This window comes from Lyngbya sp. CCY1209, from assembly GCF_055795065.1.
This window is the reverse complement of sequence record NZ_JAYFER010000576.1, coordinates 1-57,671: the sequence shown is the minus strand read 5'-3', so window position 1 is coordinate 57,671 and position 57,671 is coordinate 1. Positions and strand designations below refer to the sequence as shown.

General features: G+C 54.3%; 46 protein-coding genes (1 of these 46 running past the window's edge). 27 read left to right on the top strand and 19 right to left on the bottom strand.

Going from position 1 to position 57,671, the window contains the following annotated elements; translation table 11 throughout:
* Positions 1 to 3,858, top strand: the 3' portion of a protein-coding gene (locus tag AC0QHF_RS20700) for a helicase domain-containing protein (protein WP_324706132.1). Its footprint begins 351 nt before the window's first position; the window shows 3,858 of its 4,209 coding nt (coding positions 352-4,209); its start codon lies off the left edge, out of view; the stop codon is at positions 3,856 to 3,858.
* 30 nt (positions 3,859 to 3,888) lie between these two features.
* Here the strand turns inward: AC0QHF_RS20700 and AC0QHF_RS20695 are convergent, their stop codons facing one another.
* Positions 3,889 to 4,230, bottom strand: coding sequence for a XisI protein (locus AC0QHF_RS20695; RefSeq protein WP_324706131.1), 342 nt, complete (start codon positions 4,228 to 4,230; stop codon positions 3,889 to 3,891).
* 151 nt (positions 4,231 to 4,381) lie between these two features.
* Between AC0QHF_RS20695 and AC0QHF_RS20690 the strand changes: the two genes are divergently transcribed.
* Entirely contained in the window at positions 4,382 to 4,825 is a 444-nt protein-coding gene (locus AC0QHF_RS20690) for a T3SS (YopN, CesT) and YbjN peptide-binding chaperone 1 (RefSeq protein WP_324706130.1), read from the top strand.
* A 381-nt stretch (positions 4,826 to 5,206) separates the two neighbouring features.
* Here the strand turns inward: AC0QHF_RS20690 and AC0QHF_RS20685 are convergent, their stop codons facing one another.
* Positions 5,207 to 5,395: a hypothetical protein gene (locus AC0QHF_RS20685; protein WP_324706129.1), complete on the bottom strand. Its 189-nt coding sequence runs from the start codon at positions 5,393 to 5,395 to the stop codon at positions 5,207 to 5,209.
* Positions 5,396 to 5,825: 430 nt separating this feature from the next.
* Here AC0QHF_RS20685 and AC0QHF_RS20680 point away from each other — a divergent pair, with 430 nt between their 5' ends.
* Complete coding sequence (locus tag AC0QHF_RS20680; RefSeq protein WP_324706128.1) at positions 5,826 to 10,223, top strand: Calx-beta domain-containing protein; 4,398 nt, start codon at positions 5,826 to 5,828, stop codon at positions 10,221 to 10,223.
* A 61-nt stretch (positions 10,224 to 10,284) separates the two neighbouring features.
* Here the strand turns inward: AC0QHF_RS20680 and AC0QHF_RS20675 are convergent, their stop codons facing one another.
* On the bottom strand, positions 10,285 to 12,444 hold the full coding sequence (locus AC0QHF_RS20675; protein WP_324706127.1) for a polyribonucleotide nucleotidyltransferase: 2,160 nt from the start codon (positions 12,442 to 12,444) through the stop codon (positions 10,285 to 10,287).
* Between the two features lie 291 nt (positions 12,445 to 12,735).
* Here AC0QHF_RS20675 and AC0QHF_RS20670 point away from each other — a divergent pair, with 291 nt between their 5' ends.
* From AC0QHF_RS20670 to AC0QHF_RS20660, 3 genes are all read left to right on the top strand, one after another.
* Positions 12,736 to 13,041: a hypothetical protein gene (locus AC0QHF_RS20670; RefSeq protein ID WP_324706126.1), complete on the top strand. Its 306-nt coding sequence runs from the start codon at positions 12,736 to 12,738 to the stop codon at positions 13,039 to 13,041.
* A 188-nt stretch (positions 13,042 to 13,229) separates the two neighbouring features.
* On the top strand, positions 13,230 to 16,370 hold the full coding sequence (locus AC0QHF_RS20665; RefSeq protein WP_324706125.1) for a DEAD/DEAH box helicase: 3,141 nt from the start codon (positions 13,230 to 13,232) through the stop codon (positions 16,368 to 16,370).
* A 132-nt stretch (positions 16,371 to 16,502) separates the two neighbouring features.
* A complete protein-coding gene (locus AC0QHF_RS20660) occupies positions 16,503 to 17,348 on the top strand; it encodes an SWIM zinc finger family protein (protein ID WP_324706124.1) in 846 nt (281 codons plus the stop codon).
* Here AC0QHF_RS20660 and AC0QHF_RS20655 read toward each other — a convergent pair.
* The 3 genes from AC0QHF_RS20655 to AC0QHF_RS20645 all read right to left on the bottom strand — a co-directional run bounded on the left by AC0QHF_RS20655 (position 17,345) and on the right by AC0QHF_RS20645 (position 21,195).
* Positions 17,345 to 18,001 carry an HAD-IA family hydrolase gene (locus AC0QHF_RS20655; protein WP_324706123.1) on the bottom strand — a complete coding sequence of 219 codons (657 nt, stop codon included), beginning with the start codon at positions 17,999 to 18,001 and terminating at the stop codon, positions 17,345 to 17,347. The genes AC0QHF_RS20660 and AC0QHF_RS20655 overlap by 4 nt on opposite strands.
* A gap of 154 nt (positions 18,002 to 18,155) precedes the next feature.
* Positions 18,156 to 19,334, bottom strand: a complete 1,179-nt coding sequence (locus tag AC0QHF_RS20650; RefSeq protein ID WP_324706122.1) for a DNA sulfur modification protein DndB — start codon at positions 19,332 to 19,334, stop codon at positions 18,156 to 18,158.
* Positions 19,335 to 19,629: 295 nt separating this feature from the next.
* Entirely contained in the window at positions 19,630 to 21,195 is a 1,566-nt protein-coding gene (locus AC0QHF_RS20645; protein ID WP_324706121.1) for a DGQHR domain-containing protein, read from the bottom strand.
* Between the two features lie 49 nt (positions 21,196 to 21,244).
* Between AC0QHF_RS20645 and AC0QHF_RS20640 the strand changes: the two genes are divergently transcribed.
* The 3 genes from AC0QHF_RS20640 (at position 21,245) to dndD (ending at position 26,460) form a co-directional block, all read left to right on the top strand.
* On the top strand, positions 21,245 to 22,276 hold the full coding sequence (locus tag AC0QHF_RS20640; RefSeq protein ID WP_324706120.1) for an HNH endonuclease: 1,032 nt from the start codon (positions 21,245 to 21,247) through the stop codon (positions 22,274 to 22,276).
* Between the two features lie 4 nt (positions 22,277 to 22,280).
* Positions 22,281 to 23,861: a DNA phosphorothioation system sulfurtransferase DndC gene (gene dndC, locus AC0QHF_RS20635; protein ID WP_324706119.1), complete on the top strand. Its 1,581-nt coding sequence runs from the start codon at positions 22,281 to 22,283 to the stop codon at positions 23,859 to 23,861.
* Positions 23,862 to 24,474: 613 nt separating this feature from the next.
* Positions 24,475 to 26,460 (top strand): DNA sulfur modification protein DndD, encoded by a 1,986-nt coding sequence (gene dndD, locus AC0QHF_RS20630; RefSeq protein ID WP_324706118.1) that lies wholly within the window; start codon positions 24,475 to 24,477, stop codon positions 26,458 to 26,460.
* Between the two features lie 82 nt (positions 26,461 to 26,542).
* Here the strand turns inward: dndD and AC0QHF_RS20625 are convergent, their stop codons facing one another.
* From AC0QHF_RS20625 to AC0QHF_RS20615, 3 genes are all read right to left on the bottom strand, one after another.
* Complete coding sequence (locus AC0QHF_RS20625; protein WP_324706117.1) at positions 26,543 to 27,256, bottom strand: M23 family metallopeptidase; 714 nt, start codon at positions 27,254 to 27,256, stop codon at positions 26,543 to 26,545.
* Between the two features lie 98 nt (positions 27,257 to 27,354).
* Positions 27,355 to 28,920: an NAD(P)H-hydrate dehydratase gene (locus AC0QHF_RS20620; RefSeq protein WP_324706116.1), complete on the bottom strand. Its 1,566-nt coding sequence runs from the start codon at positions 28,918 to 28,920 to the stop codon at positions 27,355 to 27,357.
* A gap of 20 nt (positions 28,921 to 28,940) precedes the next feature.
* Entirely contained in the window at positions 28,941 to 29,906 is a 966-nt protein-coding gene (locus tag AC0QHF_RS20615) for a hypothetical protein (protein WP_324706115.1), read from the bottom strand.
* 345 nt (positions 29,907 to 30,251) lie between these two features.
* On the opposite strand from AC0QHF_RS20615, the gene ctpA reads away from it, so the two are divergent.
* Positions 30,252 to 31,490 carry a carboxyl-terminal processing protease CtpA gene (ctpA, locus tag AC0QHF_RS20610; RefSeq protein WP_324706114.1) on the top strand — a complete coding sequence of 413 codons (1,239 nt, stop codon included), beginning with the start codon at positions 30,252 to 30,254 and terminating at the stop codon, positions 31,488 to 31,490.
* Positions 31,491 to 31,585: 95 nt separating this feature from the next.
* Here ctpA and AC0QHF_RS20605 read toward each other — a convergent pair whose 3' ends face one another.
* On the bottom strand, positions 31,586 to 32,026 hold the full coding sequence (locus tag AC0QHF_RS20605; RefSeq protein WP_324706113.1) for a slr1601 family putative cell division protein: 441 nt from the start codon (positions 32,024 to 32,026) through the stop codon (positions 31,586 to 31,588).
* A gap of 313 nt (positions 32,027 to 32,339) precedes the next feature.
* Positions 32,340 to 32,435: a photosystem I reaction center subunit XII gene (psaM, locus tag AC0QHF_RS20600; RefSeq protein WP_324706112.1), complete on the bottom strand. Its 96-nt coding sequence runs from the start codon at positions 32,433 to 32,435 to the stop codon at positions 32,340 to 32,342.
* 393 nt (positions 32,436 to 32,828) lie between these two features.
* Between psaM and AC0QHF_RS20595 the strand changes: the two genes are divergently transcribed.
* Both AC0QHF_RS20595 and AC0QHF_RS20590 read left to right on the top strand, forming a co-directional pair.
* Complete coding sequence (locus AC0QHF_RS20595; RefSeq protein ID WP_324706111.1) at positions 32,829 to 33,593, top strand: TerC family protein; 765 nt, start codon at positions 32,829 to 32,831, stop codon at positions 33,591 to 33,593.
* Positions 33,594 to 33,695: 102 nt separating this feature from the next.
* A complete protein-coding gene (locus AC0QHF_RS20590) occupies positions 33,696 to 34,523 on the top strand; it encodes an Rpn family recombination-promoting nuclease/putative transposase (protein ID WP_324706110.1) in 828 nt (275 codons plus the stop codon).
* A 139-nt stretch (positions 34,524 to 34,662) separates the two neighbouring features.
* On the opposite strand, the gene ndk is transcribed toward AC0QHF_RS20590, so the two are convergent.
* From ndk to AC0QHF_RS20575, 3 genes are all read right to left on the bottom strand, one after another.
* On the bottom strand, positions 34,663 to 35,112 hold the full coding sequence (ndk, locus tag AC0QHF_RS20585) for a nucleoside-diphosphate kinase (RefSeq protein ID WP_324706109.1): 450 nt from the start codon (positions 35,110 to 35,112) through the stop codon (positions 34,663 to 34,665).
* A gap of 82 nt (positions 35,113 to 35,194) precedes the next feature.
* Positions 35,195 to 35,869, bottom strand: coding sequence for a response regulator transcription factor (locus AC0QHF_RS20580; protein WP_324706140.1), 675 nt, complete (start codon positions 35,867 to 35,869; stop codon positions 35,195 to 35,197).
* Between the two features lie 180 nt (positions 35,870 to 36,049).
* The gene (locus AC0QHF_RS20575) at positions 36,050 to 37,108 is read right to left on the bottom strand and encodes a DUF3179 domain-containing protein (protein WP_324706108.1); all 1,059 of its coding nucleotides are present in this window, start codon (positions 37,106 to 37,108) and stop codon (positions 36,050 to 36,052) included.
* Between the two features lie 179 nt (positions 37,109 to 37,287).
* Between AC0QHF_RS20575 and AC0QHF_RS20570 the strand changes: the two genes are divergently transcribed.
* Together AC0QHF_RS20570 and AC0QHF_RS20565 are read left to right on the top strand one after the other, a co-directional pair.
* Entirely contained in the window at positions 37,288 to 37,497 is a 210-nt protein-coding gene (locus AC0QHF_RS20570; RefSeq protein ID WP_324706107.1) for a transcriptional regulator, read from the top strand.
* Positions 37,494 to 37,898 (top strand): type II toxin-antitoxin system VapC family toxin, encoded by a 405-nt coding sequence (locus tag AC0QHF_RS20565; protein WP_324706106.1) that lies wholly within the window; start codon positions 37,494 to 37,496, stop codon positions 37,896 to 37,898. The genes AC0QHF_RS20570 and AC0QHF_RS20565 overlap by 4 nt, the downstream gene beginning before the upstream one ends.
* Positions 37,899 to 38,253: 355 nt before the next feature.
* Here the strand turns inward: AC0QHF_RS20565 and AC0QHF_RS20560 are convergent, their stop codons facing one another.
* The 3 genes from AC0QHF_RS20560 to hetZ form a co-directional block, all read right to left on the bottom strand.
* Positions 38,254 to 40,590, bottom strand: coding sequence for a transglutaminase TgpA family protein (locus tag AC0QHF_RS20560; RefSeq protein WP_324706105.1), 2,337 nt, complete (start codon positions 40,588 to 40,590; stop codon positions 38,254 to 38,256).
* An 85-nt stretch (positions 40,591 to 40,675) separates the two neighbouring features.
* Positions 40,676 to 41,449 (bottom strand): hypothetical protein, encoded by a 774-nt coding sequence (locus AC0QHF_RS20555; RefSeq protein WP_324706104.1) that lies wholly within the window; start codon positions 41,447 to 41,449, stop codon positions 40,676 to 40,678.
* 235 nt (positions 41,450 to 41,684) lie between these two features.
* Entirely contained in the window at positions 41,685 to 42,845 is a 1,161-nt protein-coding gene (gene hetZ, locus AC0QHF_RS20550; protein WP_324706103.1) for a heterocyst differentiation protein HetZ, read from the bottom strand.
* Between the two features lie 266 nt (positions 42,846 to 43,111).
* Here hetZ and AC0QHF_RS20545 point away from each other — a divergent pair, with 266 nt between their 5' ends.
* Positions 43,112 to 43,600, top strand: coding sequence for a hypothetical protein (locus tag AC0QHF_RS20545; protein WP_324706102.1), 489 nt, complete (start codon positions 43,112 to 43,114; stop codon positions 43,598 to 43,600).
* 45 nt (positions 43,601 to 43,645) lie between these two features.
* On the opposite strand, the gene sds is transcribed toward AC0QHF_RS20545, so the two are convergent.
* A complete protein-coding gene (gene sds / locus AC0QHF_RS20540) occupies positions 43,646 to 44,617 on the bottom strand; it encodes a solanesyl diphosphate synthase (protein WP_324706101.1) in 972 nt (323 codons plus the stop codon).
* A gap of 727 nt (positions 44,618 to 45,344) precedes the next feature.
* On the opposite strand from sds, the gene AC0QHF_RS20535 reads away from it, so the two are divergent.
* Entirely contained in the window at positions 45,345 to 45,467 is a 123-nt protein-coding gene (locus AC0QHF_RS20535) for a hypothetical protein (protein ID WP_324706100.1), read from the top strand.
* 194 nt (positions 45,468 to 45,661) lie between these two features.
* Here AC0QHF_RS20535 and AC0QHF_RS20530 read toward each other — a convergent pair whose 3' ends face one another.
* Positions 45,662 to 45,913 carry a hypothetical protein gene (locus AC0QHF_RS20530; protein ID WP_324706099.1) on the bottom strand — a complete coding sequence of 84 codons (252 nt, stop codon included), beginning with the start codon at positions 45,911 to 45,913 and terminating at the stop codon, positions 45,662 to 45,664.
* Positions 45,914 to 46,337: 424 nt separating this feature from the next.
* Here AC0QHF_RS20530 and AC0QHF_RS20525 point away from each other — a divergent pair, with 424 nt between their 5' ends.
* From AC0QHF_RS20525 to AC0QHF_RS20475, 11 genes are all read left to right on the top strand, one after another.
* Positions 46,338 to 46,685, top strand: a complete 348-nt coding sequence (locus tag AC0QHF_RS20525) for a hypothetical protein (RefSeq protein ID WP_324706098.1) — start codon at positions 46,338 to 46,340, stop codon at positions 46,683 to 46,685.
* Positions 46,686 to 46,744: 59 nt separating this feature from the next.
* Positions 46,745 to 48,544 (top strand): mechanosensitive ion channel family protein, encoded by a 1,800-nt coding sequence (locus AC0QHF_RS20520; protein ID WP_324706097.1) that lies wholly within the window; start codon positions 46,745 to 46,747, stop codon positions 48,542 to 48,544.
* An 84-nt stretch (positions 48,545 to 48,628) separates the two neighbouring features.
* Complete coding sequence (locus AC0QHF_RS20515) at positions 48,629 to 50,965, top strand: heavy metal translocating P-type ATPase (protein WP_324706096.1); 2,337 nt, start codon at positions 48,629 to 48,631, stop codon at positions 50,963 to 50,965.
* Between the two features lie 44 nt (positions 50,966 to 51,009).
* Complete coding sequence (locus tag AC0QHF_RS20510; protein ID WP_375341450.1) at positions 51,010 to 51,288, top strand: UPF0175 family protein; 279 nt, start codon at positions 51,010 to 51,012, stop codon at positions 51,286 to 51,288.
* Positions 51,289 to 51,307: 19 nt separating this feature from the next.
* A complete protein-coding gene (locus AC0QHF_RS20505; RefSeq protein WP_324706095.1) occupies positions 51,308 to 51,778 on the top strand; it encodes a PIN domain-containing protein in 471 nt (156 codons plus the stop codon).
* A gap of 437 nt (positions 51,779 to 52,215) precedes the next feature.
* Positions 52,216 to 55,266, top strand: a complete 3,051-nt coding sequence (locus AC0QHF_RS20500) for a BPTD_3080 family restriction endonuclease (RefSeq protein WP_324706094.1) — start codon at positions 52,216 to 52,218, stop codon at positions 55,264 to 55,266.
* Positions 55,263 to 55,838 carry a Uma2 family endonuclease gene (locus AC0QHF_RS20495; RefSeq protein ID WP_324706093.1) on the top strand — a complete coding sequence of 192 codons (576 nt, stop codon included), beginning with the start codon at positions 55,263 to 55,265 and terminating at the stop codon, positions 55,836 to 55,838. Before AC0QHF_RS20500 ends, AC0QHF_RS20495 begins: the two co-directional genes overlap by 4 nt.
* A 69-nt stretch (positions 55,839 to 55,907) precedes the next feature.
* Positions 55,908 to 56,168, top strand: a complete 261-nt coding sequence (locus tag AC0QHF_RS20490) for a hypothetical protein (RefSeq protein WP_324706092.1) — start codon at positions 55,908 to 55,910, stop codon at positions 56,166 to 56,168.
* Positions 56,169 to 56,332: 164 nt separating this feature from the next.
* Positions 56,333 to 56,584, top strand: coding sequence for a UPF0175 family protein (locus tag AC0QHF_RS20485; RefSeq protein ID WP_324706091.1), 252 nt, complete (start codon positions 56,333 to 56,335; stop codon positions 56,582 to 56,584).
* The gene (locus tag AC0QHF_RS20480; protein ID WP_324706090.1) at positions 56,574 to 57,074 is read left to right on the top strand and encodes a PIN domain-containing protein; all 501 of its coding nucleotides are present in this window, start codon (positions 56,574 to 56,576) and stop codon (positions 57,072 to 57,074) included. The genes AC0QHF_RS20485 and AC0QHF_RS20480 overlap by 11 nt, the downstream gene beginning before the upstream one ends.
* 19 nt (positions 57,075 to 57,093) lie before the next feature.
* Positions 57,094 to 57,567, top strand: a complete 474-nt coding sequence (locus AC0QHF_RS20475; protein ID WP_324706089.1) for a hypothetical protein — start codon at positions 57,094 to 57,096, stop codon at positions 57,565 to 57,567.
* Positions 57,568 to 57,671: the final 104 nt, after the last annotated feature.

Sequence of the window (57,671 nt, the reverse complement as noted above, 5' to 3'; positions counted from 1 at the left end):
CAGCGGCAGCCGTTCCGCCAACCATTTCTCCCCGACCGCTATCACAGTTGGCTGCAGCGGCCCACCTGGGCGAGAAATACCGCCGATCGCATCATCTGCGAGAGCGAAGTTTGGGTCAAACAATTTCAGCGCCCAGACGTCCGCGACTACTGGCAAACTTATTATGAAATCGTCGTCGGGATCGTGGAAGGGGAAGCCCCGGCCCGGCCCGCACCTTGGCCGAACCTTTACCTGAGTCAAAAAAGCCATTATTCCGTCTTTTATAGCGCCCTCGAAACCGCCGACCGCACCAGCCGGGGCGTGGTTTTCTTGCTCGCCAGTTTCGCCGAACACCCGACGGATGCCGCCTTAGAAGAAGTCCTCCGACTCACGAATGTTGTGACAACCGATGGGACTCACTGCATTTTTTCCTCACCCGTCACCTTCGATATTCTGTCCCGTTATACGCGCCGCGCCTACCCGGATTATTTGGTCGTCGAACCCGAAATTTGGCTGGAAGTCGAGCGGGAATCCGGGATCAATTTAGCCCTGTCCGTCGAAGAAGAAAAAATCCTCCACGAACTTTCGAGCCCCGACGTCGAAGACGCTTCCCTGCCCCTGTTCATCAACGGCCGGGCGGGGAGTGGAAAATCGACGATGTTGGTGTATCTGTTCGCGGACTACTGCGATCGCTACCGGAAAACCTACGCCCGACAGCAACAGGATACCGTTTTAGGTCCGCTGTTTTTGACCTACAACGAACGCCTCCTCGCCCGGGCCCGGGAGGGGGTGGAAAAACTCCTCACCAATCACCACCGATTCCTGATCGACGGGGACCCCAACGGCGGGTCAAAATTGCCGCCGCTCGACCCCTGCTTCCAATCCTTCCAAGAGTTTTTAATTCACCTCCTCCCCCCCGAAGAAAGCGACCGCTTCGAGAGCGATCGCCACATCTCATTCTACGACTTCCGCCGCCACTGTTCCCGCCGCCACAACCGCCACTCCCCGGAACTCTGCTGGCACATCATCCGCACCTTTATCAAGGGTTACAGTCTCTCCGGCCAGGATGACGGGTACATGACCCCCGACGATTACCAAGAAGTCCCCCGCCGGGAACAGACCATCTCCCACGAGGTGTTTTCCAGCATCTACAAACAGGTCTGGCCCTGGTACCGCCAACTGACCCGAAACGGCCACTGGGACGACCAAGATCTGATCCGGCGGGTTTTGGAAGTCAAGGGACACGACCTGCCCAAATACACGGCGATTTTTTGCGACGAGGCGCAGGATTTCACCAAACTGGAATTGCTGCTGATCGTGCAATTGTCCCTATTTTCCGAGTGCGATTTGTACCCCCCCGTCCCCAGCTTGCCCTTCGCCTTCGCCGGCGACCCGTTTCAGACCCTCAACCCGACTGGGTTCCGCTGGGAGAGCGTGAAGGCGACCTTTTTCGACCAGGTGATCTCCAGCCTCGACCCGGACCGGCAACTCAATTTGGGGATGTCGTTTTACGAGTTGGAATCCAACTACCGCTCCAGTCCGGCGATCGTCAAAATGACGAACCTCATTCACCTGTGGCGGCACCTGCTCTTCCACATTCCCAAATTGAAACCCCAGGAAGCGTGGCGGCCGATTATCGACTCCCGCCATCCCCAAAAATTTATCTTTGGCCGGCGCAACTTTTCCCCGGAAGCCCTGGAACGCCACGTCGAAAAATCCCCCATTTTTATCGTTCCCTGCGAGGCGGGCGGGGAGTTGGAATACATCAAAAATGACGAGTTTTTGGCACCGCTTTTCCCCGATGCCTCGGAAGAACATCCCCCCAAGAACGTCCTGAGCGCCATCCAGGCGAAGGGGTTGGAATTTCCCTTGGTTATTTTGTACAAATTCGGGGAACAATTTGCCCGAGAGTTCGGGCGATCGCTCTGGGATTGCTGGGGGGTGAGCGAGGAACACCCGTTGGAATTGGAGTATTTTTTCAACAAGTTGTACGTCGCCGCCAGCCGGGGAATGTCCGATCTCGTCGTCGTCGATACAGAGGCCGGAGACCAACTGCTCTGGCAGTACGCCACAATTGCGGCGGAAAACAGCGAGAGTCCCGAGTTGCGACGGTGGTTGGAACGGGTGGAAAATCGCCCCCTTTGGGAGGGTTACATCGGCGGCGTCGGGTGGGGCGAAAATCTCGGCGACCTGGACCTCGACAACCGGGAATCCCAGGCGAAGGAATTTGAGGAAAATGGGCGCAGCCAGAAAGATGCCGTTTCCCTGCGACGGGCGCAACAGTTTTATCGGGAACTCGGAAAGCTCGAAGAGGCGGATTTGTGCGAGGCCTGGGCGCTGCGGTTCGACCGCCGCTTCCTGGAGGCCGGATTGATCTTTTTGCGGCGTCTCCGGGAGGACGAGGCCTGGGATTGTTTCTGGCAGGGGTGCTGTTGGCAGGCGTTGCAGGACTGGTGCCGGCAATTTCCCGGGCGTCGGGGCGGGGAACGCCCCCTGGTGGAGTTCATGGCCGCCCCCACCAAGACGGCGGAGGAGACCTGGCAATTGACCGGGTTTCTGGAGGAGGCTTTGGCGGAAAATCGCCCCAGGGAGAATCGGCTGTCCAAACCTTGGAAAGCGGCGGTGAAGGAGTACGCGGCCCAGGTGAAGCGGATTTTGGGCGAAAAGCAGTTATCGCGGGGAGAGTGGCGGCGGTTGGGGGAAGTCCTCGAAGGGCTCGATGAGGCGAAATATGAGGGGCTCTTGGAGGTGGCGGGGGAGTGTTTCTATCGGGCGCAAAACCTGCGGCGGGCGGTGCGCTGTTGGCAGGATTGTGGGGCGACGGACCGTCGCGATTATAATCTGGCGGTGGCGGAGTTGTTGGAGTTTCCGGAGGGGTTGCCCTATTTGGAGCGGGCCGGAAATTGCGATCGCATCGTCGCCGAGTGGGACCGGGCCGGACGTCCCGTTACCCCCCAGTGGTTGAAGTATGGGGAATGCGTGGGGCGGGTTCTGGAGCGACAGAACCGGCACCGGGATTGGGTGGAATATTTGGCGAGGAGCCGGCAGTGGGGGGAGGCGATCGCGGCCTTGGAGCGCTGTCCCAAGTCGGAGATGAAGGTGCTGCAGTTCGATTTGATCCGGCAACTGGCGCGATCGAATTTGACCCCGGAACAGGTGCGCGAGTCCCGCTCCCGCTACATGACGCTGCTCGACCGCATCCTGTCTCGCCCCGACTGGGCTGACTATCTCGCCGTCCCCGAGGTGGGGGTCGTTTTGGAGAAAATCGGGGATTTGGTGCGGACGCTGCGATTTTACGAGCGGTTCGTGGGGTCAAATGACCCCCATTTGCGGCGGTTCGCCCGGGAGCGCTGGATGGTCAATAAAATCAAGCAGCAGCAGTATGCCATGAAGGTCGAACCGACTCGGGGGCCGGAAATTCACCGGGAAATTGAGCGCCGGGCGAGGGCTTGGGGCATCCGCGTGGCGGCGTTGCCGGCCGATTTGCCCCGGGTGGAGCGATCGCCCGAGGCGGATTCCCCGGGGCGGGAAACCGCTAGGCTGCGGGGATTGCCCCCCGGCGTTCCGGTGGTGCCCCTGAGTCGGGACGGCAATTCCTACAGTTTCCGCATCGACGCGGTGGAGGTGCGGGTCGTCCGGCGGGAGGACCGGCTGTGGGTGGAGATCGCCGATTTGCAGACGTTGAAGACGTTGAAAATTGAAGTGGACGGCCGCGGTGCCCGGGTGCGGATCGGAAACGTGCTGGTGGGGGCCGCGGACGGGGAGCGCCTGTTTTTTCAGGGGCCGGCCGAGGGCTGCGGCGGCGCGATCGTCTACCGGGAGAGCCCCCCGAGGGTGGAGTTGAAATTGCGCGATCGGCCCGGGGCGATCGTCGTCTGAAGTCAAAAGTCACCCATTCAAAAGTCAAAATCAAGCGATCGCATATCCGGTAAAAGGGCGGACTTCGGGCGGCTTGAAACCCCAGACAATATGCTCTTTGGGAATGCACGCATTTTCCCAATCCAATGGGATTCCGTCTTCGGTTCCCTCCCGCCGAATCCAGACTTTATCGCCGATCATATCGATGTGAATCGTGCAGCCGTGTTCGTAGCGATGCCCTTCCCAACCGACGATCAGAATCAGATAGGGATCTTGCCGGCGATCGAAAACCGTTTCCTTTTCGACTTGAGTGTAAGAATAAGGAATCGCCGCATAATTCCGCAGCACTTGCTCGATCGCATCTCTCCACTGTTCTAAATTGATGGTAGCCATCGTTCGATACGACTTCGGGGGAAATCACCGAGAATTCTACCCGCTTCTCCGGGCCGCACGCCCCGGAGAAGTTGAGAAATGATACAAATTCACCTGGGCGTCACCCCGGAGATGGTACAACGGGAAAAACACTCGAATGGGAGATACGGATATGCAATTCCAGACCGTCATGCAGGAAGCCTGCTACGAGAAAGTGATCACCTGGATGCGGGAACTCTACGGCAAATTTCCCTGCGCCAGACAGGATGTCCCGGGACTAGCCCTGTTCATGGGGTCGGCCCTGGTGGAGGTGTTTGTCTTCCCCTGGGGGAAAGATGACGCCATCATCAATACCCGGTCCTACGTCGTCACGGGGACGGAACTCACCCCAGACTTGATGCGGTTTCTGCTCCGAGAAAATAGCAACATGAGATTCGGTGCCTTCGGCATCGACGAGCAGGGCGATGTCTTGTTCGAGCATACCATCGTCGGCTCGACCTGCGACAAAGTGGAACTGGAGGCGTCGGTGAATGCGGTGTTGGAAATCGCCGACGATTACGATGACAAAATCGTGGAACGCTGGGGGGGGATGCGGGCGCTCGATCGCATTCGATAAGATTGATACAAACATCGGTTTCCGGCCTCGCCCGACAAGGGCGAGGGGTTTCAAGCCAGCCGCGATCGCCGACACCATTTCATCGTCGCGAGTCTCGCCAACTTTGATGTTAATTTGTATGGCTTTTTTTTCGGTTAATCTGAGCTGAGTCCGCTGGTCTAGCCCCCGGGGCGTGCGGTGCCAATTCACCCAAATCTGCGGGTCGGCGACATGGGAATAGGTCGCCAGCAGTTTGGGAACCATTCTCTGATTTTGCTGAGATCCGACGGTCAGGAAATGGGGATCTAAGGAACGGATGCCGACAACCCGAGCCAGTGGCCGGAGCCGTCGGCGACTTCCCGGGGGCCGACCGATTCCCGATTCCCGACTTTTTTCGGTTCCTCAACTGGCCTGCCGAGAGGCAATCTTTTCAAAATAAGCTTGAGTTTGCTGGAGCAACTGCTCGCGGCTGTCCTTGGCCTGGGTCAGTGGCGGAACCAAGTTGCGAGCTTGTAACGTCATGTGGAGCTGCAGGTCGGCCACATATTCGCTGACATCCTGACGGAGGGAACAAGCGGGGTATCTGTCCATATTTAAGTTCACAGTGTTCTCGTCTCTCAATCTAAGGTGTTCCAAATCACGTATAGAAGGTATCATGCACGTCAAAGCTCTCAGCCATCCTCGTAATGATCTTTAATCTTCGCGACCCGTTCGGTTACAATCCTTTACATTTTAACGGCGGGTGTCCGGCGCCGACATTGGACCCGACGGCGAGGAACTCGAATCGAAACGCCGGGGTCCTGTTTGACCCCCAAATTTTCTGGGTAAACTGAAGTCAACTTAGAATGGCCGAACTGCCGGACAACCCCGAAAATCGACAAAATGCCAAATTTTATCGGGGTTGGCTCCGATTGCGCGGACGGGGGTCTGGGTGAAGTGTTCTTTTCCCGTTTTTTTGAGAGTGGCTCAGGCTCAGTGTTAGAGACGACGACCAGTGATTCATCAAGGAAGGTGTCCTTAAATGGCAAACATCATCGGTACTTCTGGCCCGGATACACTATTTGGAACCTCGGAACCCGACCAGATTCAAGGTTTGGAAGCAGACGATACGCTGTTGGGGTTTATTGGGAATGACTCTCTGTTTGGAGATGGCGACAATGACTTTCTGTTGGGGGGTCGAGACGATGACAGTCTCGAAGGCTCCGGGGGAAATGACACCCTGTTCGGCGAATTGGGAAATGATACCCTCGACGGGGGCGAAGGGGACGACTTCCAGCTCGGGAACGAAGGAGACGATGCCATTCGGGGCGGCCCCGGAGGCGACACCCTCTACGGCGGCCGGGGAGCCGACACCCTCTTCAACGGCTCCGGAGACGACCAACTCTTCGGCGATCGCGACAACGATATCCTTTATACCGGTTTCGGACTCAACACGTTGACGGGGGGTGCGGGGGCCGATTTATTTGTCATCGGTTTGGGTTTGAACGGGGGCCGGGCCGATATCATCACCGACTTTCGCTCCGGCTTCGACCTGATCGGGTTAGCCGACGACCTGGAATTTGCCGATTTGGAATTCGTGCAGCAGGGAAACGACACCCTGATCCGCGATCGCCAGACGGGAGAGCAACTAGTCCTCGTAGAAGCGACGGATCGCACCAGCCTCAGCAGCGCCAACTTCACCCGGAGCATCGGCACGATCACGGCCGTCCTGGAATTTGGGGAAGAAGGAACCGACGTCGATGAAAATTCGCTCTTGCAGGTTCCCCTCGTCCGCACCGGTTCCCCCCTGGACGCGGTGGGGGTCCAACTGGTCCTGGCCGGGGACAGCGAAGATATCGTCGCCGATGTCCCGGTGGTGTTTGAACCCTTTGAAACGTTCAAATTCGTCACGGTTCCCCTGGCGGACAACGACGCATTTCAGGGGGCGCGATCGGTGACGTTGGCCCTGGCTGACCCGACCGGGGGCGCCACCATCGGGGAACAAAATCAATTTTTAATCAATATCGAGGACGACGAATCGCCGCCGCCGGAACCCCCACCCCCGCCGCCGCTGCCGGACGTCGATTTTTCCGGCACGGCGCCATCGAATTCCACGATCTCCGTGTCCGTCTCCCCCGACATCGTGGAAGAAGATAGCGGCGAGAGTTTGGTTTACACCTTCACCCGAACCGCCGGTTCCATCGGCGTCCCCCTGGCCGTGGATTTTTCCGTCGTCGAGACAGCAGACGGTGCCGTTTTCGGGTCGGATTACACGGTCGGCGGGGCCGCCACCTTCGACGGCGAACGGGGGATCGTCGTGTTCGACGCCACGAAAGCCACGACTCAAATTGAGGTGACTCCCGTGGCCAACGATGTCTTCGAGCTCGATCGCACCGTCGAGCTCGAGCTCGATGCCTCGGGATACCTGTATACCGCCAATCCCGATGCCTCGACAGCCACGGGAACGATCGCCGACGACGACCCGCCCCCCGATCCCCCGGCCTACGATTTCACTCAAACTAACTTCACCGTTTTTGAAGGCAATCCCGACGAACCGCGGACGGCCGAGATTACCATCGAGCGCTCTTTCGATACGGAGATCGAATCCCGGGTCGATGTGGTCATCACGCCGCTGACGGCGACTCCGAACGAGGATTACGTCCCCACCCCCGTGCCGACTCCCGTCCGGTTCGAGGTCGGCCAAACTGAGGCGGTGGTGACGGTGGAACTGATCCCTGACGAAGACGAGGAACCGGCGGAAACGGCCCGTTTATCTTTCGACAACTTTTTCATCGATACCGCCGTGGGGGAAATCGAGGGGGGGCAATCCGGCCTGACGAACCCGGAAGCCACCCTGACGATCAATGACGACGACGGGACGCTAACCTACAACTTCGGCAGCAATCTATTTACGACCCTCGAGGGGAGCGCAACGAATGTCACCAATGTGGTGACGGTCGAGCGAAGCGGAAGAATTTCCGAACCCTCGTTCGTGACGGTCGAGTTGAGGGGCCGCAGTGCGGTTCTGGGAGAGGATTTTGAGCCGTCGTCAACCACCCTCAATTTCGAGGCCGACCAGGTTTCCCAAACCGTCCCCATCACCATTTTTGGCAATACCGAAGTTGACGCATCGACCCGGACCGTGAATCTGTCCCTGGTTCCCGAAGACGGTCAGCTCGTCGGAGAAATCAATCCCACGGCCCAATTGTCGATTCTCGACGACGACAGCATCCCCACCTACGACTTCACCGAAAATTCTTTCACGGTGAGCGAGGCGGCGGGTATCAGCGACGTCGTGACCGTGACCCGGGGCGGCAACACCTCGGAGGCTTCGTCCGTCGATGTGGTCTTGCAGGCGGAGCCGGGAGAGGATGTGGTGGAGACGCGAGTGACCGTGAACTTTGCCCCGGGAGAAACCGTCCAGACCGCGCTGATCGAAATTGTTGACGACGAAACGGCGGAACCCACCGAGACGATCGCCCTCTCTTTTGACAACTTCGAGCCGGCGGGACAGGGTGGCACGACCGCCACGGCTACTTTGCAGATCTTGGACAACGACTCGCCCCCGACGTACAATTTCGCCGAACCGGCCTACGCGGTGGAGGAGGGAGACGACACCAACACCGTCAACGTCGTCGAACTGCTGCGATCGGGGGACGTGACCATCGAATCGTCGTTAAATGTCATTTTGACGGGAATTTCGGCGACCGCCGGCAGCGATTTTACGGACGGTCCGATTCCGATCCAGTTCGGCATCGGGGAAACCAGCCAGAGGGTCCCGGTGGAGCTCCTCGGAAATACCTTGGTGGAAGGTGACGAAACCCTGGAACTGAGCCTCACCAATTTTAGGGAAATCGTGAACGGACAGGAGCGGATGGAGGGGGCGGCGGGAACGCTGAACCCGACGACGGAGTTGACGATTCTCAATGACGACGTGGAGACGGTGACGCTGGAGGCGATTACGGCTGAGGCTATCGAGCCGACCATCGATTACAACCAGACGCCGCCGGTCGTCACGGAAGGCAGCAGCGCGGCGATCCGGATCAACCGCGCCCCGGATACGTTCGGCAATCTAACGGTCAATTTGACCCTCTCGGGCAACCGTATTTCCTTGGATGACTACCAACTGCAAGTCGGTGACACCGTGATTCCCACGGACGGCTCGACGGCGACGGTCACGATCCCGGCCGATCGCACCAGCGTCGATGTCCAGTTGGTCCCCCTCGACGACTCCCAGGCGGAAGCGGACGAATCCTTGAGCTTCCGTTTGGCTGCGGGGAATTACACCGTCGATCCGGACCTCAACCAGGCGACCCTGACCATCTTGGCTAATGATACGGCGGTGACGCGGTTGACGGATACGACGGACACCGGCGAAACGGCCTACTTCGCCCGGGGCGAGGGGTCTTTGCGGCAGGCGATCGCCAACGCCGAGAGTTTGGCCGGTTCCGATCGCATCACCTTCGAGGGCGAGGCGCTCTCGGGTACCCTCGACCTGGTGGGGGCCCTGCCGAATCTCGACAGCGACATTTTCATCGACGGCCCCGGAGCCGGCAATTTGACGATTCGACGAGGCGCGGATGCCACCGAGGAATTCCGCATCTTCACCGTCAACGGCGGGACGATCGTCATCGAGGGGTTGACCCTGACCAACGGTTTGGCGCCCGGAACCGACCTCGAAACCGAGGGGGGAACCACCTCCGGCAGTCGGGGGGGGGCGATGAACATCACGTCTACAAACAGTAACGTGACGGTTGAAAACAGCGTCCTCCGGGACAACGAAGCCAACAACGGGGGTGCGATCGCCAACTCCGGCACCCTGAACGTCGTCAACAGCGCGATCGCGGACAACCTGGGGGTCAACGGTGGCGGCATCATTGTCATCGATGGGAGCGTCAACGTCACCAACAGCACCATTACTGGCAACAGCGCGGAAATCGGGGGGGGAATCTTCAACTCCGTCGCTAACCTCACCGTCACCAGCAGCACGATCGCCAATAACAGTGCCATCACCAACGGCGGGGGCATCCGCAACATCGGCGGAACTGCCAACTTGAGGGATGTCCTGATCGCCCAAAATACGGTGGGCGAAAACGGCAACGCCCCCGATGCGTCGGCGGCGGCGGAATTCGCGTTCAACAGTGGTGGCAGTAATTTGATCGGGGACGGCAGCGGTGCGGCGGGTTTGACCGACGGAGTCAACGGCGACATTGTAGGAACTGCGGAGGAACCCATCAACGCCCTGATCGGTCCGCTGCAGGACAACGGCGGGCTGACCCCGACGATCGCCCTGTTGGAAGGCTCCCCGGCCATCAACGCCGGCAACGGCTCCTTCGGCGACCCCTTTATCGATCCGGGAGAATTCGACCAGCGCGGGCCGGGATTCCCCCGCATCGTCAACGATGTCATCGACATCGGGGCCTTCGAGTCGGATTTCTAGGGAAGAATTGAGAATTGATAATTCTCAATTCTCAATTGGTTTTCTTCCCCGACTCCCGACGTTACGGAATCGGTCCGTTGGCGGCGGCTCGGGCGGCAGCGGCCTCGTCGGGGTGGATGTTGAGGCGGGTCAAATTGATGCGGCCTTTGCTGTCAATTTCCCGCACCTTGACGATCACCTCGTCCCCGATCGCCACTTCGTCTTCCACCCGCGGCACCCGGTAGTCCGCCAGTTGGGAGATGTGGATCATCCCCTCTTTACCGGGCAGGACTTCCACGAAGGCGCCGATGGGAATGATCCGCGTCACCCGGCCCGCGTAGACGTCGCCGGCGTTGAGCTTGCGGGTCATGCCCTGGACGATCTGGTAGGCACGGGCCGCTTTTTCGCTGTCCGTGGAGGCGATCGTCACGGTCCCGTCATCGTCGATGTCGATCTTGACGCCGGTTTCCTCGGTGATCCCCTTGATTGTTTTGCCACCCGGGCCGATCACCAGCCCGATCAGGTCGGGGTCGATCTTGAGGGTTAGCAGGCGGGGGGCGTAGGGGGACAGGTCGGGCTGGGGCTTGCTGATCACCTCGAGCATTTTTTCGAGGATGTGCAGCCGCGCCGGTTTGGCCTGGCCGATGGCGTCGGCGACCACTTTCAGGGGCAGGCCGGTGATTTTCATGTCCATCTGCAGGGCGGTGATGCCCGTATCCGTACCCGCCACCTTGAAGTCCATGTCGCCCAAAAAGTCTTCGATGCCCTGGATATCGGTGAGGATGCGGACCTCTTCTCCTTCCCGGATCAGGCCCATCGCCGCGCCGCTGACGGGTTTGGCGATCGGGACGCCGGCGTCCATGAGGGCGAGGGTGGAACCGCAGACCGAGCCCATCGAGGTGGAGCCGTTGGAGGAGAGCACCTCGGACACGATGCGGATCACATAGGGGAACTGTTCCCGGCTGGGCAACACGGGCAGCAGGGCCCGTTCTGCTAAGGCGCCGTGGCCGATTTCCCGACGACCGGGCGATCGCATCGGTTTAGTTTCCCCGACGGAGTAGGGGGGGAAATTGTAGTGGTGCATATAGCGCTTTTCGTCCTGGGGGTGCAGGTCGTCGAGATCCTGGGCGTCGCCGGGGGTTCCCAACGTCGCGATGGAGAGCACCTGGGTGAGGCCGCGGTTGAACAGGCCACTGCCGTGGACGCGCTTGGGCAGGAAGCCCACCCGGCAGGAGACGGGGCGCACCTGGTCTAACTTCCGGCCGTCCACCCGCACGCCTTCTTCGACGATTTGCTGGCGCATCAGTTGTTTGGTGATGTCCTTGAAGATCGTCCCCACCGCCTTGGGGTTTTCGGCGGTAAACAGTTGCAGGGGGTCGTCTTCGGGTTTTTCGGCGATCGCGCTGACGACGTGTTCTTCTTTGATGGCGTCGAGGGCCGTATCTCGCTCTACCTTGCTCAACTCGAACTGGGACAAAACCTGTTTCACCGGTTCCGCCACCCGTTCGCGGATGAACTCGATCAGGGTCGGGTCTTCCGGCAGCGGTTCTTCCACCGCCTGTTCGATTCCCAATTCGGCAATAATTTCCTTCTGGGCTTTGATCAGGTCTAGAACCGCCTCATAGCCGAAGTCGATCGCCTCGATGACGTCGTGTTCGGGCAATTGGTTCGCCCCGGCTTCCACCATCACCACCCCATCGGGGGACCCGGCGACGACCAGATCCAAGTCGCCGTTGCGGATTTCTTTGTAGGTGGGATTGATGATAAAATCGTCTCCCACCAGCCCGACGCGCACCCCGGCCATCGGCCCGTAGAACGGAATCCGAGCCAGCAACACCGACACGGAGGCGCCCGTCACGGCTAAGACATCCGGCGGCACCTGCTCGTCCATCGATAGGGTGGTGGCCACGATCTGGATGTCGTCCCGAATCCACTGGGGAATCAACGGACGCAGGGGGCGGTCAATCAGACGACTCGTCAGGGTGACGCGGTCGGGCGGACGGCCCTCCCGACGCAAAAATCCGCCGGGAATGCGCCCCCCGGCGTACAGTCGCTCTTCGTAGTCCACCAACAGGGGGAGAAAATCAATTCCCGGTCTTCCTTCGGCACGGGTTGCGGTGACGAGAACTGACGTATCTCCCGATTCGATCAAGACGGCTCCACCCGCCTGAGGCGCTAGTAAACCTATCTTCAGCCGAATATCCCGTCCATCAAAGGATATTGACTTTTCAATCTCTTCCATGTATTCTGTCTTCCTTCTACCACAAATTCTCACATTTTCGCCATCGGAGCACCTGACCCGAAACGGGGGAGCCATCCCAGGTTCCCACTCGTGCGGTCGTCGTGCGCCCGGGGTCGGTTCCATACTTCTCAATTCCGTCGTCGGCGATCGGAACCCCCGTTGTTGACCTGGGTCGAGAAGTGTCCGCACCCCCCCCGAGCTCTCGTGACATCCCCCATCATCTTGACACAATTGGCATTTTCAAGGTTGATGTCGGGCTAACTGTCGGTCAGACTCAATCCTGAAACCCGGATGTCCGCCGTTTGCAAGATTTACAAACAATTGGGGCGATCGGGTGTTTTTCCAGCAGTTAGGGGTCGGCTCTTAGATATTGGCATCTATTTTAGATCATTTCTTGAAACTTTCAACGCGGAGTCCGGCGACGATCGCATTCCTGAGAAAGTCGGGAATTTTCGCCCCGGAAGTCGCTCCTCCATTTCGGCTCGAGCGATCGCCACCTCATCGATTGGCTGTCTGATCGCCCGGGTGGGGGTATCATCTGAGAGTTGGGAAAAGCGGATTTTTGGGAAACGCGATCGCGATCGGGGGGAAATCTGACCGTTTATTTCCGCCGAGACAAACGGCCGCGATCGCCCGCCAACAGATATGATAACTTACAATAAAGCCGTCGATCGCCGCAGTGAGCGCAATTTTTTGATGTCAATCGATCGGTCGATCAACTCAACTCTCCGGCCGAACCGATCTCGACCGATCGACCCAATTGGGAGTGCACAGGATTAATTCGGATGGCAATTTTACACGGAACCTGGCGGATTCAACCCCCAGAAAATTATGTTTTGATTTGGGGGGAAACCTGGCGCCGACTCGCCCCCGGCGACCGTCTGAAGGTCGGGGAAATTGCCCCCCACCCCTTCGTTATGGGCCGGGACGAACTGTTGGATTGGCCGGCGTTCGGCCAGTCGGACCTGACATTATCTTCCGCCGAACCGGTTACAGAAGCGATCGCCGCACCCACCCAATGGAACCCGGAGACGGGGGAGATCTCGCCTCTGCACTCCGCCACGGCCCCGGAAGATGGCGACGTCTGCCTCTACCCCTGGAAAATCGAAGCATTCCGCCTTGCCCCCCTCGAAGCCTTTGAGCTCTTTCAATCCCTGCCCTTGGGGGCGATCGATCCGGACTGGCTGGGGGCCGACCTGCGATTTTGGTCCCACGTCGCCCGCTGGGCCCTCGATCTCCTCGCCCGACGGAAATTTTTGCCCGTTTTGACGGAAAATAATATCGCCCGCTGGCGACCCCTCCTCGACAGCGCCACAGACCGCGCCCGACTGCTGCAATTCGCCCGCCAAATGCCCGCCGCCTGCCGGATGTACGGACTCGAAACCGAATTTCGGTCGAACGGCCCCTGCATCCCCCGACCCGCCCCCGCCCGGGAGTTGCTGCTGGAGGTCCTCGGCGAAATCGTCGATACCCAAATCCGCCCGGTGGCCCGGGAAGTGGAACGGAAGGCCCTCGCCAACACGGCCCTTTTGCAACCCGCCGTGGAAGGGTGGCTGCGGGGTTTGGCCGGGGATGCCGCCGGGGTGGAGGCCTCCAATTCCGACCGGGAAGGGCTCCGCGCCAGCCTGGAGAGTTGGACCTCGCCCCTGCAACAGTCCCTCGCAGATCTGACCCAATTTCGCGCCGGATTCTCCCTCAAACCCCCCGGGGGCAAAACCAAAACCTGGCGGTTGGAATACGGCCTGCAGGCGATGGACGATTCCGATTGTGTGGTGGATGCCGAAACCGTCTGGAATCATCCGGTGGAACGCTTCACCTGGGAGGGGCGGACGGTCCGCAATCCCCAGGAGACGCTGTTGGGGGGGCTGGGACTGGCCTCGAAACTCTACCCGGCGATCGAATCCAGCTTGCAGGAGGCCCGCCCCCGGGTCTGCACCCTCACTTCCCAGCAGGCCTACGAATTTATCACCCGCGTGGCTTGGCGGTTCACTGACAGCGGTTTGGGGGTGATTTTGCCGCCGGGACTGACGAACCGGGAGGGCTGGGCGAGTCGCCTGGGGTTGAGTATCCGCGCCACGGCCCCCAAGGGCAAGTCGAACGGGCGGATGGGGTTGAAAAGTTTGTTGAATTTCAAGTGGGAACTTTCCATCGGCGGACAGAGGATTTCTAAGGCGGAATTCGATCGCCTCGTCGCCCGAGAAAGTCCCCTGGTGGAAATTAATGGCGAGTGGGTGGAATTGCGCGATCGCGACGTGAAAGCCGCCCAGGCTTTTTTTGCCACCCGAAAAGACCAGATGACTCTATCTTTGGAAGATGCCCTGCGGCTGGCGACGGGGGACACCCAGACGGTGGAACGGCTGCCGGTGGTTAATTTTGAAGCGGGGGGAAAATTGCAGGAGTTGTTGGATGCGTTGACGGACAATCGCTCCATTAAAGCGATCGCAACTCCCAAAACATTTCGGGGGGAATTGCGCCCCTACCAAGCCAGAGGTTCGGGTTGGTTATCATTTTTAGAACAGTGGGGGTTGGGCGCCTGTCTGGCGGACGACATGGGTTTGGGAAAAACCATCGAATTCATCGCTTTTTTGCTGCATTTACAGGAACAAAAAATCTTGGAACGCCCGGTTTTATTGGTTTGTCCGACTTCGGTTTTGGGCAATTGGGAGCGGGAAGTGAAGCGGTTTGGGCCGACTCTAGCCACCCTCGTCCACCACGGCGACAAGCGATCGAAGGGGAAAAATTTCCCCAAGGTTGTTAAGGATAAAAATTTGGTGATTACCAGCTACGCCTTGACGTTCCGGGACGAGAAAGAATTGCAAAGCGTCAACTGGCAGGGGGTGGTTTTGGATGAGGCTCAAAATATCAAAAATCCCGAGGCTAAACAGTCCAAAACCGTGCGGATGTTGGAGGCGGATTTTAAGATCGCCCTGACGGGGACTCCGGTGGAAAATCGCCTGTCGGAATTGTGGTCGATATTGGAATTTTTGAATCCGGGATATTTGGGACAGAAGGTGTTTTTTAACCGCCGATTTGCCATTCCCATCGAAAAGTACGGGGATACGGAGTCTTTGCAAACGTTGCGATCGCTCGTCCAGCCGTTCATTTTGCGGCGTTTGAAAACTGACAAAGATATCATCCAAGATTTACCGGAAAAACAGGAAAATACCGTGTTTTGTTCTTTGGCGGTGGAACAGGCGAGTTTGTATCAAAAATTGGTGGATACATCTTTATCGGAAATCGAGTCCGCCACGGGAATTCAGCGACGGGGGATGATTTTGGGTTTGTTGGTGAAGCTGAAACAGGTGTGCAACCACCCGCTATTGTTGGGGGCGAAATCTAAGGGGAAAGGTAAAAAAGAGAGTTTGCCGCCCCAGCAGTCGGGGAAATTGCAGCGACTCAACGAAATGTTGGATGAGGTTTTATCGGAGGGCGATCGCGCTCTGATTTTTACCCAATTTGCGGAGTGGGGAAAGCTGCTGAAACCCTATTTGGAGAAGCAGTTAAATCGAGAAGTTCTGTTTCTTTACGGGGGGACTCGCAAAGCACAGCGGGAGGAAATGGTCGATCGCTTCCAGCAAGATCCGCAGGGGCCGCCGATCATGATATTATCATTGAAGGCGGGCGGTGTGGGTCTGAATTTGACCCGGGCAAATCATGTGTTTCATTTCGATCGCTGGTGGAATCCGGCGGTGGAAAATCAGGCGACGGATCGCGTTTTTAGGATTGGACAAACTCGCAATGTGCAGGTGCATAAGTTTGTTTGTACGGGGACGTTGGAAGAGAAAATTCACGATTTGATTGAAAGTAAGCAGGCGTTGGCGGAACAGGTGGTTGGTTCTGGGGAGGATTGGCTGACGGAGATGGATACGGAGCAGTTGCGGAATTTGTTGATTTTGGATCGGAGTGCGGTGATTGAGGAGGAATAAAAATCCGCAGATTACGCAGATTTCACAGATTTTAATTTTGTGGGGGATTGGGGTGGGGGGGATTGATGGGATTGTAGGGGCGAATGGCATTCGCCCTCCGGCGATTGAGGAGATTATTGGTGAGTTGAAATTATGGTTAATTACAATAGTGAAACGGATCGGGAATGGTGGACGCAGCAGTGGTTGGATATTTTGAATCGCTATCGGTTTAAGAAGCGGTTGGAACGGGCGAGGAATTATGCTAGACAGGGTAATGTTTTGAGTATTGAGTTTAGCGATCGCCGGGTTTTGGCGAAGGTTCAGGGGACGCAGCCGCAGCCTTATGAGGTGGCGTTGTGGTTGGATGTTTTTGGGGATGAGGAGTGGGGATATGTGATCGAGACGCTATCGCAGCGGGCGATATTTTCGGCGAAGTTGTTGGCGGGGGAAATGCCGCAGAATATTGAGGATGTTTTTGCACAGAATGGGTTGCGGCTGTTTCCGTTTAATTTGGATGAGGTGCATTCTCAGTGTAGCTGTCCGGATAAGGCGAATCCTTGTAAGCATATCGGGGCGGTGTATTATATGTTGGGCGATCGCTTCAGTGAAGATCCGTTTGTGTTGTTTCAATTGCGGGGGCGGATGAAGGATGATATAATAGCAAAATTGCGACAGTTGAGGGGGTCGGGAGAGGGGGAAAAAGTCGCAGAAACTGAAGAAATAACGACTCAAAAAATTGATTTCGATCCGCCGTCTGTGGCGGGTTATTGGGAGTATAATCAACAGTTGGAACCGTCTTTGGTGGTGATTTCTCCGCCGCCGGGAAGCGAGACGGTTTTGGACGTTTTGGGACCGATTCCGCTGGCGACGGCAGTATCGAAAGAAGGGGGGCGATCGGCGACGGCGGCGGATGTGGTGATGCAGTATTTGGATACCGTTTATAAGAATGTCAGCCAGCAGGCGGTTTTGATGGGGTTAAATCGGGAATCGGAGGGTTAGAGAAACTGGAGAAAGGTGAGGGCGACGACGGACATTTCTTCTGGGGCTTGCAGGATGCGATCGGGGCGGTGTTTGACGAGGGCATCGATGGAATTGAAACCCCAGGTGACGGCGACGCTCTTGATTTTGGCTTTCTTCGCCGCGTCGATATCTCGCGTTTCGTCTCCGATGTAAATCGCCCGCTTTCTGTCGAGTTTTTCGCGTTTGATCAGCCGGTTGATGATGCGATGTTTGCCGAATAAAGTCGATCCGGAATAAATCCCGTGGAACAGTTCCAGAACCCCCTCTTGTTTCAAAAGATATTCGACATTTCCTTGGGTGTTGGAGGTGACGATATAAAGTTTGTATCCCTCATATCTCAAATCCAAGAGGGCTTTCCTAACTCCCGGAAATAGGCCGATCGCGGATAGGTTGTCCTCCAATTCTTCTCGAATCCGCCGCAGCAATTTGGGGAGTTTGAAGATCGAAATGCCGGATTGGCTGATAATTTCCCGGGAACTCATATTTTGCACGTCCGCCAAATCCTCGATATCGGTGGCGGGATATCCGAATTCCTCGGCGAGCTCGTTGGTGATGGCGACGATGACATCGAGGGTGTCCGCCAAGGTTCCGTCGAAGTCGAAGATAATGGCTACTGGAGTGCGATCGGGCATTTTTGGTTTTTCGGGGTGGGGGGTATCATATCACCCCACTATAGCAATTGTATCAATTGATTCGTCAATCGATTTTTGTGGAGTTGGGTGACAAATTGCGAAGTTGTTGACAGCAAAATGACCGAAATCCCCCACCCGACAGGCATTTTATCGGCTACATCCAACCCAGATGGGCTTTGACTGTCTGAACTGCAATCCTGACATTGCTCGCCCCCATCGAAATTTTATAAGGCTTGTTGGGATTTTTGGGGTTGGGGTCGATGGTGACGACATTATTTTTCCACAGGTGACTTTCTCTCGACCAGTCCAGTTGGGAGAGTTTGGAGATGCGATCGCGATCGAATTCGTGTCGTTCTTTATCATAAGTCAAATACAGTAACCGCCCCAGAATTTCCAACCCGACCCGCCAAGGCAGCAACGATTTTTCCTTGAAATTGGCAATATCATCGACGGTCAATTCATCGACGCTGCGATTGGCGATATATTGAGTTATCGGACATTCCGAGAAAAACTGATTCAGGCATTGACCGAGTTCGTGGGATGCCATGTCAACGTCGTAGTCTTCCAGGACGCTATCGGGATTTCCGGTAAATGCAAAACTGACCAAATTGACGATATAAACATTCGTATAAATTAACTTGTGTTTCGTCGAGGGCGTTTTTTTGACCCGCTCCGTTTTTCCGGCGAACATGGAAACGCTGGAAATTAAATTTTTCATGATGCCAATGGTGCCGGAATATTCACCAAAAGAATTGAGTAAGGATTGGTCAAGTTGTCGGGTTTGTGCCATATCTCGAAAATCGGTCTGACATTGCTTAAAACTCGCCTCCAAAACCAGGGTAATTGGAAAATGGTTTTTGGCAATTAAAGGGGCGCGATCGCTCAACATTAATTCTTTGATCGCCTGATATCGATGCTGTCCGTCCGTGATATCCAATTTTTTATCCAGGGGAATTGCCACGAAACAAATCCCCCGACCCAATTCGATAATTTCGATATCTTCCGGATCGATATTAGCCGTCAACGTCCCCAAAATCCAAGGTTTATCTTTATTGACGCGATGAAGAATATACTCTTTAATTTCCGCCGCATGACCTTTTACGACGGGACGATTTTTCCCGGAGTCCGGGTCGTTTCCATGAGAAGGTTTAGCCTGTAAAAAAGTAATCAAATCCTGAGCGCGAACATTGATTTGAATCATCCGCCGCTTTCCTTGCTGAAAAATCAACCCCAGATAGCAATTATAATCACTATCGTATTGGTCATAAAGGGGAAAGATGATCGGGGAGATTTTGGGCGTGGACTCTGAATCATTGTGATTGATATCGTTCATGACGGACCGAGATGTTTAGACTATCTCTATTTTACATGAAAATGTCTGGCCCCCAAACCCCCAATTCTGGGGGCTTTGAAAATCTCGGATTTAGCCCCCAAACCCCCAATTCTGGGGGCTTCCCCCAACCCCCAAACCCCCAATTCTGGGGGCTTCCCCCAGCCCCCAAACCCCCAATTCTGGGGGCTTCCCCCAACCCCCAAACCTCCAATTCTGGGGGCTTCCCCCAACCCCCAAACCCCCAATTCTGGGGGCTTTGAAAAGCTCGGATTTTTGGGAATTATTTTACCTGCTATTAGTCTAGGGGATCGGGCAACCCGACTTGTCTGGGTTTCACCACCCGCCCCTCAAAATTAATCGCCCGATTTTCAAAGGTTCGGGCATTCGCTAGATCTCGCCTCAACATCGCCTGACTCATCGGATCTTCGATGCCACCCAACAGGTAAATCAGGAGGTTCGTTGCCAAACTCCGGCCGGCAACCCTCACCCGCCGCTTGTTGGGGTCGTACAATACGCCATACCAGAGAGATGCGGGATCTTCCATCCCACTAAACCCACCTTTTGCGTCGAAGGTTTCCAATTTTTCCCACACACTTTCCGGGGACTTTTGATGCAGAAAGACCACTTTTCCCACCGCCTGGGCGATCGCCACCTGCCCGATGGGACGAAACAAAATATTTCCCTCCCCCGGGGGGCGTTCAAACCCGAACCGCCGCATCGCTGGAGTTTCCAAACCTTGCTGCAATTTGCGATAGCTTGGCAACCCCGCCAAGCCGTCGAAAAACCGCATAAATTCATCGATTCCCCGTCGCAATTCATCCTCCTCGGGGCGGTCTGGAATTAGGCCAGGTTTCCCCACTTTCCAACCCTTAAATATCGGGTGGGGGGACAGATAACCCTCCGCCATATCTCGCAGGGCTTGCAATGTGGTCAATACGGTGGATTTGGTGGCGACGGTCGCGCTGTCCCAGTTGATTCTGGGGTTGCGATCGCCCTCATCTTTCAGCAGGGGATGGCGAACCGCTACCTGGCGGGATACAATAGAAAACCCGTCATTTTCATCCAATGCTGCCAACTGTCCCTTGCTCAATTTTACGCCCATTTGGTTGACGTGGACGAACAGCGATCGCACCCGTTTTCGCGCCCGCGATCGGGTTTCTCCGGGCAACACCGCCGGGATAAATTCCACCCCGATCGTTTCGCGGTTCAACTCTGCCAATTTCTCCTCGGGAGACAGGTCGTCGGGCGCCAAATCGTCCCAGTCAATTTCAGCGCCGAGGGGCTTTTTAATCTTGCTGAAAGGCTGCAATTTCCCCGTTTTTGCCAGTTCCCTCACCCCCTGAATTCCCATCAGGCGATGCTGTCCGTCCAAGGCGAACACCGACACCGCCGGGGACAGATTCAGCAATCCGAATTGTTGTCGGGCGTCCAAAGCCGTAAATTCGGCGGCGGAACGGGTGGCCCTTCCGTCTTCGTCCCACTCCGGCGCCTCGGGGTCGTCCACCCACTCGGGACTCAAAACCACCACCAGCGGCGGAAATTTGCGGTCCCAATCGTGGGTCATCAGGTATTGGACGAGGACTGCCTGTCGCGACCAGTCCAGGGGCCGTTGCAGGATCGTCTCGATGGTTTCGGCCCCCCGTTCCACGTTTCCCGTTTCGCGATCGCGGTGGGGTTCAAACAGTGGAAGTGCGGACGCATAGCGGATGCGGGTCGCGGCCCATTCCAGGCTGACGGCGCCGAGATAGGCCCGGTTGACTCCCATCGCGGTTCGCTGCACCAGGATGCGATCGGGCTCCTCCTGGAGGGGCGTCAGCAGTCGGGCGATGTCCTCGGGGTTGGGTTCGGTTGCACGATTCATTATAGTATGATTAAACTATCAGTGGGGTTTTTAAAAACTTGTCCCCGATATGTTATCCTATCGTAAACGGGCAGATCTGGGGAAGGGTCTTATTTTTGGCAGGGAGGGAAAAATGAGTTCGTCGGAGGCACGACAGGCTAAGAACCTTGAATATTACTGCAAGGGCTTGAGTAACATCAAGGTTCATCGAAATCAAAAACAGGGAGTCAACCTCAACCAACCCATACTACTATTGTCTGTCATCGATTTAATTGCCCAAGGCATCATACAAGAAAATCGAATTTTTATCTCTGATGAGTTGATCCATACTTTCCAGAAGTATTGGTCGATTTTGTCGGAAACTGACTTTAAGGGAAGTGACTTCGCCCTTCCATTTTTTCATCTAAAAAATGGAAAGTATAAGTTTTGGCATCTTCAATTTAGTGCTGAATACGAGGGTGGAAGACCTCAAACGATACCCAAATTAAAACATGATGTTGACCACGCTTATTTAGATGATGAACTTTTTGATTTGGTTCAAGATCGCCAATCGAGACAAGAATTGGTCGATGAACTGATAGCAGTGTGGTTTGCTGACAATCAGAAAGAATTGGAAGATTTACTCAAATTAAATCAAAATTTACAAGAAGAAAGTGTTCTCGATGTAGACGAAACATCAGATTTAAAAAAAAATCCCAAGTTTTCGATGAGAAAGTCGATCATTCGAGAAGCTTTTTTCCGTAAATCTGTCATACATATCTATGAGTACAGATGTGCGTTTTGTCAATTAAGAGTGAATCGAACTCTAAATCAAAATATTGTGGATGGGGCGCATATAAAACCATTTGCACAATTCTATGATAGTCAAATTGGGAATGGAATTTCTCTGTGTAAAAATCATCACTGGGCTCTCGATAGAGGTTGGTTTACAATTGACGATACTTATAAAATTATTGTCGCCCAAGATTTACAAGAAGATTCTCCCTTTGCAAAACCAATGAAGGAATTCAATGGAGAAAAAATACTGTTACCTACCTTAGACCGATACTGGCCGGAACTAGAATCTATTAGATGGCATCGTAAAAATATATTTAGGGTATAAAAACATGAATGATAAAATGCAAGCCAAAAAAGACAACAATCGAACTGTCGAAGAATTTTTGCAAGATCTGGAAATACTGAAAGCTGAAATTCAAGAACTATACTTTGACGACCAGATTCCTTTAGTTATAGGTTGGAGTGGAGGGAAAGATAGCACGGCAGTTCTCCAACTCATTTGGAGTTCCATTGCTTCATTACCACCTGAAAAAAGAACCAGAAAAATTCATGTCCTTACCAACGATACTTTGGTTGAAAATCCAATTGTTTCTGCTTGGGTTCGCAAATCCCTAAAAAACATGAACAAAGCTGCGAAGGAACAAGGGATGCCCGTCTCAACCCATTTAACTTACCCGACGATTAAAAATACATTTTGGTGTTGCTTGATCGGTAAGGGATACCCAGCCCCTCGAAATAGATTTCGATGGTGTACCGAACGTCTCAAAATCAACCCTGCTGATTATTTCATTAGAGAAACTATCAGAAATAATGGTCAAGCTATTCTTGTTTTGGGTACTCGTAAAGCTGAAAGCACACAACGGGCAACTAACATGGCCAAGCATAGAAAATGGCGAGTACGCGATCGCATGAATACAAATCCCCATCGTCCGAACTGTTTGATTTACTTACCAATCGAAGATTGGAGAACGGATGAAGTCTGGATGTATCTGATGCAATTTGAAAATCCGTGGGGACAAGATAATAAAGACTTGTTTACCATGTACCGAGGGGCAACGGCAGATAATGAATGTCCTTTGGTTATCGACACCTCAACTCCGAGTTGTGGAGATTCCCGATTTGGCTGCTGGGTTTGTACGATGGTCAGCAAAGATAAATCGATGGAGGCGATGATCTTAAATGACGAAGCCAAAGAGTGGATGCAGCCACTTTTGGATCTTCGCAATGAATTAGACGTTAAAAACGATCACGACAAAAGGGATTTCCGTCGCAACTTCGGAACTGTTCAACTATTTGAACGAAACGTAGACGGTCAAACCTCCGTTCAACACATCCCCGGACCCTACAAAAGAGAGTGGCGGGAACATTGGCTGCGGCGGGTGTTGGAAGCCCAAGTCCAAGTTCGCAAAACTGCCCCGCCGGAAATGCGGGATATCACGTTAATTCAACCGGAAGAACTCAGCGAGATTCGCCGAATCTGGTTGGAGGAAAAACACGAATTCGATGACAGTTTACCCAGGATTTATCAAGAAGTGACCGGAGAAAAATTTAAAGATCCCCGAGACACCGGCGAAAAAGCCATGCTGGGGCCGGATGAATGGCAGATTTTGGAAGATCTCAGCGACGGAGATCCCATGTATTTGGAATTGGTGACGCGGCTACTCGACACCGAACGCCAATATAAAACGATGGCGAGACGGACGGGGATTTACGACACCCTCGAACGCTGCTTTAAAACCAGTTCGCGATCGCAAAATGAAGCTATTCAAAATGCCCACTACGAACGCAACCTCAAAGAAGCTGCCCAATCCGGCAAAGTTGAGGATATCAAAAAAATCGTCAACGGCGAAAAACCGGAACCCGACCAACAACTCTCCTGGGCGAGTCTGAAATTCAACTCCAAACAATAGGGGCGATTTTCCGATGATTTGGAAATAGAAGATCCCCCCCAGCCCCCCTTTGTAAGGGGGGAGAATGACTCAAAGTCCCCCTTTTTAAGGGGGATTTAGGGGGATCGTCCGACGATTTGGAAATAGAAGATCCCCCCCCGGCCCCCCTTAATAAGGGGGGAGAATGACTCAAAGTCCCCCTTTTTAAGGGGGATTTAGGGGGATCGTCCGACCATTTGGAAATAGAAGAATCCCCCCCAGCCCCCCTTTGTAAGGGGGGAGAATGACTCAAAGTCCCCCTTGGCAAGGGGGATTTAGGGGGATCGTCCGACTATTTAAAAATAGAAGATCCCCCCCGGCCCCCCTTTGTAAGGGGGGAGAATGACTCAAAGTCCCCCTTATTAAGGGGGATTTAGGGGGATCGTCCGACTATTTGAAAATAGAAGATCCCCCCCGGCCCCCCTTAATAAGGGGGGAGAATGACTCAAAGTCCCCCTTGGCAAGGGGGATTTAGGGGGATCGTCCGCCTGCCATTAAATTAAAAATCGCCCTCCGACAAACCGGCAAAAAAATATTCAAAACTGCCGGATTTGTGATATGATGAATATGTCAACCTGAACACCACCAAAACCCCGTGATTTTTCTCGAACTCACCCTAGAAAATTTTGGCCCCTATCGCGGGAAACAGGTCATCAACCTGCGGCCCCAAACCGCCGGGGAAACGGTGAGTCCGATTATTCTGTGCGGGGGGATGAACGGGGGCGGAAAAACCACCCTCATGGATGCCATTCGCCTGGTGTTGTACGGTTCCCGCGCCCAGTGTTCCACCCGGGGAAATCTCGCCTATTCTGAGTTTCTGAAACAGGCGATCAATAAACACACCCAACCCCACGAAGAAACCAGCGTCGAACTGTTGTTCGAGCATATTCTGAATAATATGCAAGTGGAATTCCGCGTCAAACGGCGTTGGAAGCCAGACACGCTAAAAAACAAAAATAAAGATACCCTTGGCGTTTTGATCGATGACTGGCCGGATTCCGCTTTGATCGAAACCTGGGACGAACGGATCGAGGACTTTTTTCCCCTGGGAATTTCCAATCTTTTTTTATTCGACGGCGAACAGGTGAAAGAATTGGCGGAACTCGACGCGCCGCCCCCCATTGTCACCCAGGCGATCGAATCCCTTTTGGGGTTGGAATTGGCGGAACGGCTGTCGGCGGATCTGACGATTTTAGTCAACCGGAAGCGGAAGGAATTGGCGGAGGCTTCCGAGTTGGCGACATTGGAAGAAATTGAGGCGAAACTGAACAAACAAAACCAAGAATTTGAAGTGGCAGAAGCCGAGGTTATCCGGCTGGATGGGGAACTGAAAAAAGCCCACATTCGCCAGCAAGAAGCCCGGGATAAATTCCGCACCGAAGGCGGCAAAGTTGCCCAGGAAAAAGAGCAGATCGAAGCCCAATTGAAAGCCGAACAGGAGAAAGCCAGAACTCAGCGCGATCGCCTCCGGGAACAGGCGGCGGGTTCTCTCCCCCTCGGCTTGATTCAACCCCTGTTGGAACGGGCGAAAATGCAGGGAGAAAAGGAACTGCAACAAAAGCGGACTCAAATTGCCCGGGATGTGATCGTCGAACGGGACGAACGGTTATTAAATTATTTAGAAACCCTGAAAATAAAGGGCAACACTTTGGAACAGGTGCGGACATTTTTAGAAACCGATACCCGCCCCGACGGAACCGAAAACCCGACGGAAATTTGGCTGGATATGGATGAAGATACCCTCAGCCAACTCAGCAATTTGTTGGAACGGGAACTTCCCAATCAGATCGCCCAAACCCGATCGCAACAGGAAGAATTGAAGCAAATCCAAGATGCGATCGCGGCAAAAGAACGACAATTAACCGTCGCCGCCCCGCCGGAAGTTTACGAACAACTGCTGCAAGCCGTCACCGATGCCGCCAGTCATTTGGCAAAACTACAAACCGCCTACGAAGCGGCAAAGGAAAAGCGCGATCGCTGTAAAATTACTATCGAAAAAACCAAAAAAGAACTCTCCGAATACAGCCGCAGTACCATCGATCGCAAAAACGCCGACCACATCATCGACACCTCGGAACGGGTGCAAAAAACCCTGGTGCAATTTCGGGAACGTCTCACCCTCAAAAAGCTGAACAAACTGGAAATCGAAGTGACCGAATGTTTCCGCTATCTCCTCCACAAATCCGATCTCGTTCATCGGGTGGCGATCGCGACTCAAGACTTCAGTTTATCCTTATACGACCCCCAAGGGCAACCCGTGCCCAAACACCGCCTCTCCGCCGGGGAAAAACAACTGCTGGCGATCGCATTTTTGTGGGGGCTCGCGAGGGTGTCCGGACGCCAACTTCCGATCGCGATCGACACCCCCCTCGGACGCCTGGACTCCTCCCACCGCCACAACCTAATCGAACGCTATTTTCCCGCCGCCAGCCATCAGATGATCTTGCTATCGACGGACACCGAAATTGGCGAAGCGGAAGTGAAAACCCTGCGGGAACAGGACGCGATCGGCCGGGAATACCTGTTAAAATACGACCCCAAACAGCGGCAGACGGCGATCGCACCCGGTTACTTTTTTTGAGACTCGATCCCCCTAAATCCCCCTTAAAAAGGGGGACTTTGAATCCAATTCTCCCCCCTTACCAAGGGGGGCTGGGGGGGATCTATCCCACAATTGGAACGCTGCCGTCATCGGGCAGAAATAAACGCGGATCGACGGGGGTTCCGTCCGGCTTTCGGATCTCGAAATGCAGGTGGATCGAATAGCCGCCGCCGTCAATTTCCCGGCCCTCAGAACCAAATCCGGAACCGCCCCGGATGGCGATCAATTGACCTTGGGAAACCCTATCATGTAAGTTAACGCGAATCGATCGCAAATGCAAATACCGATGTTCCCAACCGTCCGATCGCCGGATGTGAATCGCCCGACCGTCCGCCCCGCCGGTATGATGTTTAACATACTCCACAACCCCCTCGCTGGCGGCGTAGCACTCATCGGGCGTATAACCGCCGATATCAACCCCCGCGTGGAGTCGTCCCCGGGCGTAGCCGAACTCCGTCCTGGACCCCATACTCGTCCCCCTCATCGGCCATTTCCAGGTCAATACGCCCGAAGAGGACGATAATTTGGGGCTGGGACTCCGGGCGATTTCGTCTCCCAAAATTTGGACGTGGGGGGCGAAGACGTACCAAATTTCCCGCCGGCCCGGACAGGGTGGGACGAAATAAATTTCGAGGTGTCCGTAACCCACCGATTTGTAAGTCGTAATTTTATACTCGCTTTCGGCATAGACGGGAATTTTATCCCGGGAACTCAACTGATGGGACTGGACGGGTTGTCCTTTTAAAACCGTGTTATATAGCGTTCTTAATTTCATTCCCATAGGTTCCTTTTTGTGTTATAAATTAATAGGATTTTGAAAAACTCGTTGTTGGGCTTTAGCCCCGGAAGCGCCCAAGGGCAACAACGAATTGTTTAGGAAATATCGAATAGTTCCTTTGAGGTCAGATATTGGGTCAGCGTGAACGCATCCACCCCCAATTCAGTGCGATCGCGGGCTGCCAGAATTCCGGCCCGGGCGTGCCACCAGACGGCGATCTGGGCCGTCAATTCGGGGGGAGAATCCCGCAATGCACCGATCGCCAACAAACCTCCCAACAGCCCCGTCAGCACGTCCCCGCTGCCGCCCCTCGCCAAAGCGGGGGTACTCTCCGGGTTCACGGCGACGGTTTCCGGGGTGGCGATGCAGACCCTCGCGCCCTTCAAAAGCACCACAGCGCCGCTCAGGCGGGCCGCTTCCTGGGTGACGGCGATGCGATTGCCCAAATCGCCCAAATCGGGAAACAGGCGCTTGAACTCGCCAGGATGGGGGGTGAGCAGGGTCGGAGCCCGGCGCCCGGACAGGGTGGAAATCGTCCCCAACTGCGCCAACTGGTTCAAACCGTCGGCGTCGAGCACCACCGGACGATCGCACCCCAAAATAGCCTCCAGGGGAGACGAACTCGCCGACGTCAGACCCGGGCCGCAGGCGATCGCATCGTAGCGACTCAGATCCAACTCCTCCGGAAGAGACGCGATCGCACCGTCCTCGGTTTCCGGACAGCCAATTATCAGCGCCTCCGGCAACTGGGCACTCAGCAGGGGCTTGATCGACTCCGGGACGGCGATGGAGAGCATCCCCACGCCGCTGCTCCGCGCCCCCAACCCGCACAGCACCGCAGCCCCCGTATAACGGCTAGATCCGGCTACTATCAATAAATGACCCTGCTTGTACTTGTGGGTGGCGGGGTGGCGGGGAATGGGCAGATGGGCGATCGCGAATCCCGGCGTGATGCGCCGACACTGGGGAGAAGACCCCAAAACGGCGTGAATGTCCGGCAGCGGGATATCAAAATCAACCAACTCCGCCGACCCGACCCACTCCAAAGCCGAATCCTGCAAAAACGCCCGCTTCCACAACCCCAGACAAAAGGTGCGGGTCGCCCGGATCGCCGTTCCCAGGACTTCCCCCGTGTCCGTGTGGATGCCGGAGGGAATGTCAATGCTGAAAACCGGGCGGTTCCAACTATTGACGGTTTCAATAACCTCCGCCAGTTCCCCCTCGATGGGGCGGGTTTGCCCGAATCCGAACATCCCGTCAACAATCAGATCGCAGTGTCCCAGAGAAGCGATCGCCTCCGCACTCTCGATCCCCAAACTGGCGACATATTGGGCGTGGGCATCGGTGAGATCCTTGCGCTTGGAAATTGGGGAAAACAGGACGACGCGATAACCCTGAAAAAATAGCTCCCGCGCCAATACCAGGGCATCTCCCCCGTTGTGTCCCGGACCCACTAAAATCCCCACAACGCGCACGGGGCGATCGCTCGGACTGGACAAAATTTCCACAATCCGGCGAGCGACGAGTCCGGCGGCCTTTTCCATCAGCGAGGCGGCCGGCATCCCCGCCTCGAAAATGCGGCTTTCGATCGCCTGCATCTGTTCGGCGGTGACGGCAAATTGTTGAATCTGTTCGGTCCGGTCGGGCGTGCCCAAAATCATCGTCAAATGGCTGCTAATCGTTATTTCCCAAAATATACTTGCGTTCCCCCGACGCCCGAATCCGTAAGATAATTTTCCCATTCTCGGGCGAGGGTGCGATCGGCAAAAGGACCCACCGCCACCAGGGGATCGACCACATCATCCCGGATCGTGATGCTATTTTGGGGGACACCCAGAGCGATCGCCGTTTCCGCGATCACCGGCAAATCGAAAGTCTGTCCGCGAATCAACACGAAATAGCTGTCCGTGTCGCCGAGTCCCAGATCGAAACCCGGGCGGGCGGGCAGGGGGGTGGGAAATCCCGGTTGCACCGGTTGCCCCGGTTCCAGGGCGAGGAAGATTTCCAGTTCGGCCCGGGAATGGATGATTTCCGCCGGAATCCCCCGCAAAAACAACTGTTCGGCCATCAATTCGGCGTTGAAGCGATTCACGAAACTGCCCGCCTGAATCACCCGCCGTCCCCCGATGTTGAAGATTTCGGCGTTGGGCGATACCCGCCGCACCTCCTGTAGCGAAGTCACCCCCGCACTGACGTAAACTTGATGGAGTCCGAGATCGGTGGTAGCTGGAATCCAACCCGGTCTGAGATTGCTTGGCACGGGTCGGGTTGTCCGGTTGGGGGATACCACCCACGGACTGGCTTCGACGGGATTATCGAAATCTTCGCTATTTCTCAAATCGGTAATTTTCGCCCGAATCCCTTGGAGTCTGAGATCTTCGACCAATTCTTCCGCGTCGCCGCGATCGAAATAGATCCCGGCATCGATCAGGACGCGATCGCCATATTCCTGAAAAACCGCCCCGGGCTGCACCTGCTGGACGATTTCCAACAGCATCGGACTGTCCCCATTCACATAAACCCCGTAGCGGGGTTGAGCCCGGACACCGGGAGCCGCCAACATCAGATATCCCCCCAGCAGCACCCCCGAAATCCGGGACATCCGCGCGATCGCTTTATTTTGATTGTTTGGAGCCGTCCAACTCATCTCGAGTCCCTCCACCACAGCTATAGAATTGCCCAAATTTTACGCGATCTTGGGGTGTGGGGGGCGGAGGAAGCGGAGGAAGCAACGGGTGGGACATCCGGACTGCTTGGGAATCAATTCCCGAGGGCGCAAACCTTGCGCCCCTACAAGCGAAAATCATATTCAGATGATTGGGGAGTTTGTACGGATCTGATATTAACTTGCCTCCTCCGCCCCCTCTGCCTCCTCCGCCTCCCCTGCCTCTTCCCCATCGAATGTGTCACCATCTAAGGAACGGATTTGCCCACTGCGCCGATCGCGGCGGAGAGGATTGTTAACAGCAAAGTATTGATAAAATTCAGATTCATGCACAGACGAGTTGTTCAGATTGCCCTGGCGATCGCTTTACCGATGATGATGGTTTGGGGACTGTGGCACGTCCCGGCCTGGGCGCTGACGGAGGAACAGAAAATTCTCAGCGAAAGTTGGCGCATCGTCAACCGCGCCTATTTGGACGAGACATTTAACGGTCAAAACTGGTGGTTCGTGCGGGAACAGGCGATCCGCAAACCCCTCAAAAGTCGGGAAGAAACCTACGAGGCGATCGAGGAGATGCTGGCCGGCCTCGACGACCCCTTCACGCGGTTGCTGAAGCCGGAACAATATCGCAGCCTGCAGGTGAGTACCTCCGGGGAACTGACGGGGGTGGGCCTGCAAATTGCCAAAGATCCCGACAACGGGGAATTGATGGTGGTGACTCCCCTGGACGGTTCCCCCGCCGACGCCGCCGGCATCCAACCCCGCGATCGCATCCTCAAAATCGACGGATTTCCGACCCCCGATCTCACCTTGGATGAGGCCGCGGCCCGCATGAGGGGGACGGTGGGAACCCCCGTGGTATTGACGGTGAAATCGGCGGAAAGCGACATCATCGAGGATTTGAAACTGTTGCGCGATCGCATCACCCTGAATCCGGTGTTCGCCCAACTGCAGACCTTCCCCGACCGCCCCCCCGTCGGCTACATCCGCCTCCGCCAGTTCAGCGCCAACGCCACCGCCGAAGTCGCCCACGCCATCGTCAGCCTGCAAAATGAAGGGGCGACGGCCTTCCTCCTCGATTTGCGGAACAATCCGGGGGGACTGCTGCAAGCCGGAGTGGAAATCGCCCGCCTCTGGATCGACGAGGGCGCGATCGTCTACACAGTGAACCGCCAGGGCATTTTGGGCGGCTTCGACGCCACGGGATCGGCCCTCACCGATGCCCCGCTGGTGGTTTTGGTCAACGGCGGCAGCGCCAGCGCCAGCGAAATTTTGGCCGGGGCCTTGCAGGACAACGGCAGGGCGTTACTCGTCGGCGAAAAGACCTTCGGGAAGGGGTTGATCCAATCCCTGTTCGACTTATCCGACGGCGCGGGGTTGGCTGTGACGGTGGCGAAGTACGAGACACCCAACCACACCGACATCAACAAACACGGGATCGTCCCCGATCGCGTGGTGTCCGCCGACCACTTGCTGCGATCGCAACTCGGCACCGATGCCGATCTCCAATACCAGGCGGCGATCGATGTCCTCCTGTCTCAGACCGTCCTCGCCGAAGCCGGATAAATGAGGGAGTCGGGAATCGGGAGTCGGGAGTCGGGGACAATCAATTGATAATTATCAATTGTCAATTATCAATTATCAATTATCAATTGTCCATTTCACTCCTCCACTTCCGCATAGTAAGACGGCGGCAATTCCAGCTCGTCCGCCGTCATCTGGCCGTCATCCAACCAAACAATTTGTCGCTGGCGGGGGTCGATGCGATTCCCGTTTTCTTGCATGATGCTTTGGGCCTGTTGGGGGTCGAAATAGCGGCTGAATTCTTCCTGCTGACGCTCGACTCGCGCCTGGGTTTGATCCACTTCCGCCTGAATTTCTCGCCATTTCTCATTCGCCGCCCGCTGGTGGGGCAGAATTTGGAGCAGGGCCGACACCGCACAAGCAGATAACACCAAATTTGTCAAGATTTTGGCGGTCGTTTCCAATGCGATCGCCCGATGATTTGGGCGAGGTCGCACTCGAACTTGAGAGCGACGACTCAAGCGACGGCGGGGATGCTGTGGTTTCTTGGGTGGAGGAGAAGGTTGAATCGCGTACATGATCGTCGTCTCGGTAGATTTTCAGCTTCAAATGAGGTTTTCCAAGGGCAACAAGGCGACATTCCGGCAGGGTCGATGCGTACCGGCGTTTTTTCGTTCAGGCTTAAAATACCTTAAACTGAACCTTTTAACCCGAAGCGCAATGGAAAATGCCCCGACAGTTAAACCCAGTCGATACAAACCAATCTACTGCACGATCGCCGCATTTGTGTGTATTCTTCAGGTTTTCTGTCGGAGCAAAGTCCGCCATTGAATTTTAATTCAAATTTTTGGGCCGCCTCCGGCGGAGACGGCCCATAGAATCGAAAGGATTCTATTTGTAAAGTTCGGTGGAAAGGCGGAACGCCAAAATGCCGGGGATCAACGCGATCGCCAGGGCCACGAACACTTGGGTATCGGTTAAAGACATGGTTGGGACACTCCTTCCATTGAAGTAGACATCGATTGTTCACTAATTTCAGCTATATCGGCCCGTTTGGGAAGTGTTTCGTAATAAGTTTAAACAATGTTGCGGTTTCTTAGGACCTGGGGGACAGGTGTCGGAGGGCGATCTCGGGGGATCGCGCCAAATTTCTCTCCGGCTCCCCTCACCGATCCCCGGCCAGTTACGTTAAGATAACTGAAGCAGATTTTAAGGCTTCTCACCGCCAAACCCCAGGGAGGGCCTTGAGTCTGGGTGGCGCTCTCATAATTCTCCCCTTCGTCATCACATTGGCGATCGCGGCTTGCCGTCCGACTCTCCGGGGGAAAATTGGCGGGTATCCAATTCCAGACTGACATCAATCGGGGTAGTAGACCGTTCATGCTAGAGCAAGTGTTTGATTTTTCTCAAGGACTCGGATTCGATACCGTTTTGCTGCTGGTCGTTTTGGTGGCGTTAGAGGCCGTTTTGTCGGCGGACAATGCGATCGCTTTGGCTTCCATTTCTAAAACTCTGGACGACGGCAAACTCCAGCGCCAAGCTTTAAATATCGGTTTGGCGATCGCCTTCGTGTTTCGGATCGGCCTGATTTTGACCGCCACCTGGGTGATTCAATTTTGGCAGTTCGAGCTACTCGGGGCGCTGTATTTATTGTGGTTGGTTTTCCAATATTTTACCACCTCGGAAGACGGGGAAGATGAGGGATTCCTCCACCACCACAACACCTCCCTCTGGCAAGTGATCCCGGCGATCGCCATGACGGATCTCGCCTTTTCATTGGATAGCGTCACCGCCGCGATCGGCGTCTCCGAAAAAACCTGGCTGGTCGTCACCGGTGCCACGCTGGGCATCATCACCCTGCGCCTGATGGCGGGACTGTTCATCCGCTGGTTGAAAGAATTCACCCACCTGGAAACCGCCGGATATATCACCGTCGGATTGGTCGGTTTGAAACTCTTGCTGCGCGTCATCGACCACAGTTTAGTCCCCCCCGAATGGATGCTGGTGGTGGCGATCGTGGTTTTATTTACCTGGGGATTTTCCGAGCGAACCCCCATTCCGGAAACCGAAAACGTCAACCTTTCCAACGCCATCCAACCCCACCCCGCAGAATCCCAGCGGGAAATGGAAGAAGCGAGAAAATAGCCGAATTCGGGGTTTGAGATCGTCGCATTAAAATGGGCGATCGCCCCCGGTTGCGCGGGACGGGAAATCCGGGTAAAATAACCTCAGAATTTCCCGCCCCCCGTGAAAACCGACAGTCTCTTCTACCGCATTTTCCAACAGTACCCCGGCAGCTTCTTTGAACTGCTGAACCGTCCGCCGGAAGAAAGCGATCGCTACCAATTCACCTCCGTCGAAGTCAAACAACTCGCCTTCCGCCTCGACGGACTGTTTCTCCCGAGGGCCGGAGATCGCGACCAGCCCTTCTACCTCGCCGAAGTCCAATTTCAACCCGACGACGACCTCTACTATCGCATCTTCGCCGAACTATTCCTCTACCTGCGACAGTACCGACCCCCCAACCCCTGGCGAGTCGTCGTCATCTACCCCAACCGCGGCATCGAACGGAAACAGTCCCGCCAATTCCGGGAACTCCTCAACTCGGGCCGGGTGACTCGCATTTACCTCGACGAGTTGGAAGGTGAAAGCGGCTTGGGAGTCGGTATCATTAAATTGGTGGTCGAATCGGAATCTGCCGCCATAGAATCCGCCAGACGCCTGATCGAACGGGCCGAACAAGCCCTCCCCCCAGAATCAATCCGACGCGATATCATTGACATCATCGAAACCATCGTCGTTTACAAACTCCCCCAACTCAGTCGCGAGGAGATTGCCGAAATGTTAGGACTCACCGATTTAAAACAAACCCGATTCTATCAAGAAGCCTTTGCCGACGGTCGTCAGGAAGGTCGCCAAGAAGGTCGCCAAGAAGGTCGTCAAGAAGAAAGAATAAATTTTGCCCGACGTTTGGCAAATTTGGGAAATAGCCCGGAAGCGATCGCACAACTTTTGGGCTTACCATTGGAAGAGATTCAACAAATTTTGCAACCTTCCGATGAGGAGCGATCGTGAATAGCCGGTGCAAATGATATTTCTCCTCTCCTACTCCCTACTCCCTCCAAACACACTTCCCAATGATCTCGAAATATTTGAGCGATTAGCTGGGGAATGGATTCCCCAGCGGTCTTTTTAATCTCTTAAAAACTGGAAATTATTCCACCAGCCAAGACTTGAGACTCGCTTCCCAACTCACCAATTCTTCATCGGTAAACCAGAGGGCGATCTCTTTTTGGGCCGTTTCCGGAGCGTCGGAACCGTGAATCAAGTTGCGGCCAACGCTGACTCCGAAATCTCCCCGAATCGTCCCCGGTTCGGCGGTGAGGGGGTTGGTGGCGCCGATGAGTTTCCGAGCCGAAGCAATCACCCCTTCGCCTTCCCAAACCATCGCCACCAGGGGGCTGGAGATGATGAAATCCACCAGACCGTTGAAAAATGGGCGTTCTTTGTGAACGTCGTAGTGCGCTTCGGCGAGCTCGCGGGTGACTTGTACGAGTTTGAGCCCGACGAGGGTAAAGCCTTTCGCTTCAAAGCGTTTGATGATTTCGCCGACGAGTCCCCGTTGGACGCCATCCGGCTTGATGGCGATAAATGTCCGTTCCAAACCTATCTCCTGTGCGTTCGCAAACGTCTACAAGAATCAGATTAACCTATTTTGAGACAATCCCTACAGACCATTTCCCGAATTATTCCCGAATCACATAACCCACACTTCTGACTGTTTGAATCAGGCGCGACTCATTTTCGGCTTCCAACTTCAGGCGCAGATAACGGACATAAACTTCGATAATATTAGAATCCCCCATAAAATCGTAACCCCACACCTTCTCCAAAATCTGGTCGCGGGTGAGGACTTGCCGGGGGTGGCGCATCAAATATTCGAGCAAGTCGAATTCTTTCGCCGTCAATTCGATCGCCCGATTTCCCCGAAACACTTCCCGGGTGGAACGGTTGAGGCTCAAATCGTCGAATTTCAAAACATCCGGGTCGGGTTCTTGGGTGCGCCGGATATTCGCCCGCACCCGCGCCAAAAATTCCTCCAAACTGAAGGGTTTGATAATATAATCGTCGGCCCCCGCATCCAATCCCGAAACGCGATCGCTCACCTCATCTTTTGCCGTCAATAAAATGATCGGAATCCGGTTATAACTATCCCGCAGACGGCGACAAATTTCGATGCCGGAAAGGCGGGGAAGCATCCAGTCGAGAATGACCAAATCCGGATGGCTCTCCCGAATTGCCATCATTCCCGCCATTCCATCTTGTTCGACATTGACATCATATCCTTCGTAGCTCAATTCTTGTTTGAGAAATTGAGCCAGAGTCGCGTCGTCTTCTACGATTAAAATTTTGGAAGCCATCATTTTGGGAGGCAAAAGTCAAAAGGCAAGAAGTCAACAGGAAAAGCGATTTCGGACGTTTAATTGGAGTTCTGAATTGTCGGGACTCCGATTCGCGATCGCCGGCAAGAAAGCGCGAAGCGCCAAAAATGAGGTCAACTCGCGCAATTTACAATTCTATTCTACGATCGCCCCCCCAGTCTACTGTCGCCGGATAGACTCCGTTTCCCCAGTCGTCGCCGGAGTTTCCATAAAGGCGGGATAGACGAAGGCGAAAGCATGGGAACTGGGAATGGTCGTCCCGCCGGCATCTTGGACGATGACGGTTTGAAGTTGTTCATCCCAAATGGCGGTAACTTCTTCGCCGCCGAAGCGAACCGTCCGTTCGCCGAGTTTCTGAATTTCCGAATGGACAAATTGGACGCTTTCACCTGAAAATTGGTTGTGGGGGGTGTCGCCGTCGTTTTTCCAAATATAGCTGATGGCAGCTTTGGGGTGGAGGTCGAGCTGGTCTTGGTGGCGGACGGGGAAAATCAGATTGCGATCGCGCGAATAGCTCCCGTAGGGATAGCGCTGATAGTCACGATTGTAACCCGTTTCGGCCGAGAGGATGCGGCTGTCAGGATATTTTTCCAGCCAAGCTCCCAAGGTGGTTTTGACGGCCCGAATGCGGTCGAGGGAGCGGTTGACGTTGGCTCCGACAATTCCCAATCCCCACGGTTGCGCGTACAGGGTATCATCGGCGCGATCGTACATCACCAGACAGCTTTGATAGAGTTTACCAGAAACGCCGAAGGTGGTGTCGCCGCGATCGAATGCGACAATTGTATCACATAAGGGGCAGTAAGAAATGGCGACGTTGACTCCCCCGATGCGATCGTTGACGATTTCATGCCAGTTTAAAATCCCCACCGGATAGGCCTTGGCTTCCCCGTTGACGACCACTCCGATTGTCGCTTGTTCCGGGTCGAAAGGCGTGGTGGCGGCGGTGTCAAATTTGGGGTTGTCGATGCTGGGAATTCCGTCTTTGGGAGGGCCGCCGTTGAGGAGTTCGTCCAGGTCAATGCGACTGTTATTTTGAATATCGATATTTTGCGATCGGATGTCGGCGAGTTCCCGCGTTTGGTCGCCGAAATGTTGGGTGAGGTGAAAATGATTCAGTTTTAAATTATCCCACCCTCCGGCTTTTAAAATGGCGATCGCGATCGACAATCCAATTAAAGTCAGGGTTCCCAGGATTGAGTTGATCGGGGTTTTCATCGGTCATGGCTCCGATTTTAGGTTGCGATCGATCTGTATCCTTCGGATATGAATGGAAGCTGAGAACTGACTGAAATTAACCCCAGATAACTTTTGAGAGTTGGGTGGGGGAAAGGAAACCCAGTTTCTCCGATGGGAAATGAGGTAAAATGGGGATGCTATCCCGAGACTTGTGCGCCATGCCAACCACCGAAACCGAAATACTTGCCATCCTTCGCAACCTACCCCAACCAGCCCTCGAAGAAGCAAAAATCTTCTTAGACTTTTTGGCTTGGCGGTATCAAAACCACTCGCCCAAAGGAGCAAACTTGATCGCCAGTCTGCGGGGAAAAGCTACGGGGGATATGAGCACTGATGATATCCTCAATTTAACGCGGGGCGAAGAATGACCAATTTTCTGGTGGATAGCAATGTGATTCTGGATGTGTTGACGGAAGATCCCCATTGGTTTGACTGGTCGGCGACGCAACTGGCCGATTGTGCTGAAACCGGAACATTGCATATCAACCCAATTATTTATGCAGAAGTATCCATCGGTTTTCAAGATGTAACGGAAGTCGAATCTGTATTATCTTCTGGCTTTTTTCAGAGGGACGCATTACCTTATGAGGCGGCATTTTTGGCGGGTCAAGCATTTTTAAAATATCGTCGAAGGGGTGGAGTGAGGCGATCGCCTTTACCGGATTTCTATATTGGCGCTCATGCGATCGTCTGTGGTTACACCCTGCTGAGTCGTGATGCCACCCGTTACCAAACCTATTTCCCTGAACTGATCCTGATCAGTCCCTAAGTTAATCGGTATGGATTCTTCCCCCCACCCAGATGCCTAGAAACCGGGTTTCTACCCGCATCTCTCATCCCCACCGAAATCTCCCCTAGAAACCCGGTTTCTTCTCCCCATGAAAAAGCGGACTAGAAATTCCCCAATCATCTGTTTGAACTGAGAAAACGCCAACTGTCGCTAGTGCAGCAAATCCAAAGCCACGGCGCGGGTGTAGGCCGCGATCGCCCGTTCTCCCTGAATTTCAGAGGGTTCAGACAACCGCCCAACCCTATACGACGATATCGAATAAAAACGCGATCGTGAGGCTGATTTGACGCTTAAAAAACGTATCGCGGCTTCAGCCCCAACTACAAACGAATGACTATTTTTTTCTCAATCGAATCCGTTTTCTCTGTCGCTCCAAATTTTTGACGAGTTGCTGCAATTGCTCCAAATTCACAGGTTTCTGTCCGTACCGCCAACGGACGTAAGATTGACAAACCTCTTCGATCACTTCCGCCTCGTCAATCGAACAGTGGGGGGCGATCGCATTGGCGTATTCTTCCGGCGTCTGGGCGGGATGTTTGGGATAGCCGCGATCGCCCAACAATCGCAACAATTTCTGATACAATCGTTCCGGCGGCGGCAACTTCGCCAACCGACGGCGATCGCGCCAATTGTGCCATCCGTCCCACAGCAGCCACCCCAACAATCCCGCCACCGAAAGGGCGATCGCGGCCGTAAAAATGCCGATCCAACCCCTCGAAAATGACCGCAAAAACCAGCGGATGATCCCCGCCAAAAATCCCAATATCGCCCCGAATACCGTCTGTAAAATATTCGTCACCGGAGAGGGCAGCCACCCCGCCACCCAGTTCCAAAACGACCGCAGGGCACTGAAGGTTTGATTCTCTTCGATGGAAGGGGGAATCAAATCCATACCGGGGATGGGATTAAACGCGAACCAGCCGTATTCGGGGAAGTACACTTCCGTCAGGGCGTAGGCGTCCGTATTGCGGATGACGTACAATCCCGTAAACGGGTTAAAATCACCCGGTCCGAACCCCGCCGACAGCCGCGCCGGAATGCCGATGGAACGCAACATGATCGTCAAGACGGTGGAAAAGTGGTCGGGGTAGCCGCCGGTTATCGTTTGACCCTCCGGGCTATTTTCATATCCGAATAAAAAGGCCGATACTAGGTCTTCATCTTCGTTCAAAAAGGGCGGTTCTTCTTGCAATTTGTAATTGGGGTTTTGTTTGAGATATTGTGCCAAATAAAGCGCTTTTTCGTAGGGAGAATCGAGGGGTTTCTTGTCCTGGGCGACCTGCTGTCGGCTGGCGAGAATTTCCTCCGTTTTTTGGCGGACTTTTTCGCGAATCTGTTCGGGGACTTGCAGGTAGTATTTGCGAATTGTGTCTGGATAGTCGGTTCCGGCTTCCCCCAATTGGGTGCGGTTCCGGTAGGGAACTGTGGAAATGACGGTGTAGGTGAGGCCCTCCCGCAAGACCAGGGGCGATCGCAATGTTCCCTCCGGATCGATCGCGATTTCTTCAGTGGGGAAATACAGTTCCGTGGGCTGTCGCAGGGAGGGAAGCAGGTTGGGAAGTTGGGAAATCACCGTGTAACTTTGGATGATTTCCTCGGTCTTGGCTTTTGTCGGTTTCGGAAATAACTCGAAGCGATAGGACCACCAGGGCCGCTTTCGAGTCAAGGTTTGGTCGTTGCGGGAAATTTCCCAACCCTGACCCGTGTATTCGTCAAAGGCGACGACCTGGAAAAATCCCCGCGCCTGCGATCGCACCCTCAACACCACTTCCGGCTTCAAATTCCCCCGCAAATTTTGATTGATGGTGGTATTGAAACCATAATATTGGATCTCGTCCAACGTTCCCGCCCCGGACTCGCGATTTTGTCCGCCCTCGCCCCCTTCTCCGTCGCCCTCGCCGTCGGAGACGTAGCCCGGATTTAAAATTTGTCGGCCGTCGAATTCCCCCGGCGGCATATCGATGGGGGCGCTGACCGGGAAACTGCGGAGTTGGTAGCCCGGAAATCTGGGCAGGAGGGCGAAAATGACGAGTCCGAGGGCGACGATCGCCAAAAAGCTGACGGTTAAAAACTTGAAATTTAAATTAGAAAATCGTCGAATTTTGGGGTCGCGATCGCCGGATTTTGAGGGGAATTCCGACAGTCCGAGTCGGGAACGATAATCGAGGATCAAGGTCGGGAGTGCGATCGCCAAAAACGCCAAAATCACCGGCCCGAACGTGAGGGTTTGGCTGAGGGTTCCCGCCACGCCCAATAAAATCAGTCCGATCACCATCGAATAGCCGAGATCCTTGCGTCGAGGGAGGTCAAAACTGTGCAGGACTTGCAGGTGGATCAAAAGCTGGGCCAAAACGACCCGCGTATCGTTGAGTTCGCCCACCAGGCGATTGAAAAATGCGGCCAGGGCGACCAACATTCCGATCGCGATACAAAATTTGACCGGCACATTACGATGGCGGCGGCGAAACCAACTCCAAGTCGCACCCACCACGCTCACGGGTATCGCCCAGAGATTTAACGCCTCTTCGACGGCGACATCCGTGGCGATAATCCCCACGATGACCAACAGTTGCACCGTCACCCGCAACGCGATCGAGTCTTCGGGTTCGGGTGGGGGGGTCGCTTCGATCCGCCGCCACAATTGGCCAAAAAATGGGAGTTCCGCCGTCATGGGTGTCTGGAAGTTCGTCGAGTGGAGCTAGAAAATACTCTAACCCATCTGACGGAAAGCAGCTACACCCCGGGGCGCTTCACATTCAAGCGTGGGGCAAAATCGCGAAGCAGAGGGGATTCTGTTCGGAGTCGTGGAACAGCACGTTGAGACGGTACAGTTTGTTGGGTTGGGGATCGACCAATTCCATTTTCAAATATCCCGCGTCCGTCCGTCGGGCCGTGGTTTCATTATCCTGTCCCTTGAACTGTAGGCATCCGCCCGCCGGCAATTGTGCCAAAATCCGCAGGCAATTGCCGTAATCCTGGCTCAAATATTCCACTTCCAGACTCAACACCCCCAAACTCGTCCGCCAGTTTTGCTTGACGGGGGCGCGATCGCAAAAACAAGTCAGCGTCAGGGTGTCGATAATTTCCCGGGCCGCCAGCAGCAGCAACACCATTTTTTGCTTGTCGCTGGCCTGGGAGTAATCCGGAAGTTGCAATTTGTTCAAGTCCGGGTCGCGCACGTCTCCCAACATGATGCGACCCGCCCATTCGTTGAGGGCGTGGGAATCTTCTTCCGGAAAAAAAGAACGAACCGCCCGCACCAATTTTGCACCGTCTGGCAAGGTGGAGTGCAAGGCTTTTTGACAGGGGGCGAGCAGTTGGGCGAAAGTGGTTTCGGGCAGGAACGTGGACCATTTGAAATGTTCCCGCTGGGCAATCCACCAACTCGGGTTGGGAACTTCCGCAGCATTGAGAACGTCAGGATAGGTAGCGTCCGTCGCCCATTGCGTTTCCCAAGGAAACAACGGCGGTCTGTGTTGGATCTCAAGTTTCAACCTGTCTTTTAACAGGCTTTCAAATCTGTCTTTCACGGTTGGTATCTCTCCCAGTGTGAGTGGTTGACCTTCGGGGTAGAAAACGTCAATCTCTTCAGAGTCGAGCGGGTCGAGTTCTTCCCACCCGATCTCTTCAACCCTGGAATTTTCTGGCGCTCGACGGGCCGGGTCGGTCGTTTCCCCGGCCGGGTCGGACCCCTGGTCGATGGACTGTGGGATCAGCCCATCGAAAAAGTGACACTCGAAGGCTTGACGATCTGGATTTGTTTCGTTATTCATCGCTAGATGCACCGGCTCCGGATACTGAACGATTTCTAATATCCCAGGCTAACTCCAACACTTTAAACCACCGTTTCTGAACTTGAGTCACCTTGCAACCCAACTTCTGGGCGATCGCACCATCGGACAACCCTTGTTGCTTCAACCTTAGCAAATGTTGTTGCCCTTCACCGAGTTGCGTTTGGAAATTCTCCCACTGTTCGGGGAGCAGGCCCAAGTTGCGATCGAGATCCGCTTCCAACCACTGATGCACCAGTTCCCAGCGGTGGCCGAGGGCGAATCGCAGCAGGTGATATTTGAACCGCTGCTGCAGGTAATCCCGCTGGCGGGGAGTCAACCCCAAAATCGCCTCGATCTCCCGAGTGGGCAGATCTTGGAGTCGCAAAGTGAAATAGTTGGCACAGTCTTGTTGATTGTGTTCTTCGAGATACTGCATCAACTCTTCCACGACGGTTTGTCGCAGGGAGTCGAGTTCGGGTTCGTTCGACTCAGCCACCATCGCAGCTCGCACTTGCTGCAACGAGGAGTCGTCCCAAGTTTGGTCGGAATCCGACGAAACCCCCTCGGCCGCTTTATCGAGATCGACCAAGGATTCTCGGGGCTGCTGCTGAGAAAAGGTCTGCGATCGCAGAACGATCAACTGTTGGCTGCGGCCCCGGGCGAGGGGAATGCGACGTTTTCCGTACCGTTCCGAAAAGGCCAGGTATTCCGCCAATTCGAGCAACGTCTGGGGACGGTAGTCCGATGGCATTTGGGCTTCTTTGCGGAAGGCGTTCAGGGTTTCGACGTAAAACCCTTGTAAAAAGTCCCGGATCAGTTCCAACCTCGCATGATAGCTGGATTGAACTTGGGGAGGTGTGATATATCGATAAACGATAGCACTCAACGTGCTGTGGAGTTCCAACGGCGCCTGCTTCGACCCCAGTTTGTAGTAGCGGAGACATTGTTGCAGGCGATGTTGTGCCAACGTCATCGCCCACGTCTCCACTTCCCCCGAGGCCTGGATGCGCTTGCTCTCCGTACAGATGCGAATCGCTTCGTCTGTCAGACGCCAAGCGACATCCCGGCAGTTCTGCTCAGATGCCTTGGTGGCTTGTTTGAGCTCACCGGACAGCCGTTGAAAAATTGGATGGCTCTGGCAGATTTCCCCCATGATGATAATTTACTAACAATGACCCTAACCCATTCTTTCCAGGACGGGCCTCGAATGTCCGGAGAGTTTGGGGAATCCCAAAGATCGGGTGTGGGGTGTAGGGTGTAGGGTGTAGGGTGTAGGGTGTAGGGTGTAGGGTATAGGGTATAGGGTGTAGGGTGTGCGGGCGTGGGGAAAATTCATTCCCTTTCGACAGTGGCAATGTCCCAACCGTTCTGTCTGTTGCCGTACAACTAAGAATTGCAATTATATTTCCAATTTGAACGATGGATTTAGACCGACAAATTCAAACTTTAATTGACAACGCCCCCCAGGATGGCAGCACCCCCGGGGCGATCGCGGCGATCGCCCCGGGCCTGAAACTTTTGGCGCAGGAGTTGACCCATCCGGAGTATTTCATTCTGCAAACCCTCGATGGCGATTGGGTGATGACGACCCTGGGGAATGTGGACGACCCCGACCTGGAAAAGCGGGTCATCTACGCCTTTTGTGCCCGGTCTGACGCCTCCCTGAAATCTACCGCCCCCCTCTCGGCCGGTATCGTGGCGACGCCCGTCCCCGTCACCCACATTTTATTTCAGGCGATCGCCATCCCGTCCTTCGAGAGTTTCATCTTCTTCGACCGACCCGGCCATCTGGAAGCGGGCACCGAACTCAAGCGCCGGGACGTGCAGGAGACCATCCAAGTTTACCTGCGACACTACCAATCCCGCCGCCAACCCAAAACCCGGCCCGTCCCCCCAGACATCGCCTGAAGGTCTGCGGAGAATCCCTCGGGGCGCGCGGGCAGGACCGAGCCCTCAGTACAGCCGACTCACCACGTAGTCCGACAGGTCGATCAGGGCTTGGCGGGACTCGGAGGGGGGCAGGTGGCTGATGTGTTCCACCGCCTGCTGGGCGTGATGCAGGGCCAGTTCCCGGGATTTCTGAATTCCGGAACTCTCGTGAATCAACGCGATCGCCTGCTCGAAGTCGCCATCCTGGGCGAATTCCCGCTCGATCAGGGTTTCCAAAAACGGCCGCTCTTTCAGGGCGAACAACGTCGGCGCCGTCAGGTTTCCACTTTTGAGGTCGGAACCGGCGGGTTTCCCCAGGATTTCGGTGGAACCCGTAAAGTCCAAAATGTCGTCCACGATTTGAAACGCCAACCCCAGGTTGCGGCCGTAGCGGTACAGGTGTTCGGCCAGCTCGTCGGACACCCCACTGAGCAACCCCGCCGATTTGGAACTGTTGGCGATCAGGGATGCGGTTTTGTAGTAACTTTTTTCCAGGTAGGCTTCGATGGACAGGCCGGCGTCGAAGCGGTTGAGCCCCTGCTGAATTTCTCCCTCCGCCAGATCCATGATCACCTGAGACAGGAGTTTGACGACCGTCAGGTTGTCGAGGTTCGCCAAATACCAGGAAGATTGGGCGAACAGGAAGTCCCCGGCGAGGACGGCGACCCGGTTGTTGAAGAGGCTGTGTACCGTCGGCACGCCCCGGCGGACTTCCGACTCGTCCACCACGTCATCGTGCACCAGGCTGGCCGTGTGGATCATTTCCGTGATTTCCGCCAGACGGCGGTGCTTGGGGATGATCTCCTGGTTCGGCATCGTCGCCCGGGAAATCAGCAGCACGATCGCCGGCCGCACCCGTTTCCCCTGCACGCTGAATAGGTGTTCCGCTGCCGCGTACAGGATCGGATGTCGGGCGCCGACGAGTTGTTTGAGGTTGTCCGTTAACAGTTGCAGGTCCGCTTCGACGGGAGAAAACAAGAGTGTGCGAGAGGTCATGGGTTTGCCAACTCAGGCTGGGTGATTAACAAAATTTTACATATTATAGTTGTATTTTAAGCTAAGGCTCCAACCGGAGAAAAGTTCGACCCCGGTGCCGGAGTCGCGGGGCGGGCCGGCGGATGCCGGAACGGCGGGCACGGGGCGCGATCGCGGTGATACCGACAGGTGGGGAGATCCGTCCGTGGGGGCGAGAGTCCGGACGGCATCCCCCCGGGTCCGTCAACCCCGGTTCCGGAGGCTCCCGCACAATCCATCCAAATGTTAAATTTTTTTCACTTCATTCGCTACAAATTGTGAAATTTGTGCTACTTTAATGAGTAAGAGTTTAAATAATTCTACACATCAAGGGCAACAGTGGTGTGACGGTCAAGTTTTGACTGTCCGTCGTTGCACGGGTTATCCACGGGCAAGGGGATAGCCAAAAGCACTTTTAGTGAAGTTCCCAAGTGGGCACCGGTCGGTGTCCAAGGTGGGTCAGTTGGTTGAAGACTGATGGGTTCGGGACGGGGCTGCCGCGGGCGGTCTCGGATCTTGCCATAGCAGTTTTTCGACCCCAAATCAGTCTGTGGGAAAGCGGTCAGGAGTTGCAAATCTCCACCGAAATTCTCGCCGGAAATCGGAATGCGATCGCGGTCGAACCCTGCCTCTCCCCAGTTGCCCCCCACCCCTGTAGCAACTGTTAAACTCCCATCTGTGCTCCTCTGTTCGCATATTTGCTGCACCTATGACTTATCACGAACTGCCATTAATGATTCCCCTGCTGGCTGGCGGGTATGTGTTTACGGTTTATTTACTGTTGATGTTGGCGAAACGCACCGCAACGCGGCTGTCCCGGTTTCGTTCTTGATTGATTGTTGCCATCGCACCCGGCGATCGCCCCGCCGGGGAAAATGCCGCTCCAGATTGGAGGGGCATTTTTATTTTTAGACCGCTCTTGGGGGGTGCGATCGCGTCGCCGGGGGAGGGTATGGAAGACGGATTTAAATGTTTGATTTGAAGGTGATTTTGATTCGGACAGGGCGGTGCGATCAGTAAAATTGCTTAAAAATTTTGAGAATGGGGTTGGGGGGGGGACGACCGCCGGTTCGGACGATCAGCGGGAACCGGAGATTCCGGCATCGCTCCGTCCAAAGGTTCCCACTGGTAAACAAACGGCAAGCTGGCGAGGGAGCAGGATTTCCAATGACTGCGGACCGGGGCGCGGAACAACTGACAAATACCGCCCCGCCGCCCCTCCGATTTGTAGTTGCGGCAGTGGCGACAGGTAGATGGCGCGAGAGTTTTGGTCTTCATGAGAAAAATCTCCGCAGGAACGGTAGTTCGATTTTCAATCAAAATTCCCAAATCACCTGTTATCTAAACTACATTTGTGCGATCATTCTCCATCGAATTCCGCGATCGCCCCATTTCGGTTTTTCGCGGGCGGATCTGTGATAGGATAGTTAATTTGCAAAAAATTCGCTCCGTTTGCCGGGAGGACGGGCTATTTCGATCCTGCAATTTGGAGCTGGCAGCAGACCGGTCTATTTCATAAACTTTGGAGGGATGCGGGTATTTTCCCGGTATTTGGGAGGCTTTTACGGGTGGCGGCGAAGCCATTTCGGCGGAGTATGGAACTCCTGGAAGAGACCCGATTCAGACTCTTGATTGATGGACGAATCTCAAATTATCGATATGTTGAAGGGGAGTTTACAAAAATTTAAGTCGAGGATTTGACATGAGACGCTTTCAATTCATCGTGATTCCCGCCGGGGTTCTATCGCTGTTATTCGGGATGATGTTCCGAGTCGGAATTGCCCCCGCCCGGGCTCAAATCATGCCCGACGGCATTTTCGACGAGGAACAGTATGGCAGGCCCTTTTTGCAGCGGGGAGTTCAAGGTGCCACCGTTCAAGACCTGCAAATCTTTCGCACCCCACCCCGATTTTGCCGGCGTGGGGGCCGGCAGATGGGAGGGGATATTTTTTCTGTCGATGTCCTCTATTTCTTCCCAAAGGGGGATGCGATCGCCGCCCCCGCCATTGACAAAATCGATCCGATTTTCAAAATGCAATCATTCCCTTAACATTGTGTAATAATGTCACAGCTCGGGTCCGGACGCTGTTCATGTCAAATTGGTTGCGTATGAAGGGAAAAATCAAGCGCTTTTATCGGGTCATTCAATGGTTTGCGATCGGGGTGATCGCAGCGGGAATTGTGGCGGGTTGGGCGGTTCCCGCGATCGCCCAAATCGGGCCCCTTCCCCAACTCGACGATTTCAACCGAGTCACCCAGACTCGCATCAAAGCAAAACCCTGCGGCAACTTATTTTGTGCCACAGTCACCCTCGACAATCGCGACTTATTCGAGATCGCCGCATCCCCCACAATCGAAGCCGACCAATCCCAGAGTTTCGCCGTCAAACGGCGGGTCGAATATATCGAGACCATTTTGATGTCCATCGTCGCTTCGGTTGACGACCCGGAAACCCTACAAATTCAAGTGGGAACCCGCAACAACGAAACCGTTGTTTACGCCCCCGAACAACCCCAACTCCAAGATCAAGTCATCGTCACCGTCACCCAGTTCGACTCCCTCTACCACGGAAAACCGAAAAAAGCCCTCGCCAAAGAGTGGCGAGATATTATCCGAGAACAATTGCGGCGATCGATCGCCGAACGTCAGACGTTTCAGGAATATTTCTGGAATCGAAAACTTCCGTTCACCCTGCTATTTTTAATGTTGATGGCGGGCAGTAGCTGGCTGCTGCTGCGGGCTCAAAAACTGATCCGCCGGGAAGCGGAACTCGTCCAATCCCGCCTGTTTTCCGACTCCGACACCGCCGAACCTCCGGCCGAACCGCCGCCGGAATCGAGTTCGGAATGGGGCTTTTCTCACCTGTGGAACCGACTGCCCCGCATCCTGCCGGCCCAACAGAAACAAATCGTCCAATTTTTGCGACAGGTCGCCCAGTGGGGGCAAATTTTTATCTGGCTGGGCGGATTCGCCTATTTGCTGTATTATTACCCCGAAACCCGGGCGATCGGCGTCGCCCTCGGGGAAGTCCCCCTCGCCCTTTTGGTCTACTATCTGATCGTCGTGGCCGCCATCAAAATCAGCCACTTCGCGATCGAATATTACCTGCAGGATTGGGTCGAACAGTCAACTTTAAAGTATCCAAATTCCCGGCAACGTTTTCTGTCCCGGCAGACCACCTACACGGATGCTCTGAAAGGACTCGCATCCTTCATCAGCTACTTGATCGGGTTTATCCTCACCCTCAACACCCTGCTCAGTTCCATTTTCAACACCCCCCTTACCGAAATTTTAACCGGCGTCGGTGTCATCGGTTTTGCCCTGACCTACGTCTTCCAAAGTGCCATCAAAGATGTCTTGAGTGGCTGTCTGATTTTGTGGAGCGATCAGTACGCCGTCGGGGACGTGATCGGCGTCGCCGACAAAGTCGGTTTGGTCGAATATATTAACCTCTACATCACCCAAATTCGCAGCCCCGACGGGAATTTGATCACCATTCCCAACGGCAGCATTTCCGTCGTCGAAAATTTGACCAAAAACTGGTCGCGGGTCAACTTCACTATCGAAGTCGCCTACGATTCGGACATCCGAAAAGCCATGCAGATCATCAAGGATGTGGGCGAAAAAATGTTTCGGGAACCCCCGTGGCACCATCTCATTTTGGAATCCCCCCAAGTGTTGGGAGTCGATGCGGTGAGTCACGCCGGAATGCTGGTGCGGGTTTGGATCACGACAAAACCCCTCAAACAGTGGGAAGTCGGCCGGGAATTTCGCTGTCGGGTGAAGGAAGCCTTCGATCGCGAGGGGATTCGGATCGGGATTCCCCAGCAGACGATCTGGCACCAAAGTTACCACCACTTGCTCGACGGCAACGGCCACAAAGGCGAGGAATTCTCCGCGTCGCATTAAGATAATTTGCACATCCGGGACACAAATCGAGAGATTCGTTTACCCTCTATCAAGAGAAGACGATCGCACAAAGGTATCACCCCCATGCAACTGGCTCCCAAAACCCCGTCCAATCCGGAGTTGACCCCGCCTCCCCCCCCCACCCAAACCCTGATTTTGGATGTCGGGGGGATGAAATGTGCCGGTTGCGTGATGGCTGTCGAACGCCAACTCAACCAGCAGGAGGGGGTGATCGCCTCCCGGGTGAATCTAGCCACGGAGGTGGCGACGGTGGAATGTCACGCCGGGAGGGTGAACGCCGGAACCCTGGCGAATCTTTTGACGGAAACGGGATTTCCCAGCCAACCGCGATCGCAGAAAATGGGCGATCGCCAAGAATCCCTCAATCAACGCCACCAAAAGGAAATGACGGACCAGATCGGGCGCCTGGCGGGGTGCGGCGTGCTGATCCTCCTGTCCGGCATCGGCCACTTTCACCAGATGGGGTGGGGACACCTTCCCGTCCTCAGCAATATCTGGTTCCACTGGGGACTCGCGACCCTGGCCCTGCTGTTCCCGGGGCGATCGCTGATTTTCGACGGGGTGCGATCGCTACTGCGAAATGCCCCCAACATGAATACCCTGGTGGGACTCGGGACCCTCAGCGCCTACACTGCCAGTTGCGTGGCCCTGCTGTTCCCCCGCCTCGGGTGGCAGTGCTTTTTTGACGAACCCGTGATGCTGCTGGGATTTATCCTGCTGGGAAAAACCCTGGAACAACAGGCCCGCAGCCGCGCTTCTACGGCCTTTCAAGCCCTCCTCGCCCTGCAACCGACGATCGCCCGTTTAGTCCCTGAACCGCAGCCTGACGGGGCTTACAGCGCCGCTGACGGGGTGGAAATTCCGGCCGAACAGGTGCGGGTGGGGGAATGGTTGCAGGTGTTCCCCGGGGAAAAAATACCCGTCGATGGCACGGTTTGCCTGGGGACGACGGACGTGGACGAGTCCATGTTGACGGGGGAATCCCTCCCCGCCACCAAACGAGTCGGGGATGAGGTCGCCGCCGGGACTTTGAATCAGTCGGGGGCGATCGTGATCCGGGCCACCCGCACGGGGGAAGAAACCACCGTCGCCCAAATTATCAGTTGGGTGGAAAACGCCCAAACCCGGAAGGCACCGATCCAAAAGTTGGCGGATATTGTAGCAGGATATTTCACCTACGGGGTGATGAGTTTGGCGGCGGTGACGTTCCTGTTTTGGTATTTTGTCGGGACTCAAATTTGGCCGCAGGTGACGGCTTCGGGGGGGGTTCTAGGGGGGGCGCCGCTGTTGCTGAGTCTGAAATTGGCGATCGCGGTTTTGGTCATCGCCTGTCCCTGCGCGTTGGGACTCGCCACCCCCACGGCGATTTTGGTCGGTTCGGGTATCGGCGCCGAACGGGGTTTATTAATCAAAGGTGGGGATATCCTGGAACGGGTCCACGAACTCGATACGGTGGTTTTCGACAAAACCGGAACCCTGACGACCGGATCTCCGGCGGTGATGGAGTGCGTCAGTTTATCTGAAGATTTCAATGAAGCAGAATTGTTGCAGTTGGCGGCATCGGTGGAACGGGGTACGCACCACCCCATCGCCACGGCAATTTGTACCCTATCTCAACGGCGAAATCTCCCCTTTCTCGCAGCCGATGAATTTGCCACCGAACCGGGCATCGGCGTTGCGGCGACCGTGGCGGGGCGACGGGTTTGGATCGGCAATTCTGAAGGGTTGCAGCGTCAGGAAATAATCGTGCCATCTGCAGTATCTATTCCCCCCGAACAGACGGCGGTTTATATTGCCGTTTCGGGTCAGTTGGCGGGGGTTATCGGCATTTGCGATATTCTCAAACCGGATGCCCTGGAGACGGTGGAGGAACTGCAAAACATGGGGTTAAATGTGGTATTGTTGACGGGCGATCGCCAAGGTGTGGCGGATGCGATCGCGGCGGATTTGAAACTATCGCCGGAATCGGTAAAAGCTGAAGTTAAGCCGGAAGATAAAGCCAAAATCATCGCTTCCCTGCAACGGGACGGACGCCGGGTGGCTATGGTGGGAGACGGCATCAACGACGCCCCCGCTTTAGCCCAGGCGGATGTGGCGATCAGTTTGCATACGGGGACGGATGTGGCGATCGAAACGGCCGATATCGTCCTGATGCGGGACTCGCTGACGGACGTGGTGGAATCCATCCGCCTGAGTCGGAAAACCTTCGATAAAATCCGCCAAAACCTATTTTGGGCGTTCGGTTATAATACCATCGGTTTGCCGGTGGCGGCGGGGGTACTTTTACCGAGTTTTGGCATCGTCCTCAATCCGGCCGTGGCGGCCGCTTTTATGGCTTTCAGTTCGGTCAGCGTGGTGACGAATTCCCTGCTGCTGCGGCGTCAGTTTCGGGAACGTTAATAGAGATCTAGAAACCGGGTTTCTTTTCCGAAAACCATGCTAACATGGTAAAAAATACCACCCATTCAATGCAAGCCATGAGTTTGGTAATTTCTGATGAGCTAGTCAAAGCCAGCGGATTGTCCGAAAAAGAATTGCTGACAGAGCTGGTTTTACTGTTGTTTCAGCAAGATAAAATTGGCTTGGGTAAGGCATCAGAATTGCTGGATATCTCCCAAGTTCGGTTTCAAAAATTGATGGGCGATCGCGGGATCAACATTCATTATGACGTGGAGGAATTACAAGAAGATATCCGGAATATGAAAGCCAAAGGTTGGCTATGATTGTCGTCAGCGATACTTCTTGCTTAAGTGGATTGGCGCCGGTTATATTTCATTACTACAACAGCTTTACGGACGGGTATTAATTCCTCCGGCAGTCGCCAGCGAACTGCGGCGAGGGAGTGAAGACGATTCGCGCATTACCGCCGCAATAGATCTCGATTGGATTGAGATTTTTCAGCCCAGTAATTCTCAACTGGTGGAAACCCTCCAAACCGAACGATATTTAGATCGGGGAGAATCTGAAGCGATCGCATTGGCATTAGAAATAAATGCAGAACAATTATTAATTGACGAACGGCTGGGACGCCGAGAAGCCATTCGCTTGGGGTTGTCAATTACCGGAATCTTGGGAATTTTATTGGTCGCAAAACGTCGGGGATTTGTGTCCGAAATTCGGTCGATTATCGATACTCTGATTGAAGCGGCAAATTTTCGAGTGAGTGAGCGGTTATATATCGAGGTGTTGACGGCTGCGGGGGAAAATTTTTAAGGTTTCTTCCCCCCACCAGACACCTAGAAACCGGGTTTCTACCCGCATCTCTCATCCCCACCCCCATCTCCCCTAGAAACCCGGTTTCTTCCTCCCCACCCAGAGATATCAACCAGATCACTGAAATTTATTTCAAGGCGGGTTAAGTTGAATACACTGATGTTGGGTTTCGTGCCTCAACCCAACCTACTTAGATAACTTTTGCTGTCAGCCTTGAAATTCATTTCGAGGCGGGTGAAGCGATCGCCCCTCGAATCAACCCAACCCCCCGGCGGAAAATTCGGCATTTAAAACATTGCATCCGATACATCCCATGACATATGATAAAAAGCGATCGGGGACGATATTGGGTTCAGTCTTCATTTTTCTGCTGGGAGGGTCAGTCATGCCCAAAGTACCACCACAAAATGCTCAAATAACCGTGGGGTGTCAGTCCGATGGTTAGTCAGTTTTTCGAGCAGCCAATTCTCAACTCTCCCTACGAATGCCCGCAGTACCATTGGGAACTCGATGATGATGGGCAACCGACGGGGAAAAAAATACGATCGCGCCGCCGAGCAGAATTTCTGACCCCCATCCCCAAACCCAAGAGACGCCGAGATCAAAATCTTGGGGTGCAACAATCCCTGGCTTTGGGCGACGTGCAGGGGATTTCCGATGAGTCGCAAACCTACGCCCAAACGCTATTTGTAAATAGTATTCGAGAAAAGGTGAATGCTTGGCGATCGCTCCCCAATTCGAGGGATTGGAAGGTGACGCCGGAAACCGCCCGATTATTGCAGCATTGGCGACATCACGACTTCCAAGGAATTCGCCCGTTTTTCTGTCAGCTAGAGGCAGTGGAAACGGCGATTTGGTTGGCGGAAGTCGCCCCCAACAGTGGCAAGCAGGAGAAAGGGTTTCTCAGTCAGCTTTTCGCAGCCAATGAGGATGCCAACCCGGAACTGTTTCGGATCGCCCTCAAGTTGGCGACGGGAGCGGGAAAAACCACGGTAATGGCGATGCTGATTGCGTGGCAGACGGTGAATGCGGTGCGTCATCCCCAGAGTAAAAAGTTTACCCGTGGTTTTCTAATTGTGACGCCGGGAATTACGATCCGCGATCGCCTGCGGGTGTTGAAGCCCAACGATACCGAGAGCTATTATGCCAGCCGTGAATTAATCCCCACGGATATGCTGCCGGAGTTGCAAAAAGCGAAGATTGTTATCACCAATTATCACGCTTTTAAATTGCGGGAACGGCAGGCGATCGCCACTGGAACTCGAAAATTGCTACAGGGAAGAGGGCCAGAACTTGACACCCTGGAAACCGAAGGGCAGATGCTCCAGCGGGTGATGCCGGAGTTGATGGGCTTGAAGAATATTTTGGTGTTGAATGACGAGGCTCACCACTGCTACCGCGAGAAACCGGACACGGATGATGTGGCAGACTTCAAAGGAGATGAAAAAAACGAGGCGAAGAAAAACAACGAAGCCGCCCGTCTCTGGATTTCGGGCATCGAAATGGTGAAGCGGAAATTGGGCGTACAAACGATTTACGATCTCTCCGCAACGCCGTTTTTTCTGCGGGGTTCGGGGTACGCCGAGGGGACGTTATTTCCTTGGACGGTGAGCGACTTTTCCCTTATGGATGCGATCGAGTGTGGCATCGTGAAACTCCCCCGCGTACCCGTGGCGGATAACGTGCCGGGGGGGGAAATGCCGAAGTTTCGCAACCTTTGGGAACACATCCGCAAGAAGATGCCGAAGAAAGGGCGCGGCAAGGCAAGCAGCCTAGATCCGCTGAGTTTACCGCCCGAACTACTGACGGCCTTGGATGCGCTCTACGGTCACTATGAACAGACGTTTAAGCTGTGGCAAGGGCAAGGAATTGATGTGCCGCCCGTCTTCATTGTGGTCTGCAACAATACTTCGACTTCCAAGTTAGTTTATGACTACATTTCCGGGTTTCATCGCGAGGATGGTCAGTACAATGCCGGACGGTTAGAATTATTCCGAAATTTTGATGATTCGGGCGATCGCTTGCCCCGCCCCCGGACACTGTTAATTGACAGCGAACAATTGGAATCCGGGGATGCCCTGGATCAGAATTTTCGGGACGTGGCAGCGGATGAAATCGATCGCTTTCGGTATGAGGTCAGTCAGCGGGATGGGGCGGCGGCGGTGGAGAAAATAACCGACCAAGATTTACTCCGAGAAGTGATGAATACGGTGGGAAAAGCGGGTAAATTGGGTGAGTCGATCCGCTGTGTGGTGTCGGTTTCAATGCTGACGGAAGGCTGGGACACCAATACTGTCACTCATGTTTTGGGTGTCCGGGCATTCGGGACGCAATTACTCTGCGAACAGGTCATCGGCCGGGCCTTGCGGCGGCAATCTTATGAAGTCAATGAAAATGGCTTTTTTAATGTGGAATATGCCGATGTTTTGGGCATCCCGTTTGATTTCACGGCGAAGCCGGTTGTGGCGAAACCCCAGCCACCTGCGAAGACGATTCAAGTGTATGCGGTGAGTCCCGATCGCGACCATTTAGAGATTACATTTCCCCGCGTGGAGGGCTACCGGGTGGAGTTGCCCAGTACCCGCTTAGAAGCAGAATTTGGCGAGGATTCACTGCTGGAACTGACGCCCAATTTGGTGGGGGCGACGGTGACTCGCAATGAGGGGATTATCGGGGAGGGAATTAACCTCGATATCAAACATTTGGAGAAAATGCGGGAGGCGACGGTTATTTTTAATCTCACTCGGCATCTTTTATTCAACCAGTATCGCGATCCGGGTGAAGAACCGAAATTGCATTTATTTGGTCAGCTCAAGCGCATCACCCGTCAATGGATGCGAGACTATCTCCGCTGCACGGGAAATACAGTTCCGGGGCAGTTGATCTATCAGGCGATCGCGGATATGGCCTGTGAGCGAATTCGCAAGGGAATTACCGAGGCGATCGTCGGAGAAAAGCCGGTGAAGGCGATTCTCGATGCTTACAACCCCGTCGGGTCTACCATTCATGTGCAATTCAACACCTCGAAGCAGTCGCGGTGGCAGACAGACCCCCGATTTTGCCATATCAATTGGGTGATTCTCGATAGTGATTGGGAGTCGGAATGTTGTCGGGTTATGGAGTCCCACGATCGCGTTCTTGCCTATGTGAAAAATCACAATCTCGGTTTTGAAGTCCCCTATCTCTACGGTTCCACCCCCCGCAAATATATCCCGGATTTTATCGTCAAAATTGACGACGATCGCGGCGATGATGATTTGCTCAATCTGATTGTGGAGATTAAGGGCTTTCGCGGCGAGGATGCCAAAGACAAAGCCAGCACCATGCGAAATTATTGGATTCCGGGGGTAAATAATCTCAAGATTTACGGACGCTGGGCGTTTGCAGAGTTTCGGGAGGTCTTCCAAATTGAATCAGAATTTGCCAAACTGGTCGATGAGGCAATTCAGGCTCAACGAATCCGAGGCGATGGAGGAACGACAGCATGACCGGAACTGCAACTCAATCGAAAACCTACACGGCCGAAGAGTATTTGGCTTTAGAAGTCGAGTCAGATATCCGCAGTGAATATCGCGATGGAGAAATCGTACCGATGACTGGGGGAACCCCAAAGCATAACAAACTTTCCAGCGCCCTCAATGCCTTACTCTGGTTTGCTTTGAGAGGGAAACCTTACACCGTATTTGTGACCGATCAGCGCCTCTGGATTCCGAATAAAAACCTGTATACTTATCCTGATGTCATGGTGACACCTGAACCGGTGGAACTAATGTCGGGACGAAAAGATACGGTCATCAATCCGATTCTATTGGCAGAGGTACTGTCAGATTCGACGAAGCATTACGATCGCGGCGACAAGTTTGAAGCCTACCGGACGATCGCAACATTTCAAGAATATCTGCTAATTGACCAGAACAGACCCCACCTCGAACAGTATGTCAAACAGGCTGAAAACCAGTGGTTATTTACGGAGTATAATGGCATGGAACAGACGATAACACTGCGATCGCTCGATGTAGAAATTGCCCTGGCGGATCTCTATGAAGCGATCGCGTTCTAGAAACTCTCTTCTCTGACTTTTTATGGTATAATATACTTTCGTATATAAAACATAATTCAAGGAATTATCATGAAATCTGAAACCATCAATGAATTGACTGCCACTTTTGAGGCCCATACTCAAGAAACAGAACAGGGTGTTGAGTTTTGGTTGGCACGGGATTTACAGCATCTTTTGGGCTATGCGAAATGGGATAGTTTTGTAAATGTTATCTCCAAAGCAAAGACGGCTTGTGAGGTTTCTGGACACGAAATTTTAGACCATTTTTCTGAGGTCGAGAAAATGGTCAATTTTGGAGGAACCTATCATGATGATTCGAGCCGTTATTGAATGGGACACAGAATCCCAATCTTATTCTGCAACTTGTCCGAAACTCAACTTTATTTCGTCTTGCGGTGATACAAAACATGAAGCGATCATCAATCTTCAGGATGCTATAAAGTTGATATTAGAATCCATCCCACTATCTCACAATTCACCACCTAATATTGATTATGAACATCACCATAGACTTACCTGAAAGTATTTTTTCTGCACTTCGCAAAGCGCCCGATGAATTTGTTCAAGAAATGCGGGTTGCGGCTGCTGCGAAGTGGTATGAACTTGGCGAAGTCTCCCAAGGGAAAGCTGCTGAAATTGCGGGACTCAGTCGCAGCGATTTCCTGCAAGCGTTGGCCCGATATCAAGTTTCCGTACTGCAATATTCTGCCGAGGAATTGGCGGAGGAAATGCAAGATGTTTGTTGAGAAGATTGTTGTTAATACTTCCCCTTTGATTGTTCTGTTCAACAGTAATCAGGATGATTTGTTACCCCAGCTTTTCTCAGACATCATTGTACCCGAAGCAGTCGTTGAAGAAGTCACTCGGGGCAAAAGCGATCGCGCTTCCCAAAGGGTTCCTCAAACCGATTGGCTCAAACAACAGACTGTCGAGATTAACCCCACTGTAGCCGCTTGGGATTTGGGCAAAGGGGAAACCAGTGTGATTAGTTGTGCGATCACCCATCCCGGATACTACGCCATGATTGACGACCAGGCAGCTCGCCGCTGTGCCAAAAGTTTTGGTATTCTGACATTGGGTACAGGTAGAGCAATTGTCCTAGCGAAACAAAGAGGTTTAATTCCGTCCATTGGCGATCATCGCTTAGACCGTATCCGAGAGGCGGGTCTATACCTTGCCCCTCAAGTCATTGAATTACTCAAAACTCAAGCCAACGAAAACCCATCTAATTCTTAAACCTTCACTATTTAATCCTATGTCTCCCCGTAAATCCACCAAAAAATCAGCCCAATCCAAGCAGGTCGAATCCATCAAACACGATGACGCGACCCGCAAGAATATCCCCACGGCGGAATATCAGTCGGTGATGGCCGACGATGAAAAAAGCCCGATTCAGGTCGCCTATGAGCGCCGGAACCGTGACCTTGACCCGCAGTTGGTTTGGCGTGGCAAGGATGAGCAGGATTGGTCAGATCTGGTCGTGTCGGCGCCGCCGCTTTACATCCAGGAGAAGGTGCATCCGAAGGTTTTGATTGATGATTTGATGCGGCGCACGGAGTCGCGGCAGGACCTGCAGTTGGATTTGTTTTCGGATTTTAATGGCTTGCCACAGGATGCGACGGCGACGGATTTTTATCAGCATGATGCCCATTGGTCGAATCGGATGATTTTGGGCGACAGCTTGCAGGTGATTCTGATCTTAGTCCACTTAAGTGGACTTTTGCTATGAGCCTTGAAATTCATTTCAAGGCGGGTTAAGTTGAATACACTGATGTTGGGTTTCGTGCCTCCACCCAACCTACTTAGATAGCTGAAATTTATTTCAAGGCGGGT

Coding starts and splice junctions, on each gene's coding strand:
- AC0QHF_RS20695 (WP_324706131.1), bottom strand. CDS start 4,230: ATGGCTACCATCAATTTAGAACAGTGGAGAGATGCGATCGAGCAAGTG.
- AC0QHF_RS20690 (WP_324706130.1), top strand. CDS start 4,382: ATGCAATTCCAGACCGTCATGCAGGAAGCCTGCTACGAGAAAGTGATC.
- AC0QHF_RS20685 (WP_324706129.1), bottom strand. CDS start 5,395: ATGGACAGATACCCCGCTTGTTCCCTCCGTCAGGATGTCAGCGAATAT.
- AC0QHF_RS20680 (WP_324706128.1), top strand. CDS start 5,826: ATGGCAAACATCATCGGTACTTCTGGCCCGGATACACTATTTGGAACC.
- AC0QHF_RS20675 (WP_324706127.1), bottom strand. CDS start 12,444: ATGGAAGAGATTGAAAAGTCAATATCCTTTGATGGACGGGATATTCGG.
- AC0QHF_RS20670 (WP_324706126.1), top strand. CDS start 12,736: ATGTCCGCCGTTTGCAAGATTTACAAACAATTGGGGCGATCGGGTGTT.
- AC0QHF_RS20665 (WP_324706125.1), top strand. CDS start 13,230: ATGGCAATTTTACACGGAACCTGGCGGATTCAACCCCCAGAAAATTAT.
- AC0QHF_RS20660 (WP_324706124.1), top strand. CDS start 16,503: ATGGTTAATTACAATAGTGAAACGGATCGGGAATGGTGGACGCAGCAG.
- AC0QHF_RS20655 (WP_324706123.1), bottom strand. CDS start 18,001: ATGCCCGATCGCACTCCAGTAGCCATTATCTTCGACTTCGACGGAACC.
- AC0QHF_RS20650 (WP_324706122.1), bottom strand. CDS start 19,334: ATGAACGATATCAATCACAATGATTCAGAGTCCACGCCCAAAATCTCC.
- AC0QHF_RS20645 (WP_324706121.1), bottom strand. CDS start 21,195: ATGAATCGTGCAACCGAACCCAACCCCGAGGACATCGCCCGACTGCTG.
- AC0QHF_RS20640 (WP_324706120.1), top strand. CDS start 21,245: ATGTTATCCTATCGTAAACGGGCAGATCTGGGGAAGGGTCTTATTTTT.
- dndC (WP_324706119.1), top strand. CDS start 22,281: ATGAATGATAAAATGCAAGCCAAAAAAGACAACAATCGAACTGTCGAA.
- AC0QHF_RS20625 (WP_324706117.1), bottom strand. CDS start 27,256: ATGAAATTAAGAACGCTATATAACACGGTTTTAAAAGGACAACCCGTC.
- AC0QHF_RS20620 (WP_324706116.1), bottom strand. CDS start 28,920: ATGATTTTGGGCACGCCCGACCGGACCGAACAGATTCAACAATTTGCC.
- AC0QHF_RS20615 (WP_324706115.1), bottom strand. CDS start 29,906: ATGAGTTGGACGGCTCCAAACAATCAAAATAAAGCGATCGCGCGGATG.
- ctpA (WP_324706114.1), top strand. CDS start 30,252: ATGCACAGACGAGTTGTTCAGATTGCCCTGGCGATCGCTTTACCGATG.
- AC0QHF_RS20605 (WP_324706113.1), bottom strand. CDS start 32,026: ATGTACGCGATTCAACCTTCTCCTCCACCCAAGAAACCACAGCATCCC.
- psaM (WP_324706112.1), bottom strand. CDS start 32,435: ATGTCTTTAACCGATACCCAAGTGTTCGTGGCCCTGGCGATCGCGTTG.
- AC0QHF_RS20595 (WP_324706111.1), top strand. CDS start 32,829: ATGCTAGAGCAAGTGTTTGATTTTTCTCAAGGACTCGGATTCGATACC.
- AC0QHF_RS20580 (WP_324706140.1), bottom strand. CDS start 35,869: ATGGCTTCCAAAATTTTAATCGTAGAAGACGACGCGACTCTGGCTCAA.
- AC0QHF_RS20575 (WP_324706108.1), bottom strand. CDS start 37,108: ATGAAAACCCCGATCAACTCAATCCTGGGAACCCTGACTTTAATTGGA.
- AC0QHF_RS20570 (WP_324706107.1), top strand. CDS start 37,288: ATGCCAACCACCGAAACCGAAATACTTGCCATCCTTCGCAACCTACCC.
- AC0QHF_RS20565 (WP_324706106.1), top strand. CDS start 37,494: ATGACCAATTTTCTGGTGGATAGCAATGTGATTCTGGATGTGTTGACG.
- AC0QHF_RS20560 (WP_324706105.1), bottom strand. CDS start 40,590: ATGACGGCGGAACTCCCATTTTTTGGCCAATTGTGGCGGCGGATCGAA.
- hetZ (WP_324706103.1), bottom strand. CDS start 42,845: ATGGGGGAAATCTGCCAGAGCCATCCAATTTTTCAACGGCTGTCCGGT.
- AC0QHF_RS20545 (WP_324706102.1), top strand. CDS start 43,112: ATGGATTTAGACCGACAAATTCAAACTTTAATTGACAACGCCCCCCAG.
- sds (WP_324706101.1), bottom strand. CDS start 44,617: ATGACCTCTCGCACACTCTTGTTTTCTCCCGTCGAAGCGGACCTGCAA.
- AC0QHF_RS20535 (WP_324706100.1), top strand. CDS start 45,345: ATGACTTATCACGAACTGCCATTAATGATTCCCCTGCTGGCTGGCGGG.
- AC0QHF_RS20530 (WP_324706099.1), bottom strand. CDS start 45,913: ATGAAGACCAAAACTCTCGCGCCATCTACCTGTCGCCACTGCCGCAAC.
- AC0QHF_RS20525 (WP_324706098.1), top strand. CDS start 46,338: ATGAGACGCTTTCAATTCATCGTGATTCCCGCCGGGGTTCTATCGCTG.
- AC0QHF_RS20520 (WP_324706097.1), top strand. CDS start 46,745: ATGAAGGGAAAAATCAAGCGCTTTTATCGGGTCATTCAATGGTTTGCG.
- AC0QHF_RS20515 (WP_324706096.1), top strand. CDS start 48,629: ATGCAACTGGCTCCCAAAACCCCGTCCAATCCGGAGTTGACCCCGCCT.
- AC0QHF_RS20510 (WP_375341450.1), top strand. CDS start 51,010: ATGGTAAAAAATACCACCCATTCAATGCAAGCCATGAGTTTGGTAATT.
- AC0QHF_RS20500 (WP_324706094.1), top strand. CDS start 52,216: ATGGTTAGTCAGTTTTTCGAGCAGCCAATTCTCAACTCTCCCTACGAA.
- AC0QHF_RS20495 (WP_324706093.1), top strand. CDS start 55,263: ATGACCGGAACTGCAACTCAATCGAAAACCTACACGGCCGAAGAGTAT.
- AC0QHF_RS20490 (WP_324706092.1), top strand. CDS start 55,908: ATGAAATCTGAAACCATCAATGAATTGACTGCCACTTTTGAGGCCCAT.
- AC0QHF_RS20485 (WP_324706091.1), top strand. CDS start 56,333: ATGAACATCACCATAGACTTACCTGAAAGTATTTTTTCTGCACTTCGC.
- AC0QHF_RS20480 (WP_324706090.1), top strand. CDS start 56,574: ATGTTTGTTGAGAAGATTGTTGTTAATACTTCCCCTTTGATTGTTCTG.
- AC0QHF_RS20475 (WP_324706089.1), top strand. CDS start 57,094: ATGTCTCCCCGTAAATCCACCAAAAAATCAGCCCAATCCAAGCAGGTC.